Annotated in this window: 59 protein-coding genes and 1 pseudogene (1 of these 60 running past the window's edge); 23 read left to right on the top strand and 37 right to left on the bottom strand. The window is 58.0% G+C overall.

The genetic code is table 11. The annotated features are described in order from the left end of the window. Positions 1-103: 103 nt before the first annotated feature. Both H043_RS0115960 and H043_RS0115965 read left to right on the top strand, forming a co-directional pair. Positions 104-1,087, top strand: coding sequence for an MDR family oxidoreductase (locus H043_RS0115960; RefSeq protein ID WP_027612685.1), 984 nt, complete (start codon positions 104-106; stop codon positions 1,085-1,087). Positions 1,088-1,148: 61 nt separating this feature from the next. Continuing rightward, positions 1,149-1,607 carry a GyrI-like domain-containing protein gene (locus tag H043_RS0115965; protein ID WP_027612686.1) on the top strand — a complete coding sequence of 153 codons (459 nt, stop codon included), beginning with the start codon at positions 1,149-1,151 and terminating at the stop codon, positions 1,605-1,607. On the opposite strand, the gene ada is transcribed toward H043_RS0115965, so the two are convergent. The 5 genes from ada to H043_RS0115990 form a co-directional block, all read right to left on the bottom strand. Further along, positions 1,604-2,671: a bifunctional DNA-binding transcriptional regulator/O6-methylguanine-DNA methyltransferase Ada gene (gene ada, locus H043_RS0115970; RefSeq protein WP_027612687.1), complete on the bottom strand. Its 1,068-nt coding sequence runs from the start codon at positions 2,669-2,671 to the stop codon at positions 1,604-1,606. The genes H043_RS0115965 and ada overlap by 4 nt on opposite strands. 86 nt (positions 2,672-2,757) lie before the next feature. Next, on the bottom strand, positions 2,758-3,423 hold the full coding sequence (gene alkB, locus H043_RS0115975) for a DNA oxidative demethylase AlkB (protein WP_027612688.1): 666 nt from the start codon (positions 3,421-3,423) through the stop codon (positions 2,758-2,760). A 5-nt stretch (positions 3,424-3,428) separates the two neighbouring features. Then, positions 3,429-4,139 carry a 2OG-Fe(II) oxygenase gene (locus H043_RS0115980; RefSeq protein ID WP_027612689.1) on the bottom strand — a complete coding sequence of 237 codons (711 nt, stop codon included), beginning with the start codon at positions 4,137-4,139 and terminating at the stop codon, positions 3,429-3,431. Positions 4,140-4,234: 95 nt separating this feature from the next. Then, positions 4,235-4,405 carry a hypothetical protein gene (locus tag H043_RS30440; RefSeq protein WP_096796544.1) on the bottom strand — a complete coding sequence of 57 codons (171 nt, stop codon included), beginning with the start codon at positions 4,403-4,405 and terminating at the stop codon, positions 4,235-4,237. Between the two features lie 30 nt (positions 4,406-4,435). Next, positions 4,436-4,738 (bottom strand): DUF1883 domain-containing protein, encoded by a 303-nt coding sequence (locus H043_RS0115990; RefSeq protein ID WP_024164475.1) that lies wholly within the window; start codon positions 4,736-4,738, stop codon positions 4,436-4,438. A 212-nt stretch (positions 4,739-4,950) separates the two neighbouring features. On the opposite strand from H043_RS0115990, the gene H043_RS0115995 reads away from it, so the two are divergent. Together H043_RS0115995 and H043_RS0116000 are read left to right on the top strand one after the other, a co-directional pair. Next, on the top strand, positions 4,951-5,307 hold the full coding sequence (locus tag H043_RS0115995) for a hypothetical protein (protein ID WP_027612690.1): 357 nt from the start codon (positions 4,951-4,953) through the stop codon (positions 5,305-5,307). 72 nt (positions 5,308-5,379) lie between these two features. Beyond that, complete coding sequence (locus tag H043_RS0116000) at positions 5,380-5,610, top strand: hypothetical protein (RefSeq protein ID WP_027612691.1); 231 nt, start codon at positions 5,380-5,382, stop codon at positions 5,608-5,610. 3 nt (positions 5,611-5,613) lie between these two features. On the opposite strand, the gene H043_RS0116005 is transcribed toward H043_RS0116000, so the two are convergent. Beyond that, the gene (locus H043_RS0116005) at positions 5,614-5,901 is read right to left on the bottom strand and encodes a hypothetical protein (RefSeq protein WP_007964655.1); all 288 of its coding nucleotides are present in this window, start codon (positions 5,899-5,901) and stop codon (positions 5,614-5,616) included. Positions 5,902-6,052: 151 nt separating this feature from the next. After that, the gene (locus tag H043_RS0116010) at positions 6,053-6,238 is read right to left on the bottom strand and encodes a hypothetical protein (protein ID WP_007964653.1); all 186 of its coding nucleotides are present in this window, start codon (positions 6,236-6,238) and stop codon (positions 6,053-6,055) included. Positions 6,239-6,496: 258 nt separating this feature from the next. Here H043_RS0116010 and galU point away from each other — a divergent pair, with 258 nt between their 5' ends. Then, the gene (gene galU / locus H043_RS0116015) at positions 6,497-7,336 is read left to right on the top strand and encodes a UTP--glucose-1-phosphate uridylyltransferase GalU (RefSeq protein WP_007912230.1); all 840 of its coding nucleotides are present in this window, start codon (positions 6,497-6,499) and stop codon (positions 7,334-7,336) included. A 341-nt stretch (positions 7,337-7,677) separates the two neighbouring features. Here the strand turns inward: galU and H043_RS0116020 are convergent, their stop codons facing one another. Continuing rightward, on the bottom strand, positions 7,678-9,426 hold the full coding sequence (locus tag H043_RS0116020) for a phosphoethanolamine transferase CptA (RefSeq protein ID WP_027612693.1): 1,749 nt from the start codon (positions 9,424-9,426) through the stop codon (positions 7,678-7,680). A 199-nt stretch (positions 9,427-9,625) separates the two neighbouring features. Beyond that, complete coding sequence (locus tag H043_RS0116025; protein ID WP_007964649.1) at positions 9,626-9,808, bottom strand: DUF6026 family protein; 183 nt, start codon at positions 9,806-9,808, stop codon at positions 9,626-9,628. 274 nt (positions 9,809-10,082) lie between these two features. On the opposite strand from H043_RS0116025, the gene gnd reads away from it, so the two are divergent. The 3 genes from gnd to H043_RS0116040 are packed head-to-tail and all read left to right on the top strand — an operon-like array spanning position 10,083 to position 13,389. Next, on the top strand, positions 10,083-11,063 hold the full coding sequence (gene gnd / locus H043_RS0116030; protein ID WP_007964647.1) for a phosphogluconate dehydrogenase (NAD(+)-dependent, decarboxylating): 981 nt from the start codon (positions 10,083-10,085) through the stop codon (positions 11,061-11,063). Beyond that, positions 11,060-12,583: a glucose-6-phosphate dehydrogenase gene (gene zwf / locus H043_RS0116035; RefSeq protein ID WP_027612694.1), complete on the top strand. Its 1,524-nt coding sequence runs from the start codon at positions 11,060-11,062 to the stop codon at positions 12,581-12,583. The genes gnd and zwf overlap by 4 nt, the downstream gene beginning before the upstream one ends. Then, positions 12,580-13,389 carry a Cof-type HAD-IIB family hydrolase gene (locus H043_RS0116040; protein WP_027612695.1) on the top strand — a complete coding sequence of 270 codons (810 nt, stop codon included), beginning with the start codon at positions 12,580-12,582 and terminating at the stop codon, positions 13,387-13,389. Before zwf ends, H043_RS0116040 begins: the two co-directional genes overlap by 4 nt. 122 nt (positions 13,390-13,511) lie before the next feature. On the opposite strand, the gene nhaB is transcribed toward H043_RS0116040, so the two are convergent. The 3 genes from nhaB to H043_RS0116055 all read right to left on the bottom strand — a co-directional run bounded on the left by nhaB (position 13,512) and on the right by H043_RS0116055 (position 16,916). Next, the gene (nhaB, locus tag H043_RS0116045) at positions 13,512-15,014 is read right to left on the bottom strand and encodes a sodium/proton antiporter NhaB (RefSeq protein ID WP_027612696.1); all 1,503 of its coding nucleotides are present in this window, start codon (positions 15,012-15,014) and stop codon (positions 13,512-13,514) included. Positions 15,015-15,081: 67 nt separating this feature from the next. Next, a complete protein-coding gene (locus H043_RS0116050) occupies positions 15,082-16,371 on the bottom strand; it encodes a hypothetical protein (RefSeq protein WP_027612697.1) in 1,290 nt (429 codons plus the stop codon). A 278-nt stretch (positions 16,372-16,649) separates the two neighbouring features. Further along, entirely contained in the window at positions 16,650-16,916 is a 267-nt protein-coding gene (locus H043_RS0116055; RefSeq protein WP_003225374.1) for a hypothetical protein, read from the bottom strand. Between the two features lie 346 nt (positions 16,917-17,262). On the opposite strand from H043_RS0116055, the gene H043_RS0116060 reads away from it, so the two are divergent. Then, entirely contained in the window at positions 17,263-18,588 is a 1,326-nt protein-coding gene (locus H043_RS0116060) for a sigma-54 dependent transcriptional regulator (RefSeq protein WP_027612698.1), read from the top strand. Positions 18,589-18,674: 86 nt separating this feature from the next. Here the strand turns inward: H043_RS0116060 and H043_RS0116065 are convergent, their stop codons facing one another. The 9 genes from H043_RS0116065 to H043_RS0116105 all read right to left on the bottom strand — a co-directional run bounded on the left by H043_RS0116065 (position 18,675) and on the right by H043_RS0116105 (position 26,899). After that, positions 18,675-19,997 carry a transporter gene (locus tag H043_RS0116065; protein ID WP_027612699.1) on the bottom strand — a complete coding sequence of 441 codons (1,323 nt, stop codon included), beginning with the start codon at positions 19,995-19,997 and terminating at the stop codon, positions 18,675-18,677. Positions 19,998-20,042: 45 nt separating this feature from the next. Next, a complete protein-coding gene (locus tag H043_RS0116070) occupies positions 20,043-20,789 on the bottom strand; it encodes a hypothetical protein (protein WP_027612700.1) in 747 nt (248 codons plus the stop codon). Positions 20,790-20,833: 44 nt separating this feature from the next. Then, complete coding sequence (locus H043_RS0116075; protein ID WP_027612701.1) at positions 20,834-21,514, bottom strand: C39 family peptidase; 681 nt, start codon at positions 21,512-21,514, stop codon at positions 20,834-20,836. Between the two features lie 63 nt (positions 21,515-21,577). Then, entirely contained in the window at positions 21,578-22,579 is a 1,002-nt protein-coding gene (locus H043_RS0116080; protein ID WP_007964628.1) for a hypothetical protein, read from the bottom strand. 73 nt (positions 22,580-22,652) lie between these two features. Beyond that, positions 22,653-23,225, bottom strand: a complete 573-nt coding sequence (locus H043_RS0116085; RefSeq protein WP_027612702.1) for a hypothetical protein — start codon at positions 23,223-23,225, stop codon at positions 22,653-22,655. Position 23,226: 1 nt separating this feature from the next. Continuing rightward, positions 23,227-23,676, bottom strand: coding sequence for a hypothetical protein (locus H043_RS0116090; protein ID WP_027612703.1), 450 nt, complete (start codon positions 23,674-23,676; stop codon positions 23,227-23,229). A gap of 335 nt (positions 23,677-24,011) precedes the next feature. Further along, positions 24,012-24,536 carry an AAA family ATPase gene (locus H043_RS0116095; protein ID WP_027612704.1) on the bottom strand — a complete coding sequence of 175 codons (525 nt, stop codon included), beginning with the start codon at positions 24,534-24,536 and terminating at the stop codon, positions 24,012-24,014. Next, positions 24,533-25,096 (bottom strand): nicotinamide riboside transporter PnuC, encoded by a 564-nt coding sequence (pnuC, locus tag H043_RS0116100; RefSeq protein ID WP_027612705.1) that lies wholly within the window; start codon positions 25,094-25,096, stop codon positions 24,533-24,535. The genes H043_RS0116095 and pnuC overlap by 4 nt, the downstream gene beginning before the upstream one ends. A 168-nt stretch (positions 25,097-25,264) precedes the next feature. After that, complete coding sequence (locus H043_RS0116105; protein ID WP_027612706.1) at positions 25,265-26,899, bottom strand: methyl-accepting chemotaxis protein; 1,635 nt, start codon at positions 26,897-26,899, stop codon at positions 25,265-25,267. A 304-nt stretch (positions 26,900-27,203) separates the two neighbouring features. On the opposite strand from H043_RS0116105, the gene H043_RS0116110 reads away from it, so the two are divergent. Both H043_RS0116110 and H043_RS0116115 read left to right on the top strand, forming a co-directional pair. Then, the gene (locus H043_RS0116110; RefSeq protein WP_027612707.1) at positions 27,204-28,034 is read left to right on the top strand and encodes an undecaprenyl-diphosphate phosphatase; all 831 of its coding nucleotides are present in this window, start codon (positions 27,204-27,206) and stop codon (positions 28,032-28,034) included. Next, on the top strand, positions 28,031-28,459 hold the full coding sequence (locus H043_RS0116115) for a DUF1294 domain-containing protein (RefSeq protein WP_027612708.1): 429 nt from the start codon (positions 28,031-28,033) through the stop codon (positions 28,457-28,459). The genes H043_RS0116110 and H043_RS0116115 overlap by 4 nt, the downstream gene beginning before the upstream one ends. Positions 28,460-28,598: 139 nt before the next feature. On the opposite strand, the gene H043_RS0116120 is transcribed toward H043_RS0116115, so the two are convergent. Continuing rightward, complete coding sequence (locus tag H043_RS0116120) at positions 28,599-28,958, bottom strand: MmcQ/YjbR family DNA-binding protein (RefSeq protein WP_027612709.1); 360 nt, start codon at positions 28,956-28,958, stop codon at positions 28,599-28,601. After that, entirely contained in the window at positions 28,955-29,863 is a 909-nt protein-coding gene (locus H043_RS0116125; protein WP_007964611.1) for a LysR substrate-binding domain-containing protein, read from the bottom strand. The genes H043_RS0116120 and H043_RS0116125 overlap by 4 nt, the downstream gene beginning before the upstream one ends. 125 nt (positions 29,864-29,988) lie before the next feature. Between H043_RS0116125 and H043_RS0116130 the strand changes: the two genes are divergently transcribed. Next, complete coding sequence (locus H043_RS0116130) at positions 29,989-30,600, top strand: FMN-dependent NADH-azoreductase (protein ID WP_027612710.1); 612 nt, start codon at positions 29,989-29,991, stop codon at positions 30,598-30,600. Between the two features lie 238 nt (positions 30,601-30,838). Further along, a complete protein-coding gene (locus H043_RS0116135; protein ID WP_027612711.1) occupies positions 30,839-31,876 on the top strand; it encodes a dienelactone hydrolase in 1,038 nt (345 codons plus the stop codon). Positions 31,877-31,998: 122 nt separating this feature from the next. Here H043_RS0116135 and H043_RS0116140 read toward each other — a convergent pair whose 3' ends face one another. Then, entirely contained in the window at positions 31,999-33,186 is a 1,188-nt protein-coding gene (locus H043_RS0116140; RefSeq protein ID WP_027612712.1) for an MFS transporter, read from the bottom strand. Between the two features lie 279 nt (positions 33,187-33,465). Next, positions 33,466-35,052 (bottom strand): ABC-F family ATPase, encoded by a 1,587-nt coding sequence (locus tag H043_RS0116145; RefSeq protein WP_027612713.1) that lies wholly within the window; start codon positions 35,050-35,052, stop codon positions 33,466-33,468. 385 nt (positions 35,053-35,437) lie between these two features. On the opposite strand from H043_RS0116145, the gene H043_RS0116150 reads away from it, so the two are divergent. After that, positions 35,438-35,905, top strand: a complete 468-nt coding sequence (locus H043_RS0116150) for an anti-virulence regulator CigR family protein (RefSeq protein ID WP_027612714.1) — start codon at positions 35,438-35,440, stop codon at positions 35,903-35,905. A 447-nt stretch (positions 35,906-36,352) separates the two neighbouring features. Beyond that, positions 36,353-37,252, top strand: coding sequence for a lipid A hydroxylase LpxO (gene lpxO, locus H043_RS0116160; RefSeq protein WP_027612715.1), 900 nt, complete (start codon positions 36,353-36,355; stop codon positions 37,250-37,252). 146 nt (positions 37,253-37,398) lie between these two features. On the opposite strand, the gene H043_RS0116165 is transcribed toward lpxO, so the two are convergent. Further along, positions 37,399-38,271 (bottom strand): Ku protein, encoded by an 873-nt coding sequence (locus H043_RS0116165; RefSeq protein ID WP_027612716.1) that lies wholly within the window; start codon positions 38,269-38,271, stop codon positions 37,399-37,401. 189 nt (positions 38,272-38,460) lie between these two features. Here H043_RS0116165 and H043_RS0116170 point away from each other — a divergent pair, with 189 nt between their 5' ends. Continuing rightward, entirely contained in the window at positions 38,461-38,802 is a 342-nt protein-coding gene (locus tag H043_RS0116170) for a hypothetical protein (protein ID WP_027612717.1), read from the top strand. A 52-nt stretch (positions 38,803-38,854) separates the two neighbouring features. Beyond that, entirely contained in the window at positions 38,855-40,000 is a 1,146-nt protein-coding gene (locus H043_RS0116175) for a PQQ-dependent sugar dehydrogenase (RefSeq protein ID WP_027612718.1), read from the top strand. Positions 40,001-40,130: 130 nt separating this feature from the next. On the opposite strand, the gene rimI is transcribed toward H043_RS0116175, so the two are convergent. Next, on the bottom strand, positions 40,131-41,249 hold the full coding sequence (gene rimI / locus H043_RS0116180) for a ribosomal protein S18-alanine N-acetyltransferase (protein ID WP_027612719.1): 1,119 nt from the start codon (positions 41,247-41,249) through the stop codon (positions 40,131-40,133). Positions 41,250-41,341: 92 nt separating this feature from the next. Between rimI and H043_RS0116185 the strand changes: the two genes are divergently transcribed. Both H043_RS0116185 and H043_RS0116190 read left to right on the top strand, forming a co-directional pair. Beyond that, the gene (locus H043_RS0116185) at positions 41,342-42,916 is read left to right on the top strand and encodes a RimK family protein (RefSeq protein ID WP_027612720.1); all 1,575 of its coding nucleotides are present in this window, start codon (positions 41,342-41,344) and stop codon (positions 42,914-42,916) included. A gap of 7 nt (positions 42,917-42,923) precedes the next feature. Next, complete coding sequence (locus tag H043_RS0116190) at positions 42,924-43,847, top strand: magnesium transporter CorA family protein (protein WP_027612721.1); 924 nt, start codon at positions 42,924-42,926, stop codon at positions 43,845-43,847. Between the two features lie 145 nt (positions 43,848-43,992). Here H043_RS0116190 and H043_RS0116195 read toward each other — a convergent pair whose 3' ends face one another. Continuing rightward, positions 43,993-44,328: a DUF2834 domain-containing protein gene (locus tag H043_RS0116195; protein ID WP_027612722.1), complete on the bottom strand. Its 336-nt coding sequence runs from the start codon at positions 44,326-44,328 to the stop codon at positions 43,993-43,995. 251 nt (positions 44,329-44,579) lie between these two features. Here H043_RS0116195 and ilvA point away from each other — a divergent pair. Then, positions 44,580-45,569: pseudogene (gene ilvA, locus H043_RS29160) on the top strand (threonine ammonia-lyase, biosynthetic); the annotation flags it as partial. Between the two features lie 30 nt (positions 45,570-45,599). On the opposite strand, the gene H043_RS0116205 reads toward ilvA, so the two are convergent. Then, complete coding sequence (locus tag H043_RS0116205) at positions 45,600-45,905, bottom strand: NIPSNAP family protein (protein WP_003225174.1); 306 nt, start codon at positions 45,903-45,905, stop codon at positions 45,600-45,602. Positions 45,906-45,926: 21 nt separating this feature from the next. Next, entirely contained in the window at positions 45,927-46,412 is a 486-nt protein-coding gene (gene eco, locus H043_RS0116210) for a serine protease inhibitor ecotin (protein WP_027612723.1), read from the bottom strand. 370 nt (positions 46,413-46,782) lie between these two features. Between eco and H043_RS0116215 the strand changes: the two genes are divergently transcribed. Further along, positions 46,783-47,052, top strand: a complete 270-nt coding sequence (locus H043_RS0116215; RefSeq protein ID WP_007964586.1) for a DUF1652 domain-containing protein — start codon at positions 46,783-46,785, stop codon at positions 47,050-47,052. Here H043_RS0116215 and H043_RS0116220 read toward each other — a convergent pair. Continuing rightward, positions 47,049-47,447 carry a hypothetical protein gene (locus tag H043_RS0116220; protein WP_027612724.1) on the bottom strand — a complete coding sequence of 133 codons (399 nt, stop codon included), beginning with the start codon at positions 47,445-47,447 and terminating at the stop codon, positions 47,049-47,051. The two genes, H043_RS0116215 and H043_RS0116220, sit on opposite strands and share 4 nt — an antisense overlap. A gap of 90 nt (positions 47,448-47,537) precedes the next feature. Further along, on the bottom strand, positions 47,538-47,807 hold the full coding sequence (locus tag H043_RS0116225; protein WP_027612725.1) for a DUF2790 domain-containing protein: 270 nt from the start codon (positions 47,805-47,807) through the stop codon (positions 47,538-47,540). 489 nt (positions 47,808-48,296) lie between these two features. On the opposite strand from H043_RS0116225, the gene H043_RS0116230 reads away from it, so the two are divergent. Further along, complete coding sequence (locus H043_RS0116230) at positions 48,297-48,593, top strand: hypothetical protein (protein ID WP_027612726.1); 297 nt, start codon at positions 48,297-48,299, stop codon at positions 48,591-48,593. 97 nt (positions 48,594-48,690) lie between these two features. On the opposite strand, the gene H043_RS0116235 is transcribed toward H043_RS0116230, so the two are convergent. Genes H043_RS0116235 through H043_RS0116240 form a run of 3 tightly spaced genes read right to left on the bottom strand, consistent with a single transcriptional unit; the run spans position 48,691 to position 50,647 of the window. Then, a complete protein-coding gene (locus H043_RS0116235) occupies positions 48,691-49,689 on the bottom strand; it encodes a tetratricopeptide repeat protein (protein WP_027612727.1) in 999 nt (332 codons plus the stop codon). Between the two features lie 14 nt (positions 49,690-49,703). Further along, complete coding sequence (locus tag H043_RS30280) at positions 49,704-50,279, bottom strand: hypothetical protein (RefSeq protein ID WP_143503059.1); 576 nt, start codon at positions 50,277-50,279, stop codon at positions 49,704-49,706. A 23-nt stretch (positions 50,280-50,302) separates the two neighbouring features. Continuing rightward, positions 50,303-50,647, bottom strand: coding sequence for a hypothetical protein (locus H043_RS0116240; protein ID WP_027612728.1), 345 nt, complete (start codon positions 50,645-50,647; stop codon positions 50,303-50,305). 2 nt (positions 50,648-50,649) lie between these two features. Between H043_RS0116240 and H043_RS30285 the strand changes: the two genes are divergently transcribed. Next, the gene (locus H043_RS30285; protein ID WP_143503061.1) at positions 50,650-50,892 is read left to right on the top strand and encodes a hypothetical protein; all 243 of its coding nucleotides are present in this window, start codon (positions 50,650-50,652) and stop codon (positions 50,890-50,892) included. A gap of 169 nt (positions 50,893-51,061) precedes the next feature. On the opposite strand, the gene H043_RS0116245 is transcribed toward H043_RS30285, so the two are convergent. Both H043_RS0116245 and H043_RS0116250 read right to left on the bottom strand, forming a co-directional pair. Continuing rightward, complete coding sequence (locus H043_RS0116245; protein ID WP_027612729.1) at positions 51,062-52,036, bottom strand: tetratricopeptide repeat protein; 975 nt, start codon at positions 52,034-52,036, stop codon at positions 51,062-51,064. An 8-nt stretch (positions 52,037-52,044) separates the two neighbouring features. Continuing rightward, a protein-coding gene (locus tag H043_RS0116250) for a hypothetical protein (RefSeq protein ID WP_256214252.1) crosses the window boundary here: on the bottom strand, positions 52,045-54,655 show its 3' portion. 680 nt of this gene lie beyond the right edge of the window; the window shows 2,611 of its 3,291 coding nt (coding positions 681-3,291); the start codon falls outside the window, past its right edge; the stop codon is at positions 52,045-52,047.

Genomic DNA, 54,655 nt, shown 5'->3' on the forward strand with positions numbered 1-54,655 from the left:
TACCGGGCGGATTCGCGAATTGGCGCAAAGTCGGGTGGGGCAATGTGTTGCTTTGTGTTATTTCAGGGCACGAGGATTTGAATCCATTGATTGAGAGGCAGCCATGTTCAACGGCATTTTGATCGACAAAGACGACAGCGGTTATCACGCCAGCCTGCAGCAGATCAGCGAAGCGCAGTTGCCTGAAGGCGACGTGACGGTGAAGGTCGCCTACAGCACGCTGAACTTCAAGGACGGACTGGCGATTACTGGCAGCAGCCCGGTGGTGCGCAAGTTTCCGATGGTGCCGGGGATCGACTTGGCGGGCACGGTCGAGGTCAGTTCGCATCCCGATTACCAGGTCGGTGATCAGGTGCTGCTCAACGGCTGGGGCGTGGGCGAGAGTCACTGGGGCGGGCTGGCGCAAAAGGCGCGGCTCAATGGCGACTGGCTGATTCCGTTGCCCAAAGGCTTTACCGCGGCGCAAGCCATGGCCATCGGTACCGCCGGCTACACGGCGATGCTGTGCATTCTGGCGCTGGAGCGTAACGGCGTGTCCCCGGATCAGGGCGAAGTGCTGGTGACTGGCGCCAATGGCGGAGTGGGCAGTTTCGCCATCGCCTTGCTCAGCAAACTCGGTTATCGCGTGGTGGCGTCCACGGGCCGGGTGTCCGAGCATGAGTACCTGAAACAACTGGGCGCCAGTGAGATCATCGACCGCGCAACCTTGTCCGAGCCGGGCAGACCGTTGGCCAAGGAACGTTGGGCCGGGGTGATCGATTCGGTCGGCAGTCACACCCTGGCCAACGCTTGCGCCAGTACCCGCGCCGAGGGCACCGTCGCTGCCTGCGGTCTGGCTCAGGGCATGGATTTTCCGGCGTCGGTGGCGCCGTTCATTCTGCGCGGTGTGACCCTGGCCGGAATCAACAGCGTGACCCAGCCCAAGGCACGGCGGATCGAGGCCTGGGCGCGTCTGGCCAAGGATCTGGACTTCGCCCTGTTGCCAGTGATCAGTCACGAAATCGCCCTGAGCGAGGCCATCGATGCGGCACCTGAGCTGCTTGCCGGACAGCTTCGCGGCAGGGTTGTGGTCGACGTCAATCGCTGACAGAGTAGGCGTCATTGCGGCCCTGTGTGGCCGCACTTCTATACAGGGAGCCGCAATTTCGATGGATTTGAAACGACAGCAAATCGACGCCTTCACCGTTGCTGGCCTGCAGGTTCGCACCACCAACGCCGCAGAGCACCAACCCGAAACCGCGAAAATCGGCCCGATGTGGGGCCGGTTTTTCGGCGAGGAGTTGGCCGAATCCATTCCCGGCAAGTCAGCCAATTCGCCGATTTATGGCGTGTATTCGGCTTACGAGTCGGATGCTTCGGGTGCGTTTGACGTTACCGCTGGCGTTGCCGTGAATGCTTCAGTCAAAGACTTTGAGTCCGTGCGGATCGAAGGGGGCGAGTATCTGGTGTTCGAAGCGCAGGGGCCGTTGCCTGATGCGGTCATCTCGATTTGGGGAAAGATCTGGGACTTCTTTGCAGCCAATCCGCAGATTCAGCGCCGTTACGCTACCGACTTCGAGGCCTACACCGGCCCCGAGTCCGTGTCGGTCTACATCGGCGTGCGCTAAGACTGGGTTTCGCGTTCCAGCAACTGGCGCTTACGCTCTACGCCCCAGCGATACCCCGACAGATTGCCATCGCTGCGCACCACGCGATGGCAGGGGATTGCTACAGCCAGACGGTTGGCGCCGCAGGCTTGCGCCACGGCGCGCATGGAGGTCGGCGCGCCAATGCGCTGAGCGATTTCGGCGTAACTGGCGGTGCGACCCACTGGAATCTCCCGCAACGCCTGCCACACCCGTTCCTGGAACGCTGTGCCACGCACATCCAGTGGCAAGTCGAGGCCCAGCGCTGGCGCTTCGATGAAACCCACCACTTTGGCAATCAACTGCTCGAAGCCGGCATCGGCGCCAATCAGGTTGGCCTGACGGAACTGATCCTGCAGATCGCACACCAGTTGGTGCGGATCGTCGCCCAACAGAATCGCGCACACGCCGCGCTCACTCTGCGCCACCAGAATCGCCCCGAGCGAACATTGGCCAACGGCAAAATGAATGTCGTTGTTGCGTCCAGCCGCGCGGTAGTCGCCGGGTTTCATGCCCAGCACCTTGTCGGCTGCCTCATAAAAGCGGCTGTTGGAATTGAAACCCGCGTCGTACAGCGCATCGGTCACCGTGCCGCCATCCGCGAGCCGTTCACGCACCCGGCGCGAACGATGCGCCGCCGCGTAACCCTTTGGTGTCAGGCCGGTTGCGGCCTTGAACACCCGATGAAAATGGAAAGGGCTGAGGCCGGCGACCTCGGCGAGTTCATTGAGTGCGGGCACTGTTTCACTCGACTCGATCTGCCGACAGGCCGTCGCCACGGTCGCGGCGTGCTGACTGGCGACGTCAGTCTGATCCTTGCTTGTGCGTTTGCTTGGGCGGTAGCCCGCCGCTTCGGCAGCTTCGGCGCTGTCGAAAAATTCGACATTTTGCGGTTTGGGCAAACGTGAAAGGCTGCTGGGGCGGCAGTAGATGCCGGTGGTTTTCACCGCATAGACAAACTGCCCGTCGGCCTGTGGGTCCCGTGCAACGACAGCGGCCCAGCGTGGATCGGTTTCAACGTTGATGAGGGGTGAAAGCTTTTTCATGGCGAGTAGTCCGTTGACCTGTTTGATTCAGGTTAACCAGCGGCAATGTTGGTAACACTCCGGGCCTTGCGGTCAAACTTTTCAGATCACCCGGCGACACGCAAGGTCAGGTTGATCCGGCGTTCGCCCAACTGCGGATGCCGCCCGGGTTTGATCGGCAGCACGCCGTGAAAGCGCAAGCGATCAACCCCGCCCCAGATCACCATGTCGCCATGCAGCAGAGGAATGCGCTGGCTTTTGTCGCTACGGGCAAAACCACCGAACAGGAACATCGCCGGCAACCCCAATGACAGCGAAACGATCGGCGCCGCGTAGGCATTTTCGTCTTTGTCCTGATGCAAAGACATTTTCGCGCCGGGGACATATTGGTTGATCAGGCAGGAGTCTGGATGAAAGTCGGCAAATCCTGCGTTCTGTGCTGCTGTTTGCGCCAGCTCCGATAGCACTTCAGGCATCGCTGGCCAAGGCTGGCCACTCAGCGGGTCGACGGTGCTGTAGCGATAACCGCTACGGTCGGTGATCCAGCCCAGGGTTCCGCAACTGCTGGTGCCCACCGACATGCTGAAACCGCCCGGGGTCATCATGTGGCGCAACGGTGCTACGGCGAGAATGGCTTCCAGCGCGGGCAACAGTTGATCAATCACCGGCAGGGCGAAGCCGCGCAACACCCACGATTGTTCGCCGATCTGCTCGGCGCGGGGTTGTTGCTCGGGTTCGTGGTCGGCGAACAGGTCGAAGGTGGTCGGGTGCATGGCGTTCATGATGCGTCGTGGAAGATGATGCCCAGAGTATGCCGATTTCCGCTGTGCAGGCGACTGACGCCGTGACGCATGGTCACTCGATAATCGCCGCGTGTGCCGCTGACCGGGCGCTGGTTGACCGCGAATATAACCGCGTCACCCTTGTGCAGAGCCACAACGTGCGGGCGCGACTGCATGCGTGGACGCTGCTCGGTCAGGACGAACTCGCCACCGGTAAAATCCTCTCCGGGCTGCGACAGAAGAATCGCCACTTGCAGTGGGAAAACCAGTTCTCCGTACAGATCCTGATGCAGGCAGTTGTAGTCCTGCGGACCGTATTGCAACAGCAAGGGTGTCGGCCGCAGCTGGCCGGCAGCCTGACAGCGCTGCACAAACTCGGAATGGGTTGCGGGAAAGCGTACAGGCACATTCATGCGTTCGTACCAGCGGTTGGCAAGCGGCACCAGGCGCGGGTAAAACGCAGTGCGCAGACGTTCGATGGCTGTCGGCAGGGGATAGCTGAAGTACTTGTATTCCCCGCGACCGAAACCGTGGCGGGCCATGATGACCTGCGAACGAAACGGTTCGGTCTGCGAATACAGGGCGCTCAAGCGTTCACAGGTTTGCGCCGACAGCAACGAGCGGACGATGGCATAGCCATATTGATCCAGATGCTGTTCGAGGCTTGCCCAATCGAGCGCATCCAGCCGAGACGGGGACATTGACATGCTGACTCCTGAACCCTTTGGTCGAGGCTGTCAGTCTGGGCAAATACCGGCGGCAGAACACTCCGCCGCTTGCGGTCGAATCCCGTAATGTGGTGTTACAGGGCTTTGCTCACGGCGATGTCGCTGATCACGTCTTCGGTGGTGCCATGGATGGCGTCCAGTGCGGCCTTGGCCTCTTCGACGGTGCCGTTTTCCAGTTGCGCGAACTCGAAACGGCGTTCACCGTTGAGCTTGTATTTGATGACGTATTTGGTCGTTTGGGCCACGGTCGTGCTTACCTTTGCGTTAGGGGCGACTCAGCTCAGTTTGGAGCTGGAGCGGCGGATGATCTTGATCGAGTGGGTCAGGGTCGGCTTGCGCGTGACGCTGATGGCGCGACGGTTGACGGTGTCGATGGTGATGTTCCAGAAACCGGTGCTCGGCGCGGTGATGCGTGCAGGAAACGTGTCGAAAGCGCCGCCGTGGTAGGTGTGGCGGCCGCCGTTCTTGAACGCGCGGAAGTTGGCGTCGTTCATCAAGCGGATGTTGCAGGTTTGCGAGCATTGGATGACGACGATGTCGTCCTCGTTGAGGTGCTCGCGCTGGTGAATGAATTTCATGGGCGCCTCCAGAAGGGCTTTTTCTACTAAATCAAAACGATAGCATGTGCGATTGGCGCAGTTTATCAGCCCGAACGGGTTATTATCCCGCCGTCGAGCGCTGCTTTGACAATTAAAAACAGTTATTCGCGATTCCATGCGGGTTTAATGGAGTAAGCCTCGGAGAAAAATGGCATTACTGCTGTCCGAGGGTCTTTATGGGAGGTATTTGTATGAAGTGGGGTGTGGTGTGTCTGCCGTTGATGTTGGTCGTGGGTGGTTGCGCGAGTGTTTCCGAAATCAACGAAACCTTGCCCACCATGAGCGTGATTTCCGGCAAGAAACCCCATGAGTATGCTCAGTGCCTGGCCGACAAGCTTGCCAACAGCCGCGGCGCGCTGCAGATGCAGCCGCACAAGGATGGCGTGCGAGTGATTGTTCCCGGGAAATTTTCCACCGGCGCGGCTGCGGTGTTTGATATCGAAGACCGTTCCGGCGGCAGCAGCATCAAGCTGCATGAGCGGATGTCCAATGTGCCGGTTCGTCCCCGTGACGTGCAAAACGCCGCCAATGCCTGTATTTCCGGCTGATAGAATAGCGTCCATCAGCACCGATGCCGTCACAGTCCTGCTGTGACGGCATTTTCATTTCTGGAGTCGCGCATGAAGCGAGAGCAAGTACGGGAACGGCATGCAGAGGGCCTTATCTCTGCCACGCATGTTATTCAAAATCCGGCGAACTCGGGCGAGTGGATCGTGTTTTTCAAGAAGAGCGCCGGTCGCAGCTATTTTCTGGTGGACGATAACGACGAGGTCGAATCCTTCGCCCGGCTCGACGACCTGATCGAGATCGTGCGCGGGCTTGGGATCAAGTTCGCCGAGATCCACATGTAGGGTCTATTTGCAGACCACCACCACGCTGCGGTTCTTGTAGTTGCCGACGTCGACCCCCAGGGTTTTGTCACTCTCCTTGGGCGCCGGCGTGCCGTCGGTACCGACGATGCGATAGCCGGTGCCGGCGCAGGAGGCGTCAGCCTTCTCGTAGCAGGTGGCCCAGGAGTTGGCTTCCCCGGAGCAGTCGATGCTCAAGCCCTGTTCGCCGTTGTTCAGGTAGGTGGTTTCCGAGGTGGCACAGCCACCGAGGGCCAATACCGCGATCAGCGGCAGCATTCTGTTCATGTTCATAAGTGTGTCGTCTTCAGCGAGGGAGGGGCTAAACGCTCTGACAGCGCCAGCATGAAAAGGTTATAGCGATTGGCCACTTGTTTTCATCATGCTGCGAGCGGCCACAAAAAAGCCCTGCACAAGGGCAGGGCTCGGCGCGTGTCGCAACAGATCAGTCCTGATCTTTGCCACGGCGTTTGGACGACGCAGGGGTGTCGGTGAATACCGACGCTACATCAGTCGCCAGTTGCTCGCTGTCGAAAGGACCGGCGATGTGTTCGCCATTGGTCGTGGTCAGGTTCCACTTGCCGTCTTTCTTGTCGATCACATACCCGTTGATGATTTTTACCGCGGCCATCTATCTGTCTCGTTCGCTGGTTCAAAGGCGCCATGATACCGACAAATCCTCACATTGGGGGATGATGAGCGTATGGTGATGCAGCGTATTTGCGTGTTTGAGCTACTCTGTTTTCGCGGGTCGAAGTCGCCAACGGAACTATCGGCGAGAATATTTCTCTATGTTGGCATCGGTTAGCCAGTGCGGGGCATTGTAAGGTGCACGCCGCCTGATTAGACTGCGCCGAAACTCGTACACACAGCCCTTTCAAGGACTTATATGATCAAGAAATGCTTGTTCCCAGCAGCCGGTTACGGTACTCGCTTCCTGCCAGCGACTAAAGCCATGCCCAAAGAAATGCTGCCGGTGGTAAACAAGCCACTGATCCAGTACGGCGTTGAAGAAGCTCTGGACGCTGGCCTGACTGAAATCTCGATCGTGACCGGTCGTGGCAAGCGCGCTCTGGAAGACCACTTCGACATCAGCTATGAGCTGGAAAACCAGATCAAAGGCACCGACAAGGAGAAATACCTGGTCGGCATCCGCAAGCTGCTGGACGAGTGCTCGTTCTCCTACACCCGTCAGACCGAAATGAAAGGTCTGGGTCACGCGATCCTCACCGGTCGCCCGCTGATCGGTGACGAACCGTTCGCCGTGGTGCTGGCGGACGACTTGTGCGTCAACCTCGAAGGCGACGGCGTACTGACCCAGATGGTCAAGCTGTACAAGCAATTCCGCTGCTCGATCATCGCCATTCAGGAAGTCGATCCGCAGGAAACCAGCAAGTACGGCGTGATCGCCGGCGAGATGATCCGCGACGACATCTACCGTGTACACAGCATGGTCGAGAAGCCAAAGCCGGAAGACGCGCCGTCGAATCTGGCGATCATCGGTCGTTACATCCTGACTCCGGACATCTTCGACCTGATCGAACAGACCGAGCCAGGCAAGGGTGGTGAAATCCAGATCACCGACGCCCTGATGAAGCAGGCCCAGAACGGCTGCGTCATGGCCTACAAGTTCAAGGGCAAGCGTTTTGACTGCGGTGGCGCCGAAGGCTACATCGAAGCGACCAACTTCTGCTTCGAGAACTTCTACAAGACCGGCAAGGCTTACTGATAGCGCCGGACCTGCATCGCGAAGGGTGTGAAAGCACCCAAGTGAACGCATCCACAAACGCCCCGACTTGTTCGGGGCGTTTGTTTTTGTGCTGGAACAATCCTTGATCCTGGTGGTGCAATTTACTGGCGCCCTCTGAGCGCGCTGGCTGCTCTTTCAGGGAGGAGGGGGCGTGCGAGCATGCTGGCTGCTCCGATTTCCCTCAGGCGGTACAGTAGAGCCCCATAAAGCGGGCTACCTGACCGCCCAAAACGAAAAAAGCTCCGTATCTTGCGATACGGAGCTTTTTCTTTATGCGTTACACCGGTTGCGATCTCTCGAAACCGATGCCTTCCGAGCGGTTACTGCTGCACGACATTCGCTGCGGCAGGGTCGACCTTTTTCGGCTTCATCAAGCTGAAGTCGATCAGGGCGCGCTGCTCGCGTTCGTACGGGTTGCCGATCATCAGCGGACGCGGTTTGAAGCTGTCGCTGACCAGACTCTTGCTGCGGTCCAGTTCATCGAAACTCAAACCGGCCATGTCCGCCCAGGTGTGGATCAGATGCGAGCTGCTGTACGGCCGGCCGAGGTCGGCGGCGAAGTTCCAGTCGTGGTTCTCGCGCCATTTCGGCGACGCCCAGGCCATGAACGGAATGGTGTACATCGGCGCGGTCGGTTTGTTCTCGTTACGGCCGAGGGTGTTGTGGCCGGCGGAGTCGAACACGTCTTCACCGTGGTCGGAGAGGTACAGCAGGAAGCCGTTCGGATCGGACTTGGCGTAGTCCTTGATCAGGCTCGACACCACGAAATCGTTGTACAGCACGGCGTTGTCGTAGCTGTTGTAGGTTGGCACCTGATCGTCACGCACACCGGCCGGCACGCCGGTACGGTCCTGGAACTTGTCGAAGGTCGGCGGATAGCGGTACTGGTAGCTCATGTGAGTACCGAGCAAGTGCACGACGATCAGCTTGCGTTGCGCCGGGTCGGTCAGCGCTTTGTTGAACGGCTCGATCACGTCACCGTCGTACTGCGCGGCGTTCTGGTTGCGGTTGTTGTTCAGGTACACCTGCTCGTCGGCCTGCTCGGAGAAGGTCGTGAGCATGGTGTTGCGCTTGGTCATAGTCTGTTGGTTGGTGATCCAGAAGGTCTTGTAACCGGCCTGTTTCATCATGCTGACCAGTGACGGCGTGGACAGGTACAGATCAGGGTTCTCTTCGTCGGCGAAGGTCAGGACCTGCTGCAGCGCTTCAATGGTGTAAGGGCGCGGGGTGATGACGTTGTCGAACACCGCGAGCTGATCCTTGAGCTTGTCCAGTTCCGGGGTGGTCTTGCGTCCATAGCCGTACAGGCTCATGCGCTGACGGTTGGTCGACTCGCCGATCACCAGCACCAGGGTCGACGGTTTATCGGCGTCGGCAACTTTCAGGTTATGCAGCGGCGGAACCTTGCTGGTGCTGTGCAGCATGTCCTGCATGCCGGCCAAGGTGTCGAGGTAGCGGTGGTAAGCCACCGCCATCTGCCAAGGCACGGCTGGCTCGATACGGTCTTCGAACTTCTCGAAACCGCCGGCGAAACTGCCGGTACGCTGGGTCTGTTTGATCAGCGGGTAGCCGACCACGGCGAAGACGATCGCGATCGCAGCCACGAACGCGCGGCCTCGGGGCATGTACACCGGGCGCAGGCGCGTCCACAGGAAATAGGCGAAAGCGGTATGGGCGAGGAACGCCGGGATCATCCACCAGGCGAAGTACTGGGTCATATATTCGCCGGCTTCAGAGATGTTCGACTCGAACATGATGAAGATGACGCTTTGCGAGAATTCCTGCTGATAGATGAAGAAATAACCCAGGCTGGCCATCGAGCAGGCCCACAGGACGATACCGATCAGCGCGGCCAGCAGTTTGGTGCGTTTGGGAAACGCCAGCATCGGGGCGAGCCACAGCGCGCTCATCACGAAGGCCTGACGGAAACCGCTGAAACCGGAGGTGCCGGTCAGCTGAATCAACAGTTGGGTGATGCCCGAGAAATACCAGAAGAAAGCGAACAGCCAGAGAACCCCGGCCCAGTCGAAACCTGTCGCAGTCGTTTTGCTGCGTTTGAACAATGCCATTCAGCACTCCAGCTCATCGTCACTAACCACCGTCGGACCGCTACATCAAACCGACGAACGGAGGCCGCGCGCAAACGCACGGCCAGAATGGGCCGGAGTATCACCAAGGCAGTGTGAAAACTTCGTTAGTTGCTGATCAGGGGCAGGGGAGCATCATGTCGGGAACGACAGGCGCCGTTCCCGAAGCTGGCGGGGCAGGTCAGGCGTGCGGATGGCGCTGGACCACCGGCAGAGGTTTGGGCTGAGCGCCCTGGGTCAGCGAGCGCAGCTGCGCCAGCTCCTGCTTCAACTGGTCGCGCTCGTCTTTCAACTGGCGCAATTCATCGCGACGGATCGTGACGTACAGGGTTTGTGGCGGCATTGCTGTGTGTACTGTGCCCATTGCTCACCTCGCAAATGGCGTGTCTCAACTGCAAATCGTCCCCGCATCGGGGCTACTGACTTGCTATCGGCGCCAATTTTGATTTCTTTTGCCCGTGAATGGAACTTTTTTATTTTTCATGGTCGGTGTGTCTTCGGCAGGATTCGGGGCGTTATCAGTCTGGATCGGGCACAATGCCCGGAAACTTCATCGCAACGCTCTGGACTAACCTCCATCAGTCGCGTTGGGCTATAACCAATGACACACATTTATTTGTAGTAAGGAGCATCAGCACATGCAACTCGGGATTATTGGACTGGGCCGCATGGGCGGCAATATTGCGCGACGTCTGATGCTCAACGGTCACACCACCGTTGTTTACGACCGCAATACCGCTTTCATCGATAACCTGGTCGCCGAGGGCTCCACCGGCGTTGCCGACCTGCCCGCTCTGGTGGCAGGCCTGGCCAAGCCACGTGCCGTATGGGTCATGTTGCCGGCCGGCGCGCCGACCGAAGACACCATCAACACTCTGAGCGACTTGCTGGAAGCCGGTGACACCATCATCGACGGCGGCAACACCAACTATAAGGATGACATTCGCCGGGCGAAAACCCTGGCCGAGAAGGGCCTGCACTACATCGACGTCGGTACCTCCGGCGGCGTCTGGGGCCTGGAGCGCGGCTACTGCATGATGATCGGCGGCGACGCCGAGACCGTGAACCGTCTGGACCCACTGTTCGCAGCGCTGGCGCCGGGCATGGGCAACATACCGCGCACCAAGGATCGCAAATCCGAGGATCACCGCGCCGAGCACGGATACATTCACGCCGGTCCTGCCGGTGCCGGGCACTTCGTGAAGATGATTCACAACGGCATCGAGTACGGCATGATGGCCGCCTTCGCAGAAGGCTTCGACATCCTCAAGACCAAGTCCAGCGAGCGTCTGCCGGAAGATCAGCGTTTCGACCTGAACGTGGCCGACATCGCCGAAGTCTGGCGCCGTGGCAGCGTGGTCTCGTCCTGGCTGCTCGACCTGACCGCCGACGCACTGGCCAGCGATCCGAAACTCGACGGCTTCTCCGGTTCGGTGGCTGACAGCGGCGAAGGTCAATGGACCATCGAAGCGGCCATGGAGCAGGCGGTGCCGGTTCCGGTGCTGTCCAACTCGCTGTTCTCGCGCTACCGCTCGCGCGGTCAGGGCACTTTTGGCGACAAGATTCTTTCGGCCCAGCGCTTCGGCTTCGGCGGCCACGTGGAGACACCGAAGAAATGACCCATACGATCCGCAGAAAATCCAAGGCAGAACCCGCACCACCGACCACGCTGTTTTTGTTCGGTGCCCACGGCGACCTGGTCAAGCGCTTGCTGATGCCGGCGCTGTACAACCTCAGTCGCGACGGCTTGCTGGACGAAAATCTGCGGATCGTCGGCGTTGATCACAACGCCATTACCGATGAAGCTTTCGCGCAAAAACTCGAAGACTTCATCCGTACCGAAGTGGCGGCGAAAGTCGGCAAGGGCGATCAGATGCTTGATCCGGCTTTGTGGGCCAAGCTCGCCAAAGGTATCAGCTACGTCCAGGGCGACTTCCTGGACGACAGCACTTATTCCGCGCTGGCGGCAAAAATTGCCGACAGCGGCACTGGCAATGCGGTGTTCTACCTGGCCACCGCGCCACGTTTTTTCAGTGAAGTGGTACGCCGACTCGGCTCGGCCAAACTGCTGGAGGAAACCCCGGAAGCGTTCAGAAGGGTGGTGATCGAAAAGCCGTTCGGCTCCGATCTGCAAACCGCCGAAGCGTTGAACGCCTGTCTGCTCAAGGTCATGTCGGAGAAACAGATCTATCGGATCGACCATTACCTGGGCAAGGAAACCGTGCAGAACATTCTGGTCAGCCGGTTCTCCAACAGCCTGTTCGAAGCATTCTGGAACAACCATTACATCGACCACGTGCAAATCACCGCGGCAGAAACCGTCGGCGTCGAAACCCGTGGCAGTTTTTACGAGCACACCGGTGCGCTGCGTGACATGGTGCCCAATCACCTGTTCCAGCTGCTGGCAATGGTCGCCATGGAACCGCCGGCCGCGTTCGGCGCTGACGCCGTGCGCGGCGAGAAGGCCAAAGTGGTCGGCGCGATCCGCCCGTGGAGTGTTGAAGAGGCGCGAGCCAACTCGGTACGCGGTCAATACCGCGCCGGTGAAGTCGATGGCAAAGCGTTGAATGGCTATCGGCAGGAAGCCAACGTGGCGCCTGACAGCAACACCGAAACCTACGTCGCGCTGAAAGTCATGATCGACAACTGGCGCTGGGTCGGCGTGCCGTTCTACCTGCGTACCGGCAAGCGCATGAGCGTGCGCGACACCGAGATCGTCATCTGCTTCAAACCGGCGCCGTACGCGCAGTTCCGGGATACCGAGGTCGACGAGTTGCAGCCGACCTATCTGCGTATTCAGATCCAGCCTAACGAAGGCATGTGGTTCGACCTGCTGGCCAAACGGCCGGGGCCGGCGTTGAACATGGCCAACATCGAGCTGGGTTTTGCCTACAAGGATTTCTTCGAGATGCAGCCGTCCACCGGCTACGAAACGCTGATCTACGACTGCCTGACCGGCGACCAGACGCTGTTCCAGCGCGCCGACAACATTGAGAACGGCTGGCGCGCGGTGCAGCCCTTCCTCGATGCCTGGCAACAGGATGCGAGTGTGCAGACTTACGCTGCCGGGGAAGACGGCCCGCAAGCCGCCAATGATCTGCTGACTCGCGACGGTCGCGTCTGGCATGGTCTGGGATGAGTGAGTCGATCCGCTTTTTACTGAGTGACATGGACGGCACGCTGTTGCTGCCCGATCACAGCCTGAGCCAGCGCACCATTGATGCCGTTCGTTCGCTGCGTGAGGCCGGCGTGTTGTTCAGCCTGGCCACCGGACGCCCGCCCAAGGCCATGTTGCAGCAGATCGAAGCCTTGGGTGTCGATCTGCCGACCGCCGCCTTCAATGGCGGCACCATCGTCAATCCGGATGGCAGTCTGTTGGTGGCGCATTACCTGCCGGTGCCGACCGCGCTGATTGCTCTGGCGTTGTTCGCTGACCAGCCGGATGTGGAGATCTGGGTGTTCAGCGGTGGCGACTGGTTGCTCAAGGATCCGCACGGGCCGATGGTGCCGCGCGAGCAGCACGGCCTCGGTTATCCGCCGGTGGTGGTCGAGAGTTTCGAGCCGTACTTGGAGCGCATCGACAAGATCGTCGCCACCAGTAACAACACCGATCTGCTGATCGAGCTTGAGGCGCGCCTGTTAGCCAAGGTCAGCGGCATGGCTCAGGTTTCGCGTTCGCAACCGGTGTACCTGGACGTGACGGCGCTGGAGGCCAACAAGGGCACCGCACTGGCAACCATTGCCGCGCACCTCGATATCCCGCTGGCGCAGACCGCCGCGATTGGCGATGGCGGCAACGACCCGGCGATGTTCCATTGCGCGGGATTGTCGATTGCCATGGGGCAGGCGGAAGAGGCGGTGAAGCGCCAGGCTGATGTCGTTACAGCCCCCAACACCGAAGACGGCGTGGCGCAGGCGATCGAGAAGTACATCCTCGGTCGCTGAACTCACCCCAAAAACAAATGTAGGAGTGAGCCTGTTCGCGATTGCAATGTATCAGTCACCATTTCTTGGGCTGACACACCGCTATCGCGAGCAGGCTCACTCCTACAGTTTATTCGGCGTAATTACAGCCAGTAGCTGACGGCATACCAGCCCAGCAACCCCATCACTACGGTGTACGGCAACGCCATCCACACCATCCGCCCGTACGACAGGCGCACCAGCGGTGCAATCGCCGAGGTCAGCAGGAACAGGAATGCCGCCTGACCGTTCGGCGTCGCCACGCTTGGCAGGTTGGTGCCAGTGTTGATCGCGATCGCCAGGGTCTCGAAATGCTCGCGGCTCATGTGCCCGGACAGGAAAGCCTGTTTCACTTCGGTGATGTAGATCGTGGCGACGAACACGTTATCGCTGATCGCCGAGAGCAGGCCGTTGGCGATGAACAGCATGCCCGGCTGTTGTTCCGCCGGCAGCGCCAGCACCCACTGGATCAACGGGGCGAACAGCTGCTGATCGTGAATCACCGCGACCACGGCAAAGAACACCACCAGCAATGCGGTGAACGGCATGGCGTCCTTGAACGCGCTGCCCAGACGATGCTCGTCGGTGATGCCGGTGAACGCGGTGATCAGCACGATCACCATCAGGCCGATCAGCCCGACCTCCGCGACGTGAAACGCCAGACAACCAATCAGGATCAACGCAGCAGTGCCTTGCACCAGCAGGGCGGCACGCTGACGCGGGGTGCGTTCGGCGTTGTCTTCGGCGGCGTAATTGGCCAGCACGGCGCGGACGTTGTCCGGCAGCAGGGTGCCGTAGCCAAACCAGCGCAGTTTTTCCAGCAGCACGCAGGTCACCAGACCCGCCGCCAGCACCGGCAACGAAACCGGCGCGACTTTCTGGAAGAACTCTGCGAAGTGCCAGCCCATTTCATGACCGATCAGCAGATTCTGCGGCTCACCCACCAGGGTGCAGACCCCGCCGAGTGCGGTGCCGACCGCGCCGTGCATCAGCAGGCTGCGCAGGAATGCGCGGAATTGCTCCAGGTCTTCATGGTGCAGGGCCGGCAGATGGCGGTCGTCGCTGAATTCGCTGTCCTGACGCGGATCATTGCCCGAGGCCACGCGGTGGTAGACCGAATAGAAGCCGACCGCCGCGCTGATGATCACCGCGGTTACGGTCAAGGCATCGAGAAACGCCGACAAAAAAGCTGAGAGAAAGCAGAACATCAGCGCCAGCAGCGCCTTGGAGCGCACGCCCAGCAGCAACCGCGAGAACAGAAACAGCAGCAGATCCTTCATGAAGTAGATGCCCGCGACCATGAACATCAGCAGCAGGATCACCGGGAAGTTGTGCACCAGTTCATCGTACAGGGCCTGTGGTGAGGTCATCTTCAGCAGCAGGGCTTCGATCAGCAACAAGCCACCGGGCATCAATGGATAGCACTTGAGCGCCATGGCCAGGGTGAAAATGAATTCGATCACCAGCAGCCAGCCGGCGGCGACCGGGCCGACAGTGAACAGCACCACGGCGTTGAGGATCAGGAACCCTACGATGCACGCCTTGTACCAGCGGGGCGAGTGCCCGAGAAAATTATGCGCGAACGCCTGGGCCAGTGAACCGGACATCGGTTGCTCCTTGTATTAAGAAGCGCGCAAGTTGCCGCATGTGTCTGGCAAGTTCAAGTCCGGGAAGTTATTGATTCAGATAGCGCGCGACCATGGCGCGGTAGTTGCCGTCGAGCGAGTAGCCGCCGACAAGAATTTTCCGGTCTGGCTGGATCGCGAGAGAATTGGCGGTATCCAGGCTGCGGCCCAGGCGCGTGCGCAACCAGCCGTGGCCGTTGCCGAAGCTCCGGTCGAGATGGCCATCAGCTTTATAGCGAGCAACGATGAAGTCGGCCTCGACGCCGCCGATCGTTGCACCCACCGCCATGATCCGACCATCCGCCATGCGTTGCGCGGCGCTCCACTGGCAACCACTGGGGCCGATTTCCAGCAGATGCGGGTGACCAGTGTCGTTGCGCCAGTCCGGGCGGCCGTTAGGGTGCAGGCTCAGCGCCAGGCAGCGGATCGGATCGCGACTGCTGCCAAAACAGTGCAGATGTTCCTTTGACTCGATGACCTGACAGACCATCGCACTTTTGCCGTTGGCTTTGAAAGCCAGGAAGCCATCCACCGCGAAGCGCTCATCAAGACGCCCGTCAGGCAGGTAGCGCGCCACCAGGCCCTCCTGGGGGAAATCAATTGAGCCGGCGACAAGGATCCGCCCGTCCTCCTGCAATACGAGGCTGCTGAGCCACGTGTTGAGCAGCAAATGTCGAATCATCACGAAACCGCGCCCATTGAAGCTTGCATCGAGCGTCCCGTCTGGCGTCAGGCGGATCAGCATTCCGGCATGGTCGGCGAGTTCGAAGTGGTGATTGGCGATCAGCAGAATATGCCCGTCATCCTGCACGGCGATGTCACAGGCTTCAGCCCCCGGTACGCCGGGTGGCAGCCAGCAATCGCGGGAGCCGACGGACAGGTCGCCGGGCAGGCGCACCACTTTGCAGCCATTTTTACCAAAGTCCGGGTCGGGGGTTCCGTCAGCGCTGAACAGGGCCAGCGCAGGCAGGGTGCGATGGGTGTTTTGATAATGCAGCCCGGCCAGCAGGATTCGTCCGTCGGGCAACACCTGAACCTTGCCACCGGTGGCCTCAAAACCGCATTCGAACTCGCCAATCACGCTGCCTTGCTGGCCGAAAGCGAGGTCGGCCGAACCGTCTGCGAAGAGGCGTGCCAGACCAAACCGACTGCCTTGCGCAGTGCCGACTTTGGCGGCGACCAGCACGCGCCCCTGTCGATCCAGCGCAATACCCTGGGTCATGCTGGAAACACTGCCGGCGAAATACACCTGGGCAACGCCAGTGCTGGCAAATTGTTTGTCGAGTTGCCCGGAACTGTTGAGTAGTGCCGGGCGCGCAAAGGCGTTCTCGGGTGACATGCATGCCTCTCCTTGCAAGTTGACCAGGCCCGAATGGGCGGTAACTGCATGAGCGGAACATTCAATCCCTGAATACACGCAAGTTCAACTGACAGAACTAACAGGTGGAGGGTCGCACTGTGCCATAACAGTGTCTTTTTGAACCAAACGAAAGCCTGCCAAGCAGTGGCGCCTGGCAGCTTGAAGAAAGTTGTACAGAAGCATTGAAGATAAACAGCAGCGGATAACTAACAAAGAACAGAGCGGATGACGTGAAAGTCATCCGCATTAGCCTCTGATCAATGTGGCATCGACCACGATTGCAGCAGGTAACCTTCTTTGCTCAATTCGGCGCGGGCCTGTTGCAACAGCAGTTCCAGTTGCGCCGGATCGGAGTAGGCGCTGCTTGGAATCTGCTGGCGACCGATGTGCGAGTTGGTACGGTCGATGACGGTCAGGTTCAGTTCGCCATTGCCGTCTTGTGGGGCCCAGGCCACGCACTGAAAGGGTTTGAACGCGTGGTTGGCAATCAAAAGAGCTTCGTTGATACGGAGCGGGGCGGTCATTGGGGTCTTCTCTCTGTCGTGCCCAATCAAGTGATGTGCCGTCGGTTGGGCTTACCGTTCGGCTGGTTACTTGTACTGATGCACGCAACCCCGTGGCAGGTCACACACGAAACAAAGAAATTTCAACTTAATTGCTCAGGCTCAACATTCCGAACGTTTTTGAAAGCCTGGTGAAAGATAGCAACTCGATAGCTGACTAATAAACTTGCTTCTTATAACTCGTTAGCTTGTACACCTATAAGCAATCGATACAAGGCCCTGTCAATTTCTTGCTAATGTTACAGTCGGGTCTGCCAAATGACTGTTTTTACAATAATTTCCTTAAATTTGGCGCCAAGGAACAGTCATGATCGAAGCGCCTGCGTTACGACGTTTATTGGTGGTCGACCCGTGCGACGACTGTCACCGGTTATTACCTGGTTTGCGCTCGGTGGGATGGGATGTCGACAGTTGTAGCCTGGAAAATGCCGCCGATCGGACATGCGATGTCGGGCTGCTGCGACTGCAACCTTTTCACCTTGAACGTCCCGAAGCGGTCAAGGAACTGATCAGCCGTAGCGGCACCGAGTGGATCGCGGTGTTGAACCAGGAAGTCCTGCGGTTGCAGAACGTGGGTGACTTCGTTTGCGAATGGTTTTTCGATTTCCACACCTTGCCGTTCGATGTCTCACGGGTTCAGGTGACCCTGGGCCGCGCATTCGGCATGGCGCGTTTGCGCGGGCAAGGCACGATTCACGTCGACCAGCCTGAACACGAGTTACTCGGCGACAGCAAGCCGATCCGCGAACTGCGCAAATTATTGAGCAAACTGGCACCGACCGAATCCCCGGTACTGATCCGCGGTGAAAGCGGCACCGGTAAAGAACTGGTGGCGCGCACGCTGCACCGCCAGTCCCAGCGCCACAGCAAGCCGTTTGTGGCGATCAATTGCGGGGCGATTCCCGAACATTTGATTCAGTCCGAACTGTTCGGTCACGAAAAAGGCGCTTTCACCGGTGCGCATCAGCGCAAGGTCGGGCGCATTGAGGCCGCGAATGGCGGCACGCTGTTTCTCGATGAAATCGGCGATCTGCCGCTGGAATTGCAGGCCAATCTGCTGCGTTTTCTGCAGGAGAAACACATCGAGCGCGTGGGTGGCAGTCAGCCGATCCCGGTGGATGTTCGCGTGCTGGCGGCCACCCACGTCGACCTCGAAGCGGCGATCGAGAAAAAGCGTTTTCGCGAAGACCTGTATTACCGCCTCAATGTGCTGCAAGTGGTGACCGCGCCACTACGCGAGCGCCACGGTGATCTGTCGATGCTGGCCAACCATTTCTCGCATTTTTACAGCCACGAAACCGGCCGCCGCCCGCGCAGCTTCAGTGAGGATGCGTTGATCGCCATGGGCAAGCATGACTGGCCGGGCAATGTGCGGGAACTGGCCAACCGCGTGCGACGGGGTCTGGTGTTGGCAGAAGGCCGACAGATCGAAGCCCGGGATCTGGGATTGCTCAGCCAGCACACGATTTCGACGCCGATGGGTACGCTGGAAGACTACAAGACGCGCGCTGAACGCCAGGCGCTGTGCGATGTATTGAACCGTCACAGCGACAACCTGAGTGTGGCGGCGAAAGTGCTGGGCGTGTCGCGGCCGACGTTTTATCGCCTGCTGCACAAGCATCAGATTCGCTAGAGAACAAAGCTCAAAAGATCGCAGCCTGCGGCAGCTTCTACAGGGATTACCTCTGTAGGAGCTGCCGCAGGCTGCGATCTTGTGCTTTAGAAGTAGTACGGGAATTTCAGGCTGAAGGAGAAGTCCGGGGCATCGTCGGTCATGCCGATCGACAGGTTGGGCACGATGGTCAGGTTATCCGTGGCGGCAATGGTCATGCCGACGTTGAAATAACCGGCGTTGGCGTCACTGGACACCACCGATTGCCAATCACCGCCATCCTGTTTCAGCTTGCTCTTGCGTTGTACCAGGTCAGACACCGAGAACGACATACTCATCTTTTCGTTCAGAGCGAACGCAATACCGGCGCCGATCTGGAAGCTGTCGCCAATCTTTACCTTGCCCGGGTTTTTCTGGTTGACGGTCGAACTGATGTCGTCGAACGACTCCTCCAGGTTGTGGGTGTAGGACAAGCTGCCGAACAGCACTGCCGGGTCGAACGTCTTGACCAGCGAAACCCCGGGTGTGATCGACCAGACACCGTTACCGGTTGGCAGCGTGTCAGGCACGAACAGGTTGGAGTTGGCGTCGGTCTGGCGCAGTTTGATGCCGAACGGATCCTTGCCGGTTGGCGCCTTGACCCGCAGGGTGACCACGGCGTCCGGCGTGTTGACCGACTCGTCGAGGAACTTGTACGCGATGCCGAAGTTGACGTCGCCGAGGGTTGGATCACGCGAAACATCCTGTTCCGTCGTGACGTTTGATGCACCACCGTTGCCGCCGCCGGACTGGTAGGTCGATTCGCGGTAAACCACCGGCACGTTCACGTCGAACTGCCAACGGTTGTCGAAGTTGTAGCGCCCGGTCAGGTCCAGCGTCCAGGTGTCGGCCTTGATCCGGTCGAGGTTGATGTTGCCGAGAAAGATCGAGTCCAGCGCGAGGAAACCGTTGAGGATCAGTTGCCGGGTGTCGTAACGCGAGTAGGTCACACCGGTTTCAAAGCTGAATTTGCCGCCGCCGAAGAAGCCGCTGGCCTCGTCGTAGAGGTTGGACACACTCTGGGCCGGTTGCGAGTCGTCGGCCAGCGATTGGCCGTAAGAAGCGCCACTACTCCCGGCCGCGCCCCCCGACGCTGCTGCGGCACCGGTACCCGGCGCTCCGGTACTGGTAGCGACTTTTGGATTGCCTTTCATGTCAGACGGCGACTTGGCCAGGCGTTTGGGTTGCGGGGCCGCCGGTTGATCCTCAACCTGACGGACCCGTTGTTCGAGCACCGCCAGGGCCTTTTGTTGCACTTCGTATCGTTGCTTCAGCTCCAGAAGTTCCTGTTTCAGGGTCTCCACATCTGCGTCGGGTGCTGCTTGCAGCATCGCCGCGGGTAGAAGAGTACTCAGACATACAGCGGCACGCAGTGATACTGATCGATACATGAATAAGCCGTCCCTTTAAGCCCAATGATCGAGACTCAGCGTAGTTCAATATCCGATATTGCGTAGTGCCCTGAGTTGAGTCAGGTTGCAGTCCAGTGCGCCGGGGCTGATGCCGTTATTGTTAAGCACAACATTGAGTTGGGTCATGTTGTTGACCACGTTGGCGCTGCCCAGCAGGCGGGTGTTCTGCAGCAGGCCACCCTGGGCCACTTGTTGCAGGGCGGTGCCTTGATTGCCCGAGGCCTGAATGGCCATTTGCACGCCACTGTTGGTGGCCGAAACGGCGACACTGCCAGCGGCATTGCTGGCCCCGATAGTCTGCCCGGCCATCAGCGCCTGGCCTTGTGCGGGCGCCAGCGGAGGAGGGGTGTTGGCTTCTTTTACATTGATGGCCACATTGTTGCTGGCGGTGTTGCCGTCGCCGGCGGCGCGTACGCTTTGAGTCACGCCCTGGCTGCTGTTGAGTGCCGCGCCACCAATGACATTGCCAGTGCCCGGCGTCGGGGTGCTGCCGTTGCCCTGTTCCTTGATGGTCGAGACATAGAATTCCGGTTTGATCGTGGCGGCCTGGATTTGCATCGACGTCGCAGCGCCGATCAGATCACCGCTGGCGTTGCGCCAGGTACTGCTCATGACAATGCCGAAGCTGATGATCCGCCCCGGCATGACATAACGACCGCGAAGCTGGGACAGCTCCTGATCCTGAACTTCGATGGGTTTGAATCCTGCATTGGCATAGCCTGACGCGCTCGCTGCCAGGCAGGCGGCGGCCAGCCAGTATGAGGTTTTCATCTGCTGCTCCCGGGACATCCAGCCCCATTCTTTATAATCGGCGATTAAAAGAAGTCGCTCTGTATGAACCCGAAGTCCATCAATTCGGCATCTCTGACAGGGTTGAAGTTATCCAGCTTGTTCTTCGCGGTCAGCGGGGTCGGCGGCATGCGCAATGCATTGGTTTTGTCATAACCGGGGCCGACGATGGCGAAGACGATGCCGTTCCAACCTTTGACAAAGTCATCATGGGCGTAGCGTTTATGGCCTAAGACGGGATCTCCGATATAAACCCAATCCTTGTCCGAACGCTGCAGCACCACGAAATGCTTGTAGCCGCGAATTTCCATCAGTACCACCACCGGGATTGTTACGTCGTCGAGTTTATCCGGTGGAATCTTGTAGCCCCTGGCGCGCATGCCGATGCTTTCTATGTAGCGTTTCATGTCCAGCATGGAGAAACCTTGAGTACGCACAAGGTCCTGGTCAGCGTTGACCAGCATGCCTTTGATGATGTGCTCTTCATCGACGTCGAGCCAATAAGCCTGGCGCAGTACCGTGGCCAGCGCGGCGGCGCCGCAGCTGAAATCGGTTTTTTGTTCGACGATGTCGGCAAACTTGCGTTCACGAATGCTTTGCACGTTCTTGTAGACGAGTACGCCGCCGGGCAGGGCAGCGACGGGCATCTGGGCAGCCTGGGTCAGGCCGGACAGGCAAAGCAGGGCGATAAAGGCAGTCTTACGCATGATCGATACGCCTTTGCGGACTGAGGAAAAGCCCCGTTTCCGGGGCTTTCGTTTCGATCGCGATTACATGCAGGCTTTGCAACCTGCAGCGATGGACAGCGAGTTGCTTTGTTGGTTGCCAACACCGGCGGCGTTGTTGTAACCAGCGTTACCGGAGAAGTTGTTACCAACGTTCGAGATGTTCGCGTTGTTGGTCACAGGGTTTTTCCAGCCATCAGGGGTCAGCACTTGTTGAGTGGTGACGCCAGCCAGGCCGAAGACACCGACAGCTTCGAAGGTGGCTTTCTGATCTTTGCTGCCGCCGTTACCGCCATGGCCGCGATCGTTGTCGCCATAGCCGCCACCGCCGTGGCCTTTATCACCTTCGATGGTAGCCTTGCCAACGGCAGCGAACGCGCCGACGGCCGCCACGGTGCCGGTGAGGGTATCTTTTTTGTAGGTTTGAGTGCCGTTATTGGACACAGTCAGGCCAGTGGAGCTTTGGTTCGCAGCAGCAGCAGCGTTAGCTACACGACCACCCGATACAGCAATAGCCAGGTTGTTTTTCTGTTGGTTGAAGTTGCCGGCACTGTTGTTCACGCCAATGTTGCCGGAACCGCCGTTACCCACGTTGTTGAGGTTGGCGTTGTTGGTTGTCGAGTAGTTGGCAACCGCGTTGTTGTTGTTGACCTGAGTGGCGCTGGAGACAGATACCGCGCTGCCGAAGATAAAGCTTTCGTCGGCAGTCGCCAGTGCAGCAGCATTGTCTTGCTGGTTGCCATCGCCGGCGGTGTTGTTCATGCCGACGTTGCCGTTGGTGCCATTGGCCGAGTTATTGACGTTGGCATCGTTTTTGGTGCCTTGGTTGCCTACCAGGTTGCCATCGCTGTTCTGCGTGTCGAGTACGGCAGCCCCGGCGCCGGCTCCGATTTGCAGAAGTTGTTCCAGGGTAGGGCCTTTGGGTTCATGGTTGCCATGGCCATTGCCGTGCCCGTTACCATGATCATTGCCGCCTGCCTGAGCCGCCATTGCCATTACTGCTGCAAGTGCGAAAACCAGTGGTTTGAGAGCCATTGTAGGTTTCATGGTGTTTCTCCATCGTGCTTATTAGTTGGTTAAGTGTTGGTACTTTCTAATTGCACTGCTTTTGTTGTTTGGGTCAGTCAGCGACCCGGATGCTCAGGGTGTTAGCCATACGGTTCCCCACCCCGGCACTCTGGTTCACCTGAATCACCCCTCGGCTGCCGGTGAAGGCCTGATCACTTGTCGTGACCTGGCGACTGCCGGGTGAGGTGCCAGTTGCTCCTGAGCTCGGTAAAAGCGCCACGTTCTGTTGCGACAGGGCGCTGTCGTCAACGCTTTGCGGGGCAGCACTGATGCTGACGCGCGTCACGTTGGCCATCTGGTTGTTGGCCCCGGCGCCCTGGTTCACGCCCAGGATTCCGTTGCCATTACTGAAAGAGTTGCCGCCAATGGTGGCGCTGGCGTTCGTTGAAGGGTTGGCCGGTGTATCGATGTGCTGCCGGACGTTGGTGGTAGCACTGGCCGAGGTACCAATGGCGATGGCTTTGGTATTGGTTTGTTGCATCTGGTCGCCAGCAGCCTGGTTGACGTTGTAGTTGCCGCGGTACTGGACGCCGGTGTCCTGAATGTTCGCGTTATTGACCGAGTCGGGGGCGGCCAGCGCCTGGACGCAGCCGAAAAGGGCAAGTAAAAGAAGAGAACGATTCATCTCATTGCCCTCCGGCCATGCGGGTCAGCGGAGCAAGACCTGAACTCATCGCACGGTTGACGGTGTTGGAAATCGAGCCGCCCGCGCCACCGCCGTGACCGCCGCCCATGCCGGGCAGGCCGTTGGGATTGGTCAGGGTGTTCATGCCAGGCATGTTGGCGGTGGGCGTGGTGATATTGCCGCGAATCGAAGCGCCACTGGCTACACTGGCAAATTCACCGTCATTGAGCTCGGTGCTGGTCATCGCCTGATTGATGCGAGCCGAAGGGTTGGCATTGACCGTGGTTGGGTAGGGGTCTTTGCCACCGCTGCGCCCGATAGGAATGGGCTGAACGTCGCGGTTGAGAACGATCACGCCATTGCCTTCGGCCTGAACGTTGAAACTGATGAATGTGCTGGCGGCTGATCCAATCAGCAGAAGGCAGGTCAGGCCTTTATTGATATTCCCCACGGCGGCAATTCCTTCTTCAGTGGGCTGGCTCTTGTCAGCGTTGGGAAGGAGAGAGCGAAAGCTGTGCCGCTTTTGAGTTGTCTATTGTTTTCAACGGGTTGGCGCTGCGGCACGCAACGTTGATACATAACCTGTTTCAGCGCTGAAACAGCCATGTCGACAGCGGCGGGGGCAGGGGCGGTGCAAAGCTCTGGAACAAGGGTTTGCCGGGGACTGTTTCACCCGCGTAACAGATACCCTGACAGAATGATGAAGGCCATTTAAACGGCTGCTTTGCGCGGGGGTGGGTGTTTCAAGAATGGACACTTGGGCTCCGAAAGGAGCTGTTTGCCAGGTCAATCAGCCATTAAACGCGCCACGGCTTCGAAAGCCTGAGACCGCCGCTCATCCCAATCGCCCTGAATGATCTGCAGCGGTTGCCGTTGTTGTTCCAGCCAGTCGCGGGTGGCCTGAAAGAACGCCATGCGTTCACTGAGCTGCGGCTGGCAGCGTTGGCCGTCGTCGGTCCAGTCGATCTGCTCCGGCGACAACAGCAGATGCAGGTCGTAATGCCGGGCCAGCAGCTCGGGTTCCAGCCACGCCGGGCAGTCGCCAAACAGGGTCTGGCTCCAGAGGATGTTGCTCAGCAAATGGGTATCGAGAATCAGCAATTGCGGTTGCTGCGCCCGTGCCTGATCCTCCCATTGCAACTGCCCACGGGCAATAGCGGGGATGTCGTTGAGGCAGGTATCGCGTGGATTCTGCTCGATGAACCAGCGCACGTATTCGTCCACCCGCAGGCCGCCGAAGCGCGCCTGAAGGCCAGCGGCCAGCCAGCTCTTGCCGGTGGATTCCGGGCCGGTGAGGACAACTACCTTCATCGCTGCAACGCCGGATCGGCGCGCCATTCGCGCCAGCCTTGCACAGCAATCAGGGTGAACAGGGCATACAGCGCGGCGGTGAGGTACAGACCCTTGTACAGGAACAGGCCGACGAAAATCACATCCAGCACGAACCACAGCGCCCAGCATTGCAGACGTTTCTGCGCCATCCACAATTGCGCAACCAGGCTGAACGCCGTCAGCGCGGCATCGAGCCACGGCTGCGCCGCGTCGGTCCAGTGCGCCATGGCCGCGCCGAGTAGCAGGCTGCCCAGTGCCCCGATACTCAGACCGAGCAGGATCGAGCGCCGATCCAGACGCGTGACTTCACGGCCGTCTTGCATCGTCCCGGCGCGGGTCCATTGCCACCAGCCGTAGACTTGCAGCGCGGCGTAAATCACTTGCAGCAACATGTCCGAGTACAGCTTCACGTCATAGAAAATCCAGCTGTACAGCAACACCATGACCAGGCCGATCGGCCAGCACCACGGATTCTGTTTGACCGTCAGCCAGACGGCGATCACACCGAGGGCGGCGGCAAACAGTTCAAGCCCGGACATGGGGGTTCCTTGGGGGAGTGCAAGAAGGGGCGCAATTGTACCCAAAAACCTTGAATGACGAATAACCCTGTGGGAGCGAGCCTGCTCGCGAAAGCGGTATGTCAGCAACGCAGATGTTGACTGACATTAAGCCTTCGCGAGCAGGCTCGCTCCCACAAGGGTGAGGGGTCAGACGCGGAACTGGCGCAGCAACTGGTTCAACTGCTCGCTCAACTGTCCAAGCTTTATGCTCGCCACACTCGACTGCTCCGCCGCCAGCGCCGTACTGTGCGACAGACCGGCGGCCTGCGTGACGTTCTGGTTGATGTCCTCGACCACATGCGCCTGTTGCAGTGTGGCGCTGGCAATCGAGGCATTCAGGCCGTTGAGATTGCGCAGGGCCTGGCCGATCGCGTTAAGGCTGGCACCGGCGAGGCCGGCCTGTTCGATGGTCAGTTGCGAGGCCTTGCTGCTGTCGCCAATGACTTTCACCGCCGCTTCGGAATGATTCTGCAGGCGTTCGATCATGCTCTGGATTTCCGCCGTCGACTTTTGCGTGCGCTGCGCCAGCAACCGTACTTCATCAGCCACCACCGCAAAGCCCCGGCCCTGTTCCCCGGCGCGGGCCGCTTCGATGGCCGCGTTGAGCGCCAGCAGGTTGGTCTGCTCGGCAATCGAACGGATCACCTCCAGCACACTGCCGATCTGCGTGCTTTCGGCCGCCAGGGTGCGAATCACTTCGACCGCTTGATCAATGGTTCCGGACAACTTGTCGATCTGTTGCAGACTGCCGTCGATGTTGATCTGGCCCTGCTGCGCCTGAGCTTCGGCATCGCGCATTTCAGCGGCAGCATGTTCGGCGTTCTTCGCCACATCCTGCACGCCGTAGGTCACTTCGTTGATTGCGGTTGCGACCAGTTCCATCTGCTGCGATTGCTGTTGGCTGCGCTGCTGGGCCTGAGTCGCATCGTTGCCCAGTTCACTGGACGACTGCCCCAGCTCACTGGCCGAAACCTGCAGGTCACCGATGACCCGGCGCAACTTGGCGGTGAAGGCGTTGAAGTGATGCGCCAGTTGCGTGACTTCGTCCTGACCGTGGGTGTCGAGGCTACGGGTCAGGTCGCTCTCGCCGCTGGCGATGTTGGCCATGGCGTTCACGGTTTCCTGTAACGGACGGACGATGCTGCGGGCAATCAAAATCACCAGCAGGGCCATGATCACGGCGATCACCAAACCAATCACCGAAGCCTTGATCAACTGCCCCCGGAACTCGCTCTGCACATCATCGACGTAAACGCCCGAACCGAGCACCCAGCCCCACGGCTCGAACAATTTTACATAGGAGGTTTTCGCCACCGGTTCGCTGGCACCGGGCTTGGGCCAGCGGTAATCGACCATGCCCGCGCCTTTGCTTTTGGCGATCGCGACCATCTCGTTGAACACCGCGAAACCGTCTGGGTCGCGGATCGCCGAGAGGTTCTGGCCTTCGAGTTTGGGGTTGGTCGGGTGCATGACCATCACGGGGGTGAGGTCGTTGATCCAAAAGTAATCGCTCTGGTCGTAGCGCAGGCCACGAATCGCGGTCAACGCCTGTTTCTGCGCGGCGTCGCGGGTCAGGGTGCCGGCGGTTTCCAGGTCGTGGTAATAGGTCAGCAGGCCGCTGGCGGTCTGCACCACATGCTGGGTTTTCTGCGCCTTGGCGTGGTACAGGTCATCGTGGATCTGCTTGAGCATCAACACGCCCAAGGTCAACAACATGACCACCGCCACAATCAAAATGAGCCACAAGCGTCGGCTGATCGACACACTGCGCAAGCTGTTCATAACGCTGTCACTCCGATTTCTTTTTCTTGTAATAAATCAACGCCAGCATCCAACCACGTTTGGGTGGTCAGGCATACGCGACCCAAGTCGAATAACGCCGCAGCACTATTAAGGCTTGTCTGTTAGGATTTCGGCCCCGCGCGTGAAAACCTGAATCCAAATTGATATTTCACGGAATTTTGACCGTTTCGTGTGGATGCTGTGTGCGCGGAATCGGTACAGCTACAAACAGCTACGCTGATCGCAGTGAACGTAAAAAAATACTATCGGGGCATGCCTTTGTGCATCGCTCTTTGGGGGACTGATGGATCTTTGGACCGCCTTGCAGGCACTGATTCTTGGAGTTGTAGAGGGGCTGACGGAGTTTTTGCCCATTTCCAGTACCGGACACCAGATCATTGTTGCCGACTTGCTCGACTTCGGTGGCGAACGGGCCATGGCGTTCAACATCATTATTCAGCTCGGCGCGATCCTCGCGGTGGTCTGGGAGTTTCGTCGCAAGATTCTCGACGTGGTGATCGGCTTGCCGACCCAGCCGAGTGCGCGGCGTTTTACCGCCAACCTGCTGATCGCGTTTCTGCCGGCGGTGGTGCTGGGGGTGATTTTTGCCGACCTGATTCACCAATACCTGTTCAATCCGATCACCGTCGCGACCGCGCTGGTGGTGGGTGGTGTGATCATGCTGTGGGCCGAGCGTCGGCAACATGAAGTGCACGCCGAAACCGTGGACGAGATCACCTGGAAGGACGCGCTGAAAGTCGGTTTCGCGCAGTGTCTGGCGATGATCCCCGGTACCTCGCGTTCCGGCTCGACGATCATCGGCGGCCTGCTGTTCGGCCTGTCGCGCAAGACCGCGACCGAATTCTCGTTCTTCCTGGCGATGCCGACCATGGTCGGTGCGGCGGTGTACTCCGGTTACAAGTATCGCCATCTGTTTGTGCCGGCGGACTTCCCGGTGTTCGCCATCGGTTTCATCACCGCGTTCATCTTCGCCATGATCGCCGTGCGCGGTCTGCTCAAGTTCATCGCCAGCCACAGTTACGCGGCATTCGCCTGGTACCGGATTGTTTTCGGTCTGGTGATTCTGGCGACCTGGCAGTTCGGCTGGGTGGATTGGTCGGCGGCGAAACCATGAGTGATTCCCGCGCGCGCCGCCCGGATGGACGACCGTCCGGTGGCGGCATTCAGCATCTGAAATTGAAACTGGCGGTGCTGCTGATCGTCTGCGCGCTGCCGCTGTTCGGCTCGCTGTCGATGTGGCTGCGCGGCATCTCGCTGGTGCCGTTGACCGCTTATGGCGTGGTCAGCGTGCTGGCGTTTTTCATGTACTGGGCAGACAAGCGCAAGGCCCGCGCCGATGCGTGGCGCACACCGGAGAACATCCTGCACGCGCTGGAACTGGCTGGCGGCTGGCCCGGCGCGCTGATCGCCCAACAGGTATTCCGGCACAAGACGCGCAAGGTGTCGTTTCAGATTCTGTTCTGGGTGATTGTGGCGCTGCATCAGGTGTTCTGGATCGATCAGTTGTTTCTCGGTTCGAACCTGCTTTCACATATTTAAGCTTCACACATGACCCATGTGGGAGCGGGCTTGCTCCGGGCGGCGTTCCGACGAAAGCGGTGTGCCAATGGACGAATATGTTGTCTGACACACCGCTTTCGCGAGCAAGCCCGCTCCCACCAAAATCAAAATCAAAAAGCTAGAGCAACAATCCGATTTGGGTTTTTTTGGGCAATTTGCCTACCACCAATTGATGCGAACGCGTCAGTAATCCCTGCAGTTCCTCGGCACCCAGCGGGTAGGGCGGGTGCATGATGATCCACTGCGCCCGCGCCAGATAAGGCGCAGGGTGAATACCCGGGCGGTCGCAATGGCCGAGAAACAGATCCTTGTCGACCTTGAATGCCAGTGAATCGCCGCGCAGCCCTTGCAGGGCAAACATCTTGTTGCCTGCAATCGAGAACACCCGCACGCCGCCCCATTTGTAATCCTCCCGCGCGCCCGGCAAGGCCAGGCAGAAGGCGGCGACGTCCGCTTCGTTCATTTTTCCCTTATTCATAACAACCGCTCCCCACACGCATTGAACGATTCGACCAAGTGATCGATCCACGCCCGCACCGCCGGCATCACCCCGCGTCGATGCGGATACACCGCCTGCAACCAGCCGCCGGGCAACGACCACTCGGGCAACAGTTGCACCAGCGCGCCGCTCTCAAGGTCGGCTTCGCAATACATCATCGGCAGCAGGGTAAAACCCTGGCCGGCGAGCACACAGGCCTTGCGCACGATGAAGTCATCGATGCCCAACCGCGCCTCCATGTTCAGTTCGACGCTGTTGCCTTGCTCATCCAGCAAGCGCACATGCACCATGCGATCGGCCTCCAGCGCGCCGAGCACCGGCAGGTTCTTCAAGTCCTGCGGATGAGTGATGGTTTTGCCCTCGACAAAAGCCGGGCTGGCCACCACGACCATTTGTGCCTGGCGCAGACGCCGGGTGACCAGCAAGGGATCTTCATCGCCCAACTCGCGTACACGCAGGGCCACGTCGAAGCCTTCGGCCACCAGATCCACCCGGCGATTGAGCAGCACCACCTCCAGTTGCACCTGAGGGAATTTGCCGAGGAATTCGCTGATCACCCACGGCAACATTTCCCGCGCCAGACCGGTAGGACAGGATACGCGCAGGCGGCCACGTGGCTCGCTGGACATGCTGGCGACCGCTTCGTCGGCCATCTCCGCTTCCAGCAACATCGCCTGACAGTGACGCAAGTAGCGCTCGCCAACCGCGGTCAGGTTCAACTGGCGCGTGGTGCGTTGCAGCAGACGGGCGCCGAGGCGCTCTTCGAGTTCGGCGATGCGTCGTGACAGGCGGGACTTGGGAATGCCCAGCAAACGCCCGGCTGCGGCGAAGCCACCGGCCTCGACCACCTTGGCGAAATAGTAGAGATCATTGAGATCCTGCATGAAAAGTCCACCGTTCTATCAGTGGGACGAACTATCGCATTGTCGGCGGCTAATCAGCTATTGGTTTCTTCCGTAGGATTGTCTCCATTCCGTCGCCGCCGGCGATTCTTTACAGGAGATTCCACATGAAACTGCTGCACATCGATTCGAGCATTCTGGGCGACAACTCCGCTTCCCGTCAGTTGAGCAGCCAAGTCGTCAAAGCCTGGCAAGCCGCCGAGCCAACCGCCGTGGTCACCTACCGTGACCTGGCCGCCGACGCCATCAGTCACTTCTCGTCGACCACCCTGGTGGCTGCCGGTACCACCGCTGAACTGCGCGACGCCGCACAACAGCACGAAGCCGAACTGAGCGCCTCGACCCTGGCTGAATTCATCGCTGCCGACGCCATCGTCATTGCCGCGCCGATGTACAACTTCACCGTGCCGACCCAGCTCAAGGCCTGGATCGACCGCGTCGCCGTTGCCGGCCAGACTTTCCGCTACACCGAAGCCGGCCCTGAAGGCCTGTGCGGTGGCAAGAAAGTGGTGATCGTCTCCACCTCCGGCGGCATCCATGCCGGTCAGGCGAGCGGCATCGCTCACGAGGAATATCTGAAGCTGGTACTGGGCTTCCTCGGCATCACCGACATCGAAATCGTCCGTGCCGAAGGTCTGGCCTACGGTGATGAAGTGCGCAACAACGCGATGAGCGCTGCTCAGGCGAAGATCAGCGAGCAGTTGTTCGCCGCCGCGTAAGCATTGCGTAAAGACCTGCTGCCGTTCAGGTAGCCCCTCAAAAAACTCTGTATTCTGGTTCTGCAAGGGCCAGATGCGGAGTTTTTTGTTTCTGACTGTTGCATAATCTGGCCCGGGTTATGCAGTCAAACGATCAACGTCTGAGTGCACCGTTGCGCCGGATCTCCGAACCTCAGGGTTTGGGGCGTGTCGGAACACAAAGGATCTTTCGATTGAGTAACACAGGGTGGGCCATCCCATGATGCGTCTTTGTGCAACGTTACTGATTTGCCTGCTCGGCAGCCTCGGTTCAGTGCATGCCGCGCCCGGGCGACACCCTGTCTGGAGTGTCGGTTACCACGAAATGACATTCCTCGATCCGCTGGATCTGCAACCGATGCGCGCCATCGCCTTCTATCCTTCCAGCGACCGTGAACATAGCAGCCTGCTTGAGGGTTACACCGTCGAGGCCGGCGCTGACACCAAGGTGGCCATCGGTCGTTTTCCGATGCTGATGCTGTCTCACGGCAACACCGGAACGCCGCTGGCGCTGCATGACCTCGCCACCTCGCTGGCACGCAAGGGCTTTGTGGTGGTCGCGGTGATTCATCCGGGCGACAACTCCAAAGACCACAGCCGCCTCGGCACCCTGAGCAATCTGTATGGGCGGCCGATCCAGATTTCCGAAGCGATCACCGCCACCCTCGGCGACCCGATGCTCTCGCCGTTCGTCAACGCCGATCAGGTCGGGGTGATTGGTTATTCGGCCGGTGGCGAAACCGCGTTGATTCTCTCCGGCGCGCAGCCTGATCTGGATCGTCTGCGCCGCTACTGCCAGGAACGCCCGGACGACCATGATGCCTGTAACACCCAGGGTGAACTGATCGTCGACCGCGACGATTTGCAGCCAGTGGCCGATTCGCGCGTGCATGCCTTGCTGCTGATGGCGCCGCTGAGCCTGAAATTCGGCCGTAGCACCCTGGCGGATGTGCATGTGCCGGTGCTGCTGTACAGCGGCGATGGCGACAAACTGGTGGCCTTCGACAAAAACGCCGCGGCTCTGGCGCGCAAACTGCCGACCGCGCCGGACTTCAAGTTATTGGCCGGGGCAGGGCACTTCGTATTCATGGCGCCGTGCAATGAAGAGCAGATTCGTGCGATGCCGGCGCTGTGCACCGATGCTGACGGCGTGGATCGCGAAGACATTCACCGCAACCTGATCTCCGAGGCCGGGCAGTTCTTCTCGCGCACGCTGGGCAAGCCGAGCCGGGCGGGGATGCAGACCGCGGATCAATAAACGACTCAATCCCCCTGTGGGAGCGGGCTTGCTCGCGAATGCGATAGATCAGTCACTCTATATTTTGACTGACCCACCGCCTTCGCGAGCAAGCCCGCTCCCACAGTGATTTGTACGAAATTTCAGGATGTCGAGTGGCGCTTGAGTACCAAGGTCAACCCCAGCCCGATCACTGACAACAGCGCCGCACTGAAGAAAATCCACGCATACCCCAGATTCAACGCCACAGCGCCCATCAACGGCCCGGCAATCGCCAGCGCCAGATCAAAGAACACCGCATAAGCCCCCAACCCCGAGCCACGGCTGGAACTGGGCACCTGCTTGATCGCCTCGACCCCCAGCGCCGGATACACCAGCGACAAGCCAAACCCGGCCAGTCCCGCGCCAATCAGGGCGAACGCGGTAGAGGGCGCCAGCCACAACAACACCAGGCCGACGGTCTCGATGGTCATGCAGGCGATCGCCGAATTGAAACCGCCAAAGCGGCTGATCGCCGAAATGAACAGCAGCCGCGACAGGATGAAACATACGCCGAACACCGTCAGGCAATACGCCGCGCCGCTCCAGCCACGGTTGAGGTAATAAAGGGTGATGAAGGTGGTCAGCGTGCCGTAACCGATCGACGCCAGAGTCAAACTGGCCCCATACGGTGCAATCCGCCCGAACACCGCCCAAAAAGGCAGCCGTTCGCCGCGTACCACCGGCACCGAGGGTTTATTGCGGATCAACACCAGGGCGCCCGCGGCCAATATCGACAAGGCGATACCCAGGCTGGCAAAGCCGTAGTCGGCGACCATCACCACGCCCAGTGGCGCGCCAATCGCTATTGCGCCATAGGAGGCAATGCCGTTCCAGCCGATCGACCTCGCCGTGTGTTCGACACCGACCTGGCCCATGCACCAACTGATGGTACCGACGCCGATCAGGCCCTGTGCGACGCCGAGCAGCAGTCGACCGATGATCAGAATGATCAGGCTCGGCATCGGGAAGTCCTGCAACAGCGTTGAGATCAGCGTCAGCAGCCCGCTGAGCACAATCCCCGACAAGCCAAAAACAATCGCCCGTTTGGTACCCAGCGTATCCGACATGCGTCCGGCCATCGGCCGACTGAGCAGGGTGGCCAGATACTGCGAGCCAATGACCAGCCCGGCAACGATCGCACTGAATCCCAATTGCTCGTGAACATAGCCGGGCAACACCGCAATCGGCAGGCCGATGCACAGGAAGGCGACAAAGGTGTAGAACACGATGGAGACGATCTGCAGGGTGATCGCCAGGGAGCTTTGCGGAGGCGGTTGCTGCGCAGACATGTGGACTCGTTCGCGGGCGGCGGTGGGAGAGTGGGCATCATGGCTGGGCGCTGGAATAAAAGGAAGCAGGCTAACTATTTTTCCTGGAGGCGGTGGTGTTTTCGAGGGCCTCTTCGCGAGCAGGCTCGCTCCCACATTTGGAATGCGTTTCCTGTGGGAGCGAGCCTGCTCGCGAAGGGCTTTGCAGCACAAAATCACTATCCCTTGAAATGCAAAAAGCCCCGTCACAAGGACGGGGCTTTTATCTTGCAGCTAGCAGCTCAATACTCGAAGCTGCTCTTAGAACACCACACCCTGACTACGCAGGTAGTCATCGTAAGTGCCGCTGAAGTCAGTCACGCCGTTGGCGCTCAGCTCGATGATGCGTGTCGCCAGGGACGATACGAACTCACGGTCGTGGCTGACAAAGATCAGCGTGCCCGGGTAGTTTTCCAGCGCCAGGTTCAGCGCCTCGATCGATTCCATGTCCAAGTGGTTGGTCGGTTCGTCCATGATCAGCACGTTCGGCTTTTGCAGGATCAGCTTGCCGAACAGCATGCGACCTTGCTCACCACCGGAAATCACTTTGACCGACTTGAGGATCTCGTCGTTGGAGAACAGCATGCGGCCCAGAGTGCCGCGAATCATCTGCTCGCCCTGAGTCCACTGACCCATCCAGTCGAACAGCGTCACGTCGTCTTCGAAGTCGTGCGCATGGTCCTGAGCGTAGTAGCCCAGTTCCGCGGCGTCGGTCCACTTGACGCTACCGGCATCCGGGGTCAGTTCGTTGACCAGGGTACGCAGCAGGGTTGTTTTGCCGATACCGTTCGGGCCGATGATCGCTACGCGCTCGCCGGCTTCAACCTGGAAGCTGAAGTCCTTGAACAGTGGCTTGCCGTCGAAACCTTTGGCCATCTTTTCGACCATGACCGCCTGGCGGTGCAGCTTTTTGTTCTGCTCGAAGCGTATGAACGGGCTCACGCGGCTGGACGGCTTGACCTCGGCCAGCTGGATCTTGTCGATCGCCTTGGCGCGGGAAGTGGCCTGTTTGGCTTTCGAGGCGTTGGCCGAGAAGCGGCTGACGAACGATTGCAGCTCGGAAATCTGCGCTTTCTTCTTGGCGTTGTCCGACAGCAGTTGCTCGCGGGACTGGGTCGCCACGGTCATGTACTCGTCGTAGTTGCCCGGGAACAGGCGCAGCTCGCCGTAATCCAGGTCAGCCATGTGCGTGCACACGCTGTTCAGGAAGTGACGGTCGTGAGAGATGATGATCATCAGGCTGTTACGCTGGGTCAGAACGTTTTCCAGCCAGCGAATGGTGTTGATGTCCAGGTGGTTGGTCGGTTCGTCGAGCAACAGCACTTCCGGATCGGAGAACAGCGCCTGCGCCAGCAATACGCGCAGTTTCCAGCCTGGCGAGACTTCGCTCATCGGGCCGAAGTGCTGTTCCAGCGGAATACCCAGACCCAGCAGCAGTTCACCGGCGCGGGATTCGGCGGTGTAGCCGTCCATCTCGGCGAACTCGGTTTCCAGCTCGGCCACGGCCATGCCGTCTTCTTCGCTCATCTCCGCCAGCGAGTAGATGCGATCGCGCTCGGCCTTGACCTTCCACAGCTCTTCGTGACCCATGATCACGGTATCGATCACGGTGAATTCTTCGTAGGCGAACTGGTCCTGGCGCAATTTACCCAGACGCACGTTCGGCTCGAGCATGACCTGACCGCCGGACGGATCGAGGTCGCCGCCGAGGATTTTCATGAAGGTCGACTTGCCGCAACCGTTGGCGCCGATCAGGCCGTAGCGGTTGCCCGCACCGAATTTGACCGAAACGTTTTCGAAGAGCGGCTTGGCGCCGAACTGCATCGTGATGTTAGCTGTGGAGATCAATTGCTTTACCTATCAATGGGTTGCGAGCCGCACATTTGGCGCTTGGGCCATTATTGGGGCATTTTGGAGCGTTTTCTTCCCGGGCCCGGTCACTGTTGGCGTACAGCCAGCAGGCATGGGTCGAGAGCAGCCTCTGGACGCGGTGTCCAAGCTGTTGGGCAATAAAGGCGGGATTCATGCCAGACATTGCGCGCATTGTCGCATAAGTCATGCGGCAGTTGTATGGCAGACGCTAATGAACCTGAAGGCTGTTGCGTAACGGTGTTCCTTGCCGCGCAAGGCTGAGGTCGGCCCGGACTGGCCGCGCTTGGAGCAATCCAGGGAGCAACCAAAACCAGCAACATCGTCTACATTTCAAACAGGAATTTCTCATGAGAGGACGGTCATGTTTAAAACACGATTACTTGTTGCGTCTGTTACTTGCCTGGCTTTGGCGGTGAGTTCAGTAACCGCACTGGCCGATCCGGGAAATGGTAATGGTAATGGCAAAGGGAACGGCAAGGGCGGCTCCCAGAACAGTCAGGGTCACGGCAATCAGGGTGGCAAAAACAAAGGATCCAACTCGGGCAACCGGGATTATGCACCGGTGATCGATCGAAACGGTGTGCTGGGTGTGCTCCACGGCTACAGAGACTACTGGAGCCCCGGTCCGGCACTGCCTCCCGGCATTCAGAAGAATCTGGCGCGCGGCAAGCCGTTGCCGCCGGGTATCGCCAAAAAACTGGATGGGCGACTGGCGGGGCGCCTGCCTCATTACGACGGATATGAGTGGCAGCAGGCGGGCACCGATTTGATCCTGGTGGCGATTGCGAGCGGGCTTATTTACGAAGTGCTGAATGGCGCTTTCGATTAATCGGTTGCCGGTTCTAAGGCAGCATCTCCAGCAAAGGCCGCGCCGAAGGTCAGGTAACGGATCATGACGGCGGGGCCCTTAGGCAGCATGGCGTCCATGGTCAACCTATCGGACTCGACCACAATATCGTCCGTGGGCACGGCATAGCGACCTCGGTCGAAGCGTATTCCAACCTTTGTTTTTGTTCTGCGTCAGCACTCCTGCACCTGCACGAGCGTATTGTCGCGCCTGCCGTTTGGCAGATTCTGCGGACAGTTTTTAACAGATCAGGTTCACCATTGGTTACAAAGTATGGCTAAAATGCCATCCGATTACCCAATAGCCGCTAACGGCATGGGCTCAAGGAAGTGCCACCGGGATAGTATCTGTATTCATGCCACTGCATAGACCCTGGGCCTCCGGCCGGCAGGCGCGCAGTTTGTTCACTTTTGACGTGTGACGATTTCCGTGAAACTCATCATTGCCGCTATTTATGTCATTTCGATTGCATACGTTCACCTTCGTGGCCGTGTGCGTCACAAACTGGGCCGTCAATTGAGCGATCACTCGACGTTTCTGGCCCCGATCAACTGCTTCCTTTACCTGTTTTCGAAGAAGCCGAACAAACCGTATCTCGATCCGTCCGAGTTTCCGGACCTGAGCCCGTTGCAGGCGCATTGGGAAGAAATTCGCCAGGAAGGGCAGGATTTGCTGCGCGCCGGTGAGATCAAGCGCTCGAATCAGTACGATGACGTCGGTTTCAATTCGTTCTTCAAAAGTGGATGGAAGCGCTTCTACTTGAAATGGTACGGCGAGAGCCATCCGTCGGCGATGAAGCTGTGCCCGCGCACCACTGAGCTGGTGCAGAGCATCGGTTCGATCAAGGCCGCGATGTTCGCCGAGCTGCCACCGGGTTCGAAACTGGTTCGCCACCGTGACCCGTATGCCGGTTCGTACCGCTACCACCTGGGGCTCGACACGCCGAACGACGCCGGTTGCTACATCAATGTCGACGGTGAGAGCTACCACTGGCGCGACGGTGAAGCGGTGATGTTTGATGAGACTTACATCCACTACGCCGAAAACACCACCGACAAAAACCGCATCATCCTGTTCTGCGACATCGAGCGCCCGATGAAATATCGCTGGGCGGCAGCGTTCAACAGCTGGTTCAGCCGTACCGTGATGTCCGCGGCCGGTGCGCCGAACGACGCGGGTGACCGCACTGGTGGGATCAACCGCCTGTTTACCAAAATCTACAAGGTTCGCCTGCGTGGTAAAGAGCTGAAAAAACGTAATCGCGCGCGCTATTACATGGAAAAGTGGGCGATTTTTGGCGGTTTGCTGGCGATCTTCATTTTGATCTGACCGGTGTATCGCGCCTGTTTATGCCATCGCCAGCAGGCTGGCTCCTACAGTGGAATGTGAGTTCAGGAAAGAACGCATTTCAACTGTGGGAGCGATGAGTCTCTCAAAGCCAACCTGTCAGCTTCCTGACAGGAACCGCATCTGATTTACTCCCCCGAGGCCTTTTTGGTCTTTCTCGCCGGGGCTGCCTTACTGGCAGGCTTTTCTTTTGCCTTCGCTTTGGCCGGCGCTTTACCGCCCAGGCTGCGTTTAAGCAACTCGGTCAAGTCGATAACATCCGCAGACTTGCGCTCCTCCTCGCCACCCACGGTCTCGACATCCTCGATCTTGCCTTCGTGGGCCTTTTTCTCAACCAGGGCCATGATCTTGTCTTCAAACTCGTCCTTGTAGTCCTCCGGGCTCCAGTCGCCGCTCATGTCCTGCACAAGACGTTTAGCCATGTCCAGCTCGCCCTTGGCCAGTTGCGGCTTGGTCACCTCGCTGCCCAGTTCCAGTTCGTCGAGGCCGCGCACCTCTTGCGGCCAGCGCAGTTTGACCAGCACCAGCGCCGATTCCAGCGGCATCAGTGCTGCCAGATATTGCCGAGTGTGCAGGACGACGCGGGCGAGGGCGACCTTGTTGGTTTTGCTCAATGTTTCGCGCAGCAGGGCGTAGACCTTGCCGCCGCGCTTGTCAGGTGCGAGATAGTAGGGTGTGTCGATGTTCTGCAGCGGGATCTGCTCGGCATCGACGAAGGAGAAAATGTCGATGGTCTGCGTCGACACCGGGTGCGCCGAGCGGATCTCTTCCTCGCTGAGCACCACGTAGCGACCTTTTTCATAGGCCACACCTTTGACGATGTGCTCCTTGGTGACTTCCTTGCCGGTGACCTTGTTCACCCGTTTGTAGCCCACCGGATCCATGCTGCGGCTGTCGAGCCAGTCAAAGTCCACGCCGTGCGAAGAGGTTGCCGACACCAGCGCGACAGGGATGTGTACCAGTCCGAAACTGATCGCGCCTTTCCAGATTGCCCGAGCCATGGTGAGTTCTCCAAGTGATGATCAGGTGACCTGTGGCGCAGTGCGAAAGTTTCCGGCATTTGCGTGGCGCGCGGCGTTGCCGGTCAAGCCGTGTTACATCTTGTTTAAGGGCGACGGGTTAACAAATCCGAACCCGGGGCGTAGCGTGGACTCGAAGGCTCTATCACCTGTGCACCGCGAGGCCACCCCATGAACCGAATACTGCCAGGCATTATCGTTCTGCTCCTTGGGGCCGGTCTGGCGCATGCCGACGTCGCGGCACCGTCCGCGCCGCTGTTGCTGGCGCAAAGTCCCACCGGCACCAACAACAATCCCTACAACAGCCCGATCCGCCGGGCCAATCCCAACAGCATGCAGGGCACGCAGCCCAGCGCGCCGGCGATTCGCGGGCCGAATACAGTGCCGGTACCCAGTACGCCTACCGTTGGCAACGGTGGGATTGGCAATGGTCAGCAGCAGCGTTCGGTACCGAGTACGCCGCCCAGATTCATCCCCAACCCACCGCCACGCGATGGAGACAGCAACCGTTGAACGGCGGGACTGCGTTCCTGTCAGCCTTTGAAATGAACAAAAGGAATCGTGCATGTTGCGTAAAACCCTTCTAGCCACGCTGTGCGCCGGCGCGCTGATCAGCGCTCCAGCTTTCGCCGCTGCTCCACAAGAGTTGCAAAGCGAGCAGGGCACCCTTGAAGTCACCACGATTACTCAAGGCCTTCAGCACCCTTGGGCGCTGGCGTTTCTGCCGGATCGTCAGGGGATGCTGGTGACCGAGCGTCCGGGCAACCTGCGGGTGATTACACCCGACGGCAAGCGTTCCGAGCCCATCAGTGGCGTGCCGAAGGTCTGGGCCAAGGGCCAGGGCGGTTTGCTCGACGTGGTGCTGTCGCCGGACTTCAAACAGGATCGTCTGGTCTATCTGTCCTACGCCGAGGGCGGTGGTGCCGGGGACAAGGCCGGTACGGCGGTGGGGCGTGGGCGGCTGTCGGATGACCTGAAGACGATCAGCGATTTCAAGGTGATCTTCCGTCAGGAGCCGAAACTCTCGACCGGCAACCACTTCGGCTCACGACTGGTGTTCGACCGCGACGGTTATCTGTTCATCACCCTGGGCGAAAACAACGACCGACCGACCGCGCAGGATCTCGACAAGCTGCAGGGCAAGGTCGTGCGGATCTTCCCCGACGGCAAGGTGCCGGATGACAACCCGTTCGTGGGCCAATCCGGTGTGCGTCCGGAAATCTGGTCGTACGGCCAGCGCAACCCGCAGGGCGCGGCGCTCAATCCGTGGAATGGCACTATCTGGGAAAACGAACACGGCCCCCGTGGCGGCGATGAGGTGAACATCATTGAGCGCGGCAAGAACTACGGTTGGCCGCTGGCGACTCACGGCATCAACTATTCGCTGCAACCGATCCCGGAAGCCAAGGGCAAGAGTGTCGAGGGTGCGGTTGATCCGCACCATGTCTGGGAGAAGTCCCCCGGTGTCAGCGGGATGGCGTTCTATGACGCTGACCGCTTCAAGCCTTGGCAGCAGAACCTGTTCATCGGCGCTCTGGTCAGTCAGGAGCTCATTCGCTTGCAGTTTGACGGGGACAAGGTGGTGCACGAGGAACGGCTGCTGGGTGAGCTGAAACAGCGGATTCGTGATGTACGGCAGGGGCCGGATGGCTATCTGTATGTGCTGACAGATGAGCAGGACGGTGCGCTGTACAAGGTCGGCCTGAAATAACTTCACTTCCAATTTTCACTGACGTCCTGTGGCGAGGGAGCTTGCTCCCGCTGGGTTGCGCAGCGGCCCCAAGCTCTTGTGAGCGCTACGCACTCATGCGGGAGCAAGCTCCCTCGCCACAAAAAAGTCTCTAGAGCGTAACGATAGTTGGCGTATTGCAGGCATACAAAACCACCGCCGCGCGCAATTTCCCACGCCCAAACCGGCTCATCTTCTCAAACTCGCCATGGCTGACCGGCACATGCTGGCAGTCCATCGGCTGACGATGCTGGCTGTGATCGACATCCGGATCGTGCAGATACACAAAGTCTTCATCGCAATCGGTGACCACCACCCAGTGCGGTGACTTGGAACGGGTCAGGCGATAGCTGCTGATCAGCACCAGAGGCTGTCCGCCAGCCTGTAACAACTTCGGCAAATCCAGGTGGGTGCCAATCTGCCGATCGATGTCGGTTTCGTGCATTTGCGCAGTGAACTCCTCGTGCACCAGGCGCATGACGTCTTTTTTATGCTCATCGCGCACGCCATCGAGGAACAATGGTCCGGCCATACTCAGCTGCAAACGCACCTTAAAACCCCGTCGCCAGGCCGCCAGTGCCAAGCCCTGGGGGCTGCAGCCACCATGGCCGGAGGTCATGAACACCGTGGTCGCTTCACGCCAGATCTGCAATTCCTCACGCCGCTCCAGCAAGCGCTCAGGTTGCAGCGCGCCCATGGCCATCAGCAGGCAAGCCGGGCCACAGGTAAATTCAGTGGTTTGCGGGTAATAGGGCACCTTGATGTTGCGCGAATCACGATGCTGAACAATGCGCTTTTCCAGGCGCAGCGCATCGGCGTGGTCCTCGTAGTAATCGTGAATCAACGCAAAGCGTCGGTAGCCGTTGCGCTCGTAAAGCGCGATGGCGGTGGGGTTGTCGATACGCACTTCCAGGCGCAGGTATGCGCAGTCATGCTCGACGGCGCAGGCCTCGATACGTTGCAGCAACTGTTTGCCCAATCCGCTGCCGCGAGCTTCCCCGGCAATGGCGATCGAGTACAGGCGCGCCAGCGAGGTGCCGCGATGAAACAGTACCAGTGCGTAGCCGAGCAATCGACCATCAAGCTCGGCGACCAGCAACTGCGCATGGGCGCGGGTGATCATCCACTGAAAGCTGCGGCTGGTGAGCCGGTCGGTGGTGAAACATTGCATTTCCAGGGCCAGCAGCGCTGGCAGATCTTCAACTACCGCCAAACGAAAAACAGCATTCATATGACCACCGTAAAAGTTGCGTAACGAAACGGGACTTTCGAAAAACTTCGTGCTTAATAGAAATGGTCTTGTTCTCCAACGGATCAATCTCTATGTCAGCGGTACAGGGTCATTGGCGCGAAGTATCCGAGCAAAGTTTGCCGGCGGCAACTTTTTTAAATCCAGCCATCAGAATTTCCAGTCAAGTGTTGATTATCGTCGAACGCAAGGAAGACTGGGCCTCGTACTTTCCCAGCGAGGACATCGTCACAGCTCAGGAATACCTCGAGCAAACCCGTGACAGCGAGCCGGGCAAGCGCGTGCAGGTGATCAACCTGTGCCGCAGCTACAAATACCTCGGGCACGGTTACTACTGCTCGCTGCTGGCTGAAGCCCGCGGCCACAAGGTGATTCCATCGGTGCGCACCATCAGCGAACTGACGAAAAAATCGCTTTACGGTCTGGCGCTGGACGATCTCGATAAAACCCTGGAAAAAGCCCTCAGTCATCATCTGTACAGCGATACCGAAGGTTTCACCTTGACTCTTTACTTCGGCAAGACTCATATCGAGCCGCTGCAGGATCTGGCTCGACAGTTGTTTGAAGTGTTTCCTTGTCCAATCCTGTTAGTTGAGTTTCGGCGAACTAACGGTTGGCACATCGAAGGCATAAAGTCCGGCGCGCTGCACAAGTTGCGTGACGATCAGGAAGACCAGTTCGCCAATGCGCTGGACGGCTTCAGCCGCAAAGTCTGGCGGGCGCCACGCTCGCCACAAGTGGCGCGTTACGACCTGGCGATCCTGCACGATCCGCAGGAAGCCTTGCCGCCATCCAACGCCAAGGCACTGGAAAACTTCGTGCGGGTCGGCAAACGCATGGGCATCGACGTCGAGCTGATCGAACGTAAGGATTATGCGCGGATCGCCGAGTACGACGGCTTGCTGATCCGCGAGACCACCAGCGTCGACAACCACACCTATCGCTTTGCAAAAAAAGCCGAAAGCGAAGGGCTGGTGGTCATGGATGATCCGACGTCGATCCTGCGCTGCACCAACAAGGTGTATCTGACCGACCTGCTCAACAGCCACCAACTGGGCATGCCCGCCACCGAAATTCTCTACAAGGAACGACCGGAAGACTTCGAGCGGGTCGGCGAACGCCTCGGTTTTCCGCTGGTGCTGAAGATCCCCGACGGCTGTTTTTCTCGCGGAGTGATCAAGGTCGAAAGCCAGCAGGCGTTGCTCGAAGCCACCGCCGAACTGTTCGAGCACTCGGTGTTGCTGCTTGCTCAGGAGTTTTTCTACACCGAGTACGACTGGCGCATCGGCGTGCTCAACCGCAAACCGATCTTCGCCTGCCAGTACTTCATGTCCAAGGGTCACTGGCAAATCTACAACCACAAAGCCAAGGGCCAGGACATCAACGGCGAGTGTCGCACCCTGGCCGTGCACGAGGCGCCGCGAGCGGTGGTAGAACTGGCGGTCAAGACCGCCAACCTGATCGGCGATGGCCTCTACGGCGTGGACCTGAAACAGGCCGGCGACAAAGTGGTAGTAATCGAGGTCAACGACAACCCCAACCTCGATGCAGGTATCGAAGACGCCTACTTGCAGGACGATCTGTATTCACTGGTGCTGGAGGAGTTCGTGAGACGGCTGGAGCTCAAACGTCGCGGCCAGGCCTGGTGACGCGCCGATGATCAGCAGTTTCGCATTGAGTCATGGCGTGCTGCAGCGGGTCGAGCGGCTGGACGCCGAGGTGATGCTGTTCAGCAATCCTGATGCTGCCGAACGCGACTTGCTCCACAGTCACTACAAGGTCGACGAACACGCGTTGGCCTCGGCGCTGGACCCGGACGAGGTCTCGCGAATCGAGTTTCACCCCGATCACTTGTTCCTGATCTGGAAACGCCCGGAAAACTACTCCGGCGGTGGCAGCCTGGCGTTTGAAGTGTCGTCCTGTGGCCTGCTGTTTGCGCCCGGCCAATTGCTGGTGATCGCGACCGACGACACGCCGCTGCACGGCATCGGCACACGCCAGCCGCTCAATGCACCGCTGGATGTGTTGCTCGATCTGCTGTTCAACAACATCCACCATTACCTTGGCCACCTCAAGGTGATCAAGCTGGTGGCCCGCGAGCTGCAACAGAAATTCAACGCCTCGATGCAGAACCAGCATCTGGTGCAGATGTTTAATCTCAGCGAAAGCCTGATCTATTACATCAATGCCCTGCACAGCAATGGCGCGGTGCTGACGCGGCTGCGCAATCATGCGGAAAAGCAGCATTTCGGCAGTGAGGCGATCGGGCTGATCGACGACCTGATCATCGAAAACAACCAGTGCTACAAGCAGGCGGAGATCTACTCCACGGTGTTCTCGGGGCTGATCGATGCGCGCGGCAATCTGATGAACAACAGCATGAACAACCTGCTGCGCAAGTTGACGTTGATCAACGTGGTGTTTCTGCCGTTGAACCTGATTGCAAGCATCGGCGGGATGTCGGAATTCAGCATGATGACGGCGGGCACGCCGTGGTGGATTTCCTACCCGCTGTTTCTGCTGGTGATGTTGTTGGGGGCGGGGGGGATGTTGTTTGGGTTGCGGCGGTTGGCCAAGTGATCTGTGGTGGCTTGCCGACGCCTTCGCTGGCAAGCCAGCTCCCACAGTGGATCGCGGGCTGGCACGGGATCTGTGCCTGACACAAATCCCTTGTGGGAGCGGGCTTGCTCGCGAAAGCTATTTCAGCAGCACCGTAGGCTCAAGATCAGCTCGCCGGATCTGCCACCGTCACTTTCCTGCGCTCCCGAACCCCACGCACCACCAGATACAACAACGGCCCAATCGACACAAATACCGCCGTCAGCAACAGATACGGCACCACCGACCAGACCGACATCCCTCGCGAGCGGGCGTCCTTGACCATCCATACCCCGGCCAGCGTCGCCAGCAGATACAGATCAATCACCACCTGCGCCGTGTCCGGACGCGACATCAGGCTGAGGCCGAAGTCGATCAACGACTGTTCGGCCTGGAGCATTACCGATACGGTGTAGCCAGTAAACGCAATCAACGCAGTGAGGGGCAGGGCGACAGACATCATGCATTCCTTCCTTGGGTGATGAGCATAATCGCCAGCCTAACTTGGCATCCGCAAATAAGCCATTGACTCGCTGGTCGCCGCCGGGCTAATTTCAGGCCCATGACTTCCACCGTATTGCGCTGCCAGCCAAGCATTATTACCGCCATTCCTCATTTGGCGGGCTAGCTCACGACTGCAGCACCCAACCCGCCCTAGAGGCGGGTTTTCATTTTCTGTCTCCGGGGTTCTGATCAAAACGTCAGGAGACGATCATGCCGCACAGCCCCGACCAGCAAGCCCTGCTTGAGCAGTACGTGAAAAGGATCCTCGCCGCGCCGGTCTACGACATTGCTGTGCGCACGCCGTTGCAAGCGGCGCCGGCGCTGTCCGAGGCGCTGGGCAACCGGATCCTGCTCAAGCGCGAAGACCTGCAACCGACGTTCTCCTTCAAGATCCGTGGCGCCTACAACAAGCTGGTGCAATTGAGCGATGCGCAGAAAGCACGCGGGGTGATCACCGCTTCGGCGGGCAATCATGCCCAAGGCGTGGCGCTGGCAGCGCGGGAGCTGGGGATCGCGGCGACCATTGTCATGCCCTCGACCACGCCCGAACTCAAGGTGCTTGGGGTGCGAAGTCGGGGCGCCGAGGCGCTGCTGCACGGCGAGAGTTTTCCGTTTGCCCTGGCCCATGCGCTGCAACTCGCCGAGCAGACCGGGCGCACCTTTGTCTCTCCATTCGACGACCCGGACGTGATCGCCGGCCAAGGCACGGTTGCCATGGAAATCCTCCGTCAGCATCAGGGGCCGCTGGATGCGATCTTCGTTCCGGTCGGTGGGGGCGGGCTGATCGCCGGCATCGCGGCGTACGTCAAATACCTGCGACCGGAGGTACGGATCATCGGTGTCGAATCGGAGCATTCGGCCTGCCTGAAGGCGGCGCTGCAAGCGGATGCGCGCGTTGTGTTGCCCAGTGTCGGAACGTTCGCCGATGGCGTGGCGGTGGCGCAGATCGGCGCTTATGGTTTTGAAGTGTGCCGGTTTTGCGTGGACGAGGTGGTCACTGTCAGCAATGACGAGCTGTGCGCGGCGATCAAGAATATCTACGACGATACCCGCTCGATCACCGAGCCTTCCGGGGCATTGGCGGTGGCCGGCATCAAGCAATACGTGGCGCGCAGCGGTGTTCGCGAGCAGACCTTCGTCGCGATCGACTCGGGTGCGAATATCAACTTCGACAGCCTGCGCCACGTCGCCGAGCGCGCCGCGATGTGCGGCGTCCCGGCGTGATACCGCTCAGGGCAGCAGTGGGCGCAGGAAACTGCGCTCGTAGCTGACGATGAATTTCTTCTGCACCAGTGATTCCACCAGCGCCGTGCTTTCCGGGTCGGTCAGCGCGATGTGCCGGTAGCTTTCGTAATCGGCCAGCGAAGGAAAGCTGAACAGGCAATAAGCGATGTTGCTCGCGCCCTCGGAGGGCAGGAAATAGCCGTGATGCGTGCCGCCCAAACGCTCGACGATGCCCAGCCAGGCCTTGGCGTAGGCCTCGAATTCGGTCAGTTGGTACGGATCGATCACGTATCGCACATGGCAGGTAATCACGTTTGCCGCTCCCTGTTCAGGTCATTCCGCAATTGCAGTGCCGACCTTGTCCGAAGCCGACCAGAGGCGATAGCGCACCTCGACATCTTTCGGGGCGTAGATCACCAGTGGCAGCTTGCTGTTGTAGCGCAGCATGAAGCCGTCACCGACAACCGGGACAAAGGCGCGTTTCTTCGCGGTGCCGGGTGGGCAGGCCATCAGCGTGCTCATCGGGCCGATGACTTTTTCCAGGCGGTAGAACGGATAGCCCCAACCTTCGAGATTTTTCTCGTCCAGAACACCACCCAGACGTTGGCGATTGCAGTCGACTTCCAAGGTCTTGCCGGCAAGGACTTCAACCTGGAAGTTCTCCTCCTGATCCTGTTTGGGCAGGTAGATGACTTGGCGGGTGAAGCCGTTTTCCGCCTTGGGATACGGCGCAACGTCTTCGAGTTTGGCCGCGTGGGCGAGGGTGGACAGGCCGGCAACGAGCAGACCGATTGTCGCGCGAGCGCGTAAAGAACCCATGAAAGCCTCCTGGCGGGTGTAGGGTGGATGTCGGGCATTCTCACTGTCATCAGCGATGAATGCAAACCGGCGTCGACTTGCAAATTGCAGTGCTCAGGAAGGTCGATCTTGCATTTTGCAACTGGCCAATTGCTGGCCAGCGCGCCAAGTGCTTGATTTCATGAGGGTCAAAATGACCCGATGAAAGGCACGTTTTATGCGTCGCTTTGGTGCAGCGCACCGGCTTCGGGCGCCTACACTCCAATGGGCATTTCGCAGTACAACCGTTTGCCGCACCAGGGAATCAGCGGGGACACACCCGTGCAGGGGCAGCAAAAGCGGTCAACGTGAAGAGTTGATTGGCGGTTTCATCAATAAGGAGAGGTTCACCATGTTTCTGTCTGCCTTGGAACTACGCAATATCATTGAAAGCAGTTTTCTGCCTAAACGCTGCCAGTGCACGCTGTCGCCAGACCTGTCGATGACCGTCAAGGTCTTCGGCGACCACCAGACTGACCAGGTTGATCTGCACGTCAGCGGTATCGACGCCAGCCATCTCAATGGCTGCCGTGAGATCAACGAACTGATTGCCGGCTTGCGCTCGGATCTGGCGCAACAAACCACACCACAGCATTACAGTCCTCGCTCCAGAGCGCTTTAACTCACCGTTTCACCCAGTTCGACCGTCACGCGCCGGGCCTGCACAAAGCCAAGGCCCAGCGCGAACTCGACCAGCACCGCGAGCAGAATCCCGGGGCCAGCATGGCCGTTCAGCCATTCGCCAAAACCCAGTACCGTCAAGCCAAAACAACCGACGATAAACCCGTTACTCAGGGCATTGCGACCCAGCGACGGCGGCGCGCTGCGCACCAGATAAAACATCACCCCCAACGCCGCAAACAGCACCGCACTGCGCCGCGCTACAAAACCGGCAGCGAACGAATACTCAATGCTCCAGATCGCCAGCAACACCTGCGGGAAAAAGCCCCAAGCCAGCGCCAGCACGAAACACAACAAAGATGTGATGATCGACAGCGTGCGAAACGACAACTGCATGGCGAGTCCTTGCGGCAGTGAGAAGTGACCCCGAGCATAACCCGCGAGCCCCTCACCGCCTACCGCAAAGCCGCAAATCAGAGCCTTCTGTCAGTTCTGGAAGCTGCAGGCGTCAGACATTTTCCGGTAGGTGATTTCCGCCGGCTTGCCTGCATTGTCGATGTACTTCATGTCGGCGGTGATGACCTTGCACTGCTGAGTCTGTGGCTCGGTCAGCGAGATCACTTTGTTCACATGCAACGGCATGCCGTACTGGTAAGGAACGGGCTGGGTAGCAGCGTTGGTGTCATTGGCCTGAGCCAGCCCGGCAAATGCGCTGCAGGCGAGGGCGGAGGTGAGCAATAGCGTGCGAATGTTCATGAATCGGACTCCCGTGCGACGGAATAAGTGTTCGGCGCCATACGGCCGAACCTGCCGCACTCGGCGCCAGCCAGGGGCTGAGGTGTGCGGTTCAGTAAAGTCTTGGACTGCGGCGTTAAGCGATGGTTAACCGGGCTGAACGCCGGCTGTCTGGCAGAGGGATGATTTCTCGGGGATGCGGTGCCGATTCCTACAAGGATGGATGCTTTGTCTGCTTCCGGCGGCGGGAACGGGGCGGTTATGGTTTGGCGTCGCTGCAAAATCAGCGATTCGGGTTTGGTCACCTGAGAATAATCGATTGCATATGTGCCATCATTTGCACCGCGGAGTTCTTTGACCGTGTAGTGCATTGCTGTGGTGGCCGTGTGCAGGACGCCTTCGGGCGAGCTGAGTTGATTGTTCTCGGTTGACCAAGCCTGTACACGGTCCGCCTCCCATCGTTTGGTCACGGTGCTGGCGGGTTACTTTCGAAACAATCGAGTAATCAATATGCTTACACCAAATTCGCTCCCAAGCCGCTATCACCCGCTCAACAGCGGCGTCACCGACAGCGCGCCAATGGTCATCGATACCCAAGCCAACCCCCAAGACATCCTCGAGTCCGCCGTCCAGCGCATCCGCGCCTGCAGCGACCTGCTCGAAACCCTGCACTGCATGTGCTTCCGGCATGGCGATGTTCAGGACATTCCACACATTACCCATGCGCTGTACCTGCTGGCGCAGGACGGCAATGATTTGCTGCAGGTGGCACAGCAGCAGATGCTGGATTGGAAGGCGCCGGTTTGATGTTGTAGCAAGAAGGGAATGAGTGAGGTTGAAGTAGAGTTCATACAACTCACTCTTTCCGTTATTTACGGCATTTCTTTCGCAGAAATAATTGTTTTTAACGTCCCAGTTTTTCGGGGAAAAAGGAGAGGGGCGGGTGACTGTCTTTCCATTTTTTAGCGACTGCTTTTGAGCTTTCAATCTGTTCGGAAGTCATCTTTGCCCCAATCTCTTCAAGAGTATCCTGAACGAAATCCTGAATGGCACCACCCCCATCCAGCTCTTTGAGCAGGCTAATCAGTGCATAGCCCTTAACCAAATCCAAAGGGTAACCAACCTGATCAGGCGCATGAGCAAGGTAAGAGCCATAGCTGCTGATTGCTTTTTGATCCCCTGTTTCAGCCGCTACTTGAAGCCAATGACGGACGCCCTCGAGATCGTTGTTTTTATAAAGGATCTCAATGTAATCCATCATTGCTTTTGGATTCCCTCCCTCAGAAGCCGCTTTCAACCACCGGCTTACTGATGCTTCCCGCTTCCCGGGAAGAAGGAAAAATCCCTCACCTTGCCGATCACCGACGGCCATCCAATACTGTGCGAGCGCGTAGCCTGAGCTAGCCGATTTTTCTAACCAGGTACGATCGAAAGTTATTTCATACATCAAATACAAAGACTCAGGATCGCCTTTGCTTGCTCCCTTCATAGCTTGATCTTTTGCCTGGCTCAACCATTCGGCGCTTGATTTTTCGCTAGGGGGGCAGTTGTTCATTTTTTTGCAAAGATCATTGTTTTGGCGACCTAATTGAATCATCGCAAATATAGATCCATTATTCGCAGCTTTTCCATACCATTGCTGTGCTTCTCTCGTCATGTAGCGATTCCGCTTTCGAAGAGCCTCTCCTAAGTAATATTGGGAATCTATATCGCCGGCCTCTGCGTCTTTTTCTAATTGTGGAATGGCAGCGTCGATTTTTAATTGGTTGTATAAGATGATTCCGCTAATTTTGTTGCGGTTATTCTGACTGTCTGGCGTGGAAGCAAATGCTGCAGTACTTACGCTCTGAGAGAAAATAACAGACCAGATGATTAGCGAGCGAAGCGCCTTATAAATACTCATATTTTCTGTGCTCATTAGAAATTTCTTAAAAATGGTGACGCTCCACTACTAGAGTAGTTTGGACGAGGAACGAAATTTTTCTGGCAATACTCTGAAAGATTTGCGCCAAGCAGCCTTACGTGATTTTTGTAACGCTCTCTGGCACTGTTGCTTTGTTTGTCTAGTAAGTTTTGAACGCCTTCTGCCATGAAGCTATCTAGCGCAAATCGATTCTTGCAGTAATCTTGCTCTGAGTTAGCAGCTCTTACGCCGAATTCATTCATCGACATACACGCCATCTCAAACTGGCTTTGTGCTTTGTCAATAGTGTTGTTCTTCTGTGCGTTTTTAACAATCCAACCTAAAATCCGCTCGATTGCTTTCTGTTGAAGTGCATGAGCTTCCGATTGTGGATATGTCCGTTTTGAACCTTCGCTATTTACAGAGAACGCCTCAGGCGGGCTACTTAATGTTCTAAGTAGCGGGCCCAATGCGCTAGGGATTGCATTAATACACCAGTCCTCTAGCTCGCTCTGGTTGCCGTACTCAACAATCGCATCCGCAATTGGGCCACCCTTGCCACTACGAGTCAGCGCCTCATATAGGCTCATCACAACATCACAACATCACAACATCACAACATCACAACATCCCAACGCATCATGTACGCCATCGCCACGTTCAACCCGGCAGCACCCAATGCATTAAGCGCTGACGCATATTCACTCGCTTCAGGATCCATCCACTCGACCTTACGACCTTTAGTCTTGTGAAGTTCCTTACGGTACAAGTTGATGATATCAACCACCGCCTCATAACCAATCTCAAACTTAAAGCTGCCGTTAGCACCAGGGCCCAGCACTACCGCAGCCTTCAGATTGAGAATAAAGCGGCCCTTATCCACAGAAATCTGCGCCGTTCCCTGGAATCCTGCGCCCAGCGCAACCCCCACAGACCCACTCAGCTTGGCAAGCGTCAACCATGGATTCGCTTTTTTTCGCGTCTTTATCGCTGCCGATACCCATCGTTGGTGCGGTGCGCAGTGCGACCAGCTCTTTAGGTGGTGCCCAGTTCAGTGCGCCGGTGAGTTCGATGGCGGCTTGCAAGCCTCCGAAAACATTGAAAGTCGCTTTCGATTTGGACATTGGCGGCACGCCCGGTCAGCACTTGGTCTGTGCTTTTGGTGCTGGCAACGGTGCCGGATTTGGACTTGTGTTGTCATGATTGTGTTTTAGTCATTTATTCTTTGGGCCGTAATATGTCGCTCTTCCGCCAGAAAGGTATGTCCGGCCATAGTGCGTAAATCGTTGAAAAAATTCGTCTAGTCTCGCGCCAAGCTCCTCAACATGTTTTTTTGTATCTAGCCCTAATCTGGTCGTGGAAGTGCTTTGAATTAGCGTCCAAGTTTGTCGGGGAAAAAGGAGAGCGGCGGGTGAGTAGCTTTCCACTGTTGTGCAAATATTTTTGCTTCTGCTATTTGATTTTGCGTCATTTTTGCAGCGATTTTAGGAAGCTTATCATTGACGTTCGCATCCATGCCGCCTCCGCCATCAAGCTCTTTCAATAAATAAATTAAGGCATAGCCTTTGATGATGTCATAAGGGAAGCCATAAGTATCGGGCTCATGGGCAAGGTCTGACCCATATCCATATACTGTAGTAGCGAAGCCAACTGAAGCGGCTTGTTCATTCCAATATCGAAAACTCTCCACGTCACCCTTCTCGAAAAGAATGGCAGCGTACTCCATCATTCCCTTGGGATTACCTCCCATAGCAGATGCCTTTGCCCAACTCTCCACAGCTTCCGATCGTTTCCAAGGCAACAAAAAGGATCCATTACCTTCCTTATATCGAATGGCAAGCAGCCATTGACCTTGAGCAAAACCAGACTCTGCGGATTTTTTTAACCAGTCCAACTGGCCAGTTGCCAAATACATGATATAAGCGGACTCAGCGTCACCCTTTTCAGCTCTAGATGTTGCTAACTCTTTTACTTTATCCATCCACTCTGCCGAAGTTTTTTGCCCGGGAGGGCAGTTTTTCATTGTCGTACAGAGATCATCGTCCGAGCGGGCGAGCCTAAGCATGGCGTAAAGATCCCCTTGTGCACTTGCCGCCTCTAACCATTTTTTTGCCTCAGTCGTAATGTATTGGCTTCTTTGTCGGAGCTCTTCAGCCAAGTAGAATTGTGATTCAGCGTCACCTGCTTCTGCAGCAATCCGAAGTTCCGTTTCAGCAGGTTTATATTGATTAAAAAGCGTAATTCCTTTTTCTTTAGCAGTTGCCTGAGCGCTTGTGAGTGCCATAGCGGAATTAGATACGAACACCAGGAGCACAAAAAAGATTTGGGATATTGATTTGTATTGCATGTTTTTAATCATTTTACACTGTCGTCCGGTCCGGTATAGGTTGCTTTTCCACTTGGCAAATATGTTCTTCCATAGTGTGTAATCCGAGCGCAATAGCCGTCTAGTCGCTCGCCAAGAGTTTTAACATGCGCTTTGTATCTAGCTCTGGTGTCGTCACTTGTTCGATCTTGAAGTCGCATAACTGCTTCCGACATGAAATTATCCATGTGCAGGCGGTTCTCGCAATATTTCTGGTTTTGGTTCTTCTCTTTTGTCCCAAACCTGTTCATGCACATGCAGGCTTCTTCAAATTGGCTTTGTGCTTTTAAAATAGTTCCGTCTTTTTCGGCGCGCTTTATTATCCAACCAAGAGTGCGCTCAATTGCTTTTTGCTGAAGAAGGTGAGCTTGGTCATGACTATACTCAGTAGCGAGGCTGCTGTCGGAAAGTTTTAGTGGGATTTTGAACGCTTCCGCTGCACTGGTAAGTGTCATTAGCATCGGACCCAACGCTCCTGGCGTAGCTGCTATGAACCACTCTTCAAGCTCTGCTTGGTTTCGATATGTCATGATTGTATGAGCGACAGTACCGCCTCGACCACCTCCTGTTAACGCCTCATACAAAGACATCACCATATCAACGCCCTGCATATAAGACATCGCCACTTCCATACCGGCAGCGCCAAGGAAATTGAGCTTGTCGATATAATCCGATGCTTCATCCGTAACAAAAATCAGCGATTTATCCTGGTTCTTGTGAATCTCGCGGCGTAGGAGGTTAATCAGGTCAGTAACCCCGTCATAACCGACTTCGAACTGGAACTCGCCGCCGGCTCCCGCTCCGACAATGACAGATGCCTTGAACCGCATAATGAAGCGGCCTTCGTGCAAGGAAATGCCAATGTCTGCATTCGTGCCAAGCCCGTATGCGGCAGTAAAACCAGCAGTAAGTCTGGCAAGACTGGACCATTGACTGGCTTTGGTGCTGTTGACGCTGTTACCCATTCCGGGCGTTGGCGCGGTGCGCAAGGCTGCTATGTCTTTTGGTGGTGCCCAGTTCAGAGCGCCGGTCAGTAGGATCCCTGCCTGCACTCCAGCAAAAAGGTTGAATTGAGCTTTGGCGCCGTCCTCTACTCGAACTTTGGCGGCATTGCCTTCCAGCACCGGTTCGCTTCTCACGGTTCCAGCGGTTGAATTTGTCGTTTCAGGACGTTTTGCGTCGGTGATTTCCGGAAGATTTAGGCCGCCTTGTACGTTTGCACGTCCCAACTGCACGCTGGAGGAAAGGAGGAGAGTGGCACCTGTGTATCCCCAGGCTCTGGCGCCCAGGTGGATGGAGAACCGACCGAGATTCAGGTTTTTGCGATTTTTGTCGTAGTCGAGGTAAGGAATCAGGATGTCTTTGGCCTGATCTCTGCCCGGAAGATCCATTTTCATCAGTTCGACTTCGCCACGTGCGAGGTCAATGCCCAGGCTTGCTTCAGCCTTGGCGGAAGCTTTGAAGTTATCCGCGACACTGAATGTCGGGCCGTTTATCTTAGCGCCAGTGTGGATTGATGACTGCGGCGGTGTGAGGCAACGCACGAGTTGCGCTTGGGGGCTATTGTCGAACAGGCGCAACGAGCTTCTGACTTCTTCTTTGAAGAGCAACTGACGAAGACGAAGTCCCCAGTCCTTGCGGGCTCCTGCATCCTCAAAGGTTTCGACCTTGTAGTTTTTCGACTTCAGGTAAGAATGGAACAGCTCTACATCAAACCAGCCTTTCTCATCAAACCAGTCACTCTGCTGATCTTTGATGGCTAGTGCACCTTCCGCTCGCAGCCACTCATGGAAAGGATTGTCGTCAGTGTCCGATGTTGCTTTTCCGTTGCTGTTTCCCGGAAGTTTCTTCAAATCCTTGCTTGCTTTGGCGCCGATTTCACTCGCGTCCTTTTTCAGTACCTTTGTGATGCCCTCCAGATTGAGCAGACTCAGGTGTTTAACGGGACTGTTGGGACTATTGAAAAGTGCAACTTCGCGCAAAGGAAATTCTGCTTTGACCAAGCGCTCTTCCGGTTTTGGTTGATACTGCTCGGGTTCCCACAGGAGGTGTCGTAATGGCAGGGCTGCAGCAACCGCTGCTTCAGCGTCTTCGCGGAGTTTAAGGCGATCTTGTTGGATGCGCTGCCACTCTGCTTGCTCCGCTTCCACGATTCCTGTGGGGGGCGCGACGTTTTGGCCGCTGGCGTCAATCCAGGCTTTATATTTCGTGCGGATCTGCTCGGTGAGCTTGATCTGTTGCTGCTCCATCTCGAGATATGCTTTGAACTTCTCGACACCTGCGCTGATGTCACCCGTCTCAGGAATGAGCGCAAACTCCGGTAGGGCCAATCCGTAGTCGGCAACTTTCAAAATCGCATCGATATAAGCAGCGAAGTCTTTTTCGACTTTTTTGCGCTCGTTAGCAACTTCCTTTAAATAACCACACATCCGGGCTTTGCCATCGATTACGCAGTTTGTGGCGTCCAGATAAGCCTTTTTGTTTTTCTGAAAGTCTGCCTCCTTCAGAGTCGTCAACTTGCCACTCTTCGTGAGCGCAGCGCGGGCTTTCAAGTAAGTCTGCACGCGATTTCTTGCTTCGATCGCCCCTGGGGAAAACAGG

Origin of the sequence: Pseudomonas sp. URIL14HWK12:I6, assembly GCF_000514195.1 — a bacterium.
Lineage (GTDB): Bacteria > Pseudomonadota > Gammaproteobacteria > Pseudomonadales > Pseudomonadaceae > Aquipseudomonas > Aquipseudomonas putida_A.

What these genes read in the sequence shown, in the direction of transcription:
- H043_RS0116185 (WP_027612720.1), top strand. Translation starts at nt 41,342, where the DNA reads ATGTCAGCGGTACAGGGTCATTGGCGCGAAGTATCCGAGCAAAGTTTG.
- H043_RS0116060 (WP_027612698.1), top strand. Translation starts at nt 17,263, where the DNA reads ATGATCGAAGCGCCTGCGTTACGACGTTTATTGGTGGTCGACCCGTGC.
- ada (WP_027612687.1), bottom strand. Translation starts at nt 2,671, where the DNA reads ATGAAAAAGCTTTCACCCCTCATCAACGTTGAAACCGATCCACGCTGG.
- zwf (WP_027612694.1), top strand. Translation starts at nt 11,060, where the DNA reads ATGACCCATACGATCCGCAGAAAATCCAAGGCAGAACCCGCACCACCG.
- H043_RS0116075 (WP_027612701.1), bottom strand. Translation starts at nt 21,514, where the DNA reads ATGCGTAAGACTGCCTTTATCGCCCTGCTTTGCCTGTCCGGCCTGACC.
- H043_RS30285 (WP_143503061.1), top strand. Translation starts at nt 50,650, where the DNA reads ATGGATTCGCTTTTTTTCGCGTCTTTATCGCTGCCGATACCCATCGTT.
- H043_RS0116235 (WP_027612727.1), bottom strand. Translation starts at nt 49,689, where the DNA reads ATGAGTATTTATAAGGCGCTTCGCTCGCTAATCATCTGGTCTGTTATT.
- H043_RS0116215 (WP_007964586.1), top strand. Translation starts at nt 46,783, where the DNA reads ATGTTTCTGTCTGCCTTGGAACTACGCAATATCATTGAAAGCAGTTTT.
- H043_RS0116175 (WP_027612718.1), top strand. Translation starts at nt 38,855, where the DNA reads ATGTTGCGTAAAACCCTTCTAGCCACGCTGTGCGCCGGCGCGCTGATC.
- alkB (WP_027612688.1), bottom strand. Translation starts at nt 3,423, where the DNA reads ATGCACCCGACCACCTTCGACCTGTTCGCCGACCACGAACCCGAGCAA.
- H043_RS0116055 (WP_003225374.1), bottom strand. Translation starts at nt 16,916, where the DNA reads ATGACCGCCCCGCTCCGTATCAACGAAGCTCTTTTGATTGCCAACCAC.
- pnuC (WP_027612705.1), bottom strand. Translation starts at nt 25,096, where the DNA reads ATGTCCGGGCTTGAACTGTTTGCCGCCGCCCTCGGTGTGATCGCCGTC.
- gnd (WP_007964647.1), top strand. Translation starts at nt 10,083, where the DNA reads ATGCAACTCGGGATTATTGGACTGGGCCGCATGGGCGGCAATATTGCG.
- H043_RS0115965 (WP_027612686.1), top strand. Translation starts at nt 1,149, where the DNA reads ATGGATTTGAAACGACAGCAAATCGACGCCTTCACCGTTGCTGGCCTG.
- H043_RS0116150 (WP_027612714.1), top strand. Translation starts at nt 35,438, where the DNA reads ATGTTTAAAACACGATTACTTGTTGCGTCTGTTACTTGCCTGGCTTTG.
- rimI (WP_027612719.1), bottom strand. Translation starts at nt 41,249, where the DNA reads ATGAATGCTGTTTTTCGTTTGGCGGTAGTTGAAGATCTGCCAGCGCTG.
- H043_RS0116010 (WP_007964653.1), bottom strand. Translation starts at nt 6,238, where the DNA reads ATGGCCGCGGTAAAAATCATCAACGGGTATGTGATCGACAAGAAAGAC.
- H043_RS0116170 (WP_027612717.1), top strand. Translation starts at nt 38,461, where the DNA reads ATGAACCGAATACTGCCAGGCATTATCGTTCTGCTCCTTGGGGCCGGT.
- H043_RS0116020 (WP_027612693.1), bottom strand. Translation starts at nt 9,426, where the DNA reads ATGGCATTGTTCAAACGCAGCAAAACGACTGCGACAGGTTTCGACTGG.
- galU (WP_007912230.1), top strand. Translation starts at nt 6,497, where the DNA reads ATGATCAAGAAATGCTTGTTCCCAGCAGCCGGTTACGGTACTCGCTTC.
- H043_RS0116120 (WP_027612709.1), bottom strand. Translation starts at nt 28,958, where the DNA reads ATGAATAAGGGAAAAATGAACGAAGCGGACGTCGCCGCCTTCTGCCTG.
- H043_RS0116245 (WP_027612729.1), bottom strand. Translation starts at nt 52,036, where the DNA reads ATGCAATACAAATCAATATCCCAAATCTTTTTTGTGCTCCTGGTGTTC.
- H043_RS0116040 (WP_027612695.1), top strand. Translation starts at nt 12,580, where the DNA reads ATGAGTGAGTCGATCCGCTTTTTACTGAGTGACATGGACGGCACGCTG.
- H043_RS0116065 (WP_027612699.1), bottom strand. Translation starts at nt 19,997, where the DNA reads ATGTATCGATCAGTATCACTGCGTGCCGCTGTATGTCTGAGTACTCTT.
- H043_RS0115995 (WP_027612690.1), top strand. Translation starts at nt 4,951, where the DNA reads ATGAAGTGGGGTGTGGTGTGTCTGCCGTTGATGTTGGTCGTGGGTGGT.
- H043_RS0116140 (WP_027612712.1), bottom strand. Translation starts at nt 33,186, where the DNA reads ATGTCTGCGCAGCAACCGCCTCCGCAAAGCTCCCTGGCGATCACCCTG.
- H043_RS0116115 (WP_027612708.1), top strand. Translation starts at nt 28,031, where the DNA reads ATGAGTGATTCCCGCGCGCGCCGCCCGGATGGACGACCGTCCGGTGGC.
- H043_RS0116225 (WP_027612725.1), bottom strand. Translation starts at nt 47,807, where the DNA reads ATGAACATTCGCACGCTATTGCTCACCTCCGCCCTCGCCTGCAGCGCA.
- H043_RS0116135 (WP_027612711.1), top strand. Translation starts at nt 30,839, where the DNA reads ATGATGCGTCTTTGTGCAACGTTACTGATTTGCCTGCTCGGCAGCCTC.
- H043_RS0116230 (WP_027612726.1), top strand. Translation starts at nt 48,297, where the DNA reads ATGCTTACACCAAATTCGCTCCCAAGCCGCTATCACCCGCTCAACAGC.
- H043_RS0116000 (WP_027612691.1), top strand. Translation starts at nt 5,380, where the DNA reads ATGAAGCGAGAGCAAGTACGGGAACGGCATGCAGAGGGCCTTATCTCT.
- H043_RS0116130 (WP_027612710.1), top strand. Translation starts at nt 29,989, where the DNA reads ATGAAACTGCTGCACATCGATTCGAGCATTCTGGGCGACAACTCCGCT.
- H043_RS0116165 (WP_027612716.1), bottom strand. Translation starts at nt 38,271, where the DNA reads ATGGCTCGGGCAATCTGGAAAGGCGCGATCAGTTTCGGACTGGTACAC.
- eco (WP_027612723.1), bottom strand. Translation starts at nt 46,412, where the DNA reads ATGGGTTCTTTACGCGCTCGCGCGACAATCGGTCTGCTCGTTGCCGGC.
- H043_RS0116195 (WP_027612722.1), bottom strand. Translation starts at nt 44,328, where the DNA reads ATGATGTCTGTCGCCCTGCCCCTCACTGCGTTGATTGCGTTTACTGGC.
- H043_RS0116025 (WP_007964649.1), bottom strand. Translation starts at nt 9,808, where the DNA reads ATGGGCACAGTACACACAGCAATGCCGCCACAAACCCTGTACGTCACG.
- H043_RS0115960 (WP_027612685.1), top strand. Translation starts at nt 104, where the DNA reads ATGTTCAACGGCATTTTGATCGACAAAGACGACAGCGGTTATCACGCC.
- H043_RS0116105 (WP_027612706.1), bottom strand. Translation starts at nt 26,899, where the DNA reads ATGAACAGCTTGCGCAGTGTGTCGATCAGCCGACGCTTGTGGCTCATT.
- H043_RS0116220 (WP_027612724.1), bottom strand. Translation starts at nt 47,447, where the DNA reads ATGCAGTTGTCGTTTCGCACGCTGTCGATCATCACATCTTTGTTGTGT.
- nhaB (WP_027612696.1), bottom strand. Translation starts at nt 15,014, where the DNA reads ATGTCCGGTTCACTGGCCCAGGCGTTCGCGCATAATTTTCTCGGGCAC.
- H043_RS0116190 (WP_027612721.1), top strand. Translation starts at nt 42,924, where the DNA reads ATGATCAGCAGTTTCGCATTGAGTCATGGCGTGCTGCAGCGGGTCGAG.
- H043_RS0116005 (WP_007964655.1), bottom strand. Translation starts at nt 5,901, where the DNA reads ATGAACATGAACAGAATGCTGCCGCTGATCGCGGTATTGGCCCTCGGT.
- H043_RS0115980 (WP_027612689.1), bottom strand. Translation starts at nt 4,139, where the DNA reads ATGTCAATGTCCCCGTCTCGGCTGGATGCGCTCGATTGGGCAAGCCTC.
- H043_RS0116110 (WP_027612707.1), top strand. Translation starts at nt 27,204, where the DNA reads ATGGATCTTTGGACCGCCTTGCAGGCACTGATTCTTGGAGTTGTAGAG.
- H043_RS0116080 (WP_007964628.1), bottom strand. Translation starts at nt 22,579, where the DNA reads ATGAAACCTACAATGGCTCTCAAACCACTGGTTTTCGCACTTGCAGCA.
- H043_RS0116070 (WP_027612700.1), bottom strand. Translation starts at nt 20,789, where the DNA reads ATGAAAACCTCATACTGGCTGGCCGCCGCCTGCCTGGCAGCGAGCGCG.
- H043_RS0116050 (WP_027612697.1), bottom strand. Translation starts at nt 16,371, where the DNA reads ATGTCACCCGAGAACGCCTTTGCGCGCCCGGCACTACTCAACAGTTCC.
- H043_RS0115990 (WP_024164475.1), bottom strand. Translation starts at nt 4,738, where the DNA reads ATGAAATTCATTCACCAGCGCGAGCACCTCAACGAGGACGACATCGTC.
- H043_RS0116125 (WP_007964611.1), bottom strand. Translation starts at nt 29,863, where the DNA reads ATGCAGGATCTCAATGATCTCTACTATTTCGCCAAGGTGGTCGAGGCC.
- H043_RS0116095 (WP_027612704.1), bottom strand. Translation starts at nt 24,536, where the DNA reads ATGAAGGTAGTTGTCCTCACCGGCCCGGAATCCACCGGCAAGAGCTGG.
- H043_RS0116085 (WP_027612702.1), bottom strand. Translation starts at nt 23,225, where the DNA reads ATGAATCGTTCTCTTCTTTTACTTGCCCTTTTCGGCTGCGTCCAGGCG.
- H043_RS30280 (WP_143503059.1), bottom strand. Translation starts at nt 50,279, where the DNA reads ATGAGCCTATATGAGGCGCTGACTCGTAGTGGCAAGGGTGGCCCAATT.